This window comes from Sphingomonas naasensis, assembly GCF_004792695.1.
GTDB lineage: Bacteria > Pseudomonadota > Alphaproteobacteria > Sphingomonadales > Sphingomonadaceae > Sphingomonas > Sphingomonas naasensis.
Genome location: NZ_SRXU01000001.1, coordinates 163,113 through 218,658, shown reverse-complemented (window position 1 = coordinate 218,658; position 55,546 = coordinate 163,113). Strand labels below are relative to the sequence as shown.

Genomic DNA, 55,546 nt, shown 5'->3' with positions numbered 1-55,546 from the left:
TTGTCCGTATCGGCGTCGACCTGCTGCTGGCCTTCATGGTCGTGCTGGTCCACGAGCTGGGGCATGCCGCCGCAGCGATCCGGCTGGGCGGCCGAGTGAGCCGCATCGCGGTCTTCCCGTTCGACTATCAGGTCGCCCGCCGTCGGCTCGGGATGAGCAGGGCGATGCGGGGGCACGAAGTCGGCGGCTATGTCGCTTATACCCTCGACACGATCATGGCGCGGCGGAAGCACAAGCTGATCGCCGCGGCCGGGCCGGCGGCGAATATCCTGCTCGCCGTCGTTGCCGGGTTGGCGAGCAGCTTCGCCGAACCGAAAACGTTGCTGGCCACGCTGGCGGCGGCACTCGCGATCCTTTCGTTCGGCGTCGCGCTCGCCAATCTCGTCCCGTTCAAGGGAAGCGACGGAAGCGTGCTGTTTCGTCGCCGTCCGGCGTAATTCGTTCGGTCCGGGAAAACCGATCCGGGTAATCAACCGTTTCGCTTGAGCCGGGCCCCGCCACGCCCTAAGTCGCATCGCATGACGTCCACGAACGATATCCGCCGCAGCTTCCTCGACTATTTCGAAGGCCAGGGTCATGCCCGCGTGCCGAGCGCGCCGCTCGTGCCGCACAATGATCCGACGCTGATGTTCGTCAATGCGGGCATGGTGCCGTTCAAGAACGTGTTCACCGGGCTCGAGACGCGCCCCTATTCGACCGCGACCAGCTCGCAGAAATGCGTCCGCGCCGGCGGCAAGCACAATGATCTCGACAATGTCGGCTACACCGCGCGCCACCACACTTTCTTCGAGATGCTCGGCAATTTCTCGTTCGGCGACTATTTCAAGGAGCAGGCGATCACGCATGCGTGGACTCTGCTGACGCGGGAATGGGGCATTCCGGCAGAGAAGCTCACCGCGACGGTCTACCACACCGACGATCAGGCATTCGATCTGTGGAAGAAGATCGCCGGCCTGCCCGAGAGCCGGATCATCCGCATCCCGACCAAGGACAATTTCTGGGCGATGGGATCGGATGGCCCGTGCGGGCCGTGCTCGGAGATCTTCTACGATCATGGCGACCATATCTGGGGCGGCCCCCCCGGATCGCCCGAGGAAGATGGCGATCGTTTCGTCGAGATCTGGAACCTCGTCTTCATGCAGTATCTGCAGGAGAACGACGTCCAGATCGGCGAGCTGCCCAAGCCGAGCATCGATACCGGCATGGGGCTCGAGCGCGTCGCCGCGGTGCTCCAGGGCGTCCATGACAATTACGACACCGACACCTTCAAGGCGCTGATCGCCGAGAGCGGCGCGCTCACCGGCGCGTCGACCACCGGCGACAACCAGGCGAGCCACCGCGTGATCGCCGATCATCTGCGCGCCTCGGGCTTCCTCGTCGCCGATGGCGTGCTGCCGGCCAATGAAGGCCGCGGTTATGTCCTCCGTCGCATCATGCGCCGCGCGATGCGCCACGCGCACCTGCTCGGCGCGAAGGATCCGCTGATGCACCGGATGGTGCCGTCGCTGGTCGCCGAGATGGGCGCCGCCTATCCCGAGCTCGTTCGCGCGCAGCCGCTGATCGAGGCGACGTTGCTGCAGGAAGAGACGCGTTTCCGCCAGACGCTCGCCAACGGCCTCCGGTTGCTCGACGAGGCGACGCAGGGCCTTGCCGAAGGCGATACGCTGCCCGGCGAGACTGCGTTCAAGCTCTACGACACCTTCGGCTTCCCCTACGACCTGACCGAGGACGCGCTGCGGCCGCGGTCGATCAGCGTCGATCGCTCGGGCTTCGATTCGGCGATGGCCGAACAGAAGCGCGCCGCGCGGGCGGCGTGGAAGGGCTCGGGCGACAAGGCAAGCGACGAGGTCTGGTACGATATCGCCGACGAACTCGGCGGCACCGAATTCACCGGCTATAACGGCACCGAAGGCGAGGGCCAGGTCGTCGCGATCGTCAAGGATGGCGCGCGCGTCGACAAGGCGGGCGTGGGCGACGCGGTCACCATCATCACCAACCAGACGCCGTTCTACGGCGAATCGGGCGGCCAGATGGGCGATGCAGGCACCATTACCAATGACAGGCTGCGCGCGGTGGTGGACGACACCTCCAAGCCGCTCGGCCGGCTCCACGCGCATCATGCGAAGATCGACAGCGGCGAGCTGTCGGTCGGCGACACCGTCAAGCTGTCGGTCGATGCCGTGCGCCGCGACGCGATCCGCGCCAACCACAGCGCGACGCATCTGCTGCACGCCGCGCTGCGCAAGCGGCTGGGCGGCCACGTCACCCAGAAGGGCAGCCTCGTCGCGCCCGATCGGCTGCGCTTCGACTTCTCGCACCCCTCGGCGCTGACGCCGCAGGAGATCGCTGCGATCGAAGCCGATGTGAACGCCCAGATCCGCCACAACGAGGCGGTGGGCACCCGGCTGATGACGCCCGAGGATGCGATCGCGGCGGGCGCGATGGCGCTGTTCGGCGAGAAATATGGCGACGAGGTCCGCGTGCTCTCGATGGGCCGCGGCGACGACCAGCATTATTCGGTCGAGCTGTGCGGCGGCACCCATGTCAACGCGACCGGCGACATCGCGATCTTCAAGATCGTCTCGGAGAGCGCGGTCTCTTCGGGGATCCGCCGCATCGAGGCGCTGACCGGCGAGGCGGCGCGGCAGTGGCTCAACGCGCGCGACGAGCGGCTCAAGGAAGCGGCGGCTGCGCTCAAGACCTCGCCCGACGACGTGCCCGCGCGCGTGCTGAGCCTCGTCGAGGAGCGCCGCCGGCTCGAGCGCGAGCTCGCCGATGCGAAGAAGGCGCTCGCGCTCGGCGGCGGCGGCGCGGCGGCGCCCGCCGGCCCCGAGCAGATCGGCGGAGTCAACTTCGTTGGTCAGGTGCTCGAGGGTCTCGATCCCAAGGCCTTGCGCGGTGCGGTCGACGAGGCGCGTGCGCGGATCGGCAGCGGGGTGGTCGCGCTGGTCGCGATCAATGACGGCCGCGCCTCGGTCGCGGTCGGCGTCAGCGACGGGCTCGGGCTGAGCGCAGTCGATCTGGTCAAGACCGCGGTCGCGGTGCTCGGCGGGCAGGGCGGCGGCGGCCGTCCCGACATGGCGCAGGGCGGCGGTCCGGACGGCAGCAAGGCCGGCGATGCGCTCGGCGCGGTGCGTGCGGCGCTGGCGGACGCCAAAGCGGCCGCCTGACGCGCCTCAGGGCGCGACGGCGTAGCCGTCGTCGGGCCGCACCCACAGCGAGCGCTGGGTCATCTCGGTGCGCAACAGGCCGTCGATCGTGACGTGGCTCTGATATTCGGTGCCGTCGAACTGCTGGCGATAGCAGCGGCGATGCCCGGCCAACGGCTGCACCGCGCTCATCAGGCGCGCGCGGACCTGCGCCTCGATCGCCGGCGAGAGTGGCGCGCCGTCCTTGCTGAGCTTGCCGTCGCGCAAGTCGATCGGACGGACCACCGAGCAGATCGCGCCATCCTCTATCGTGCCGCTGGTGCGATATTCGAGGATCGCGACCGGCTCGGTGCTGACGAGGCCAGTGACCACGGCGTCGAACCCGCGTTCGCCCTGCAACGTGTAGCGGACCAGCGTTCGGCAAGTGCGACGCGTGCTGTCGGGCGCGATGCACTGCATCCGGCCCTCGCGGGCATGGACGAGCGGATCGACTTCCGGATCGGCCTGGCCGGCCAGCGAGAGCAGCAGGGCGAGCAGCAAGAGTACCTCCTGAACCTATAGTCCGAGCTTGAAGCCGTCTTCGGGCATCACCCACAGCACGCGCTGGGTCAATTCGGGGCGGGCGACGCCGTCGAGCGTCACCTCGGCCTTGAGCACCGCGCCGTCGGGCGTTTCGCGCGAGCACCCCATCTTGCCGATCATCGGCGCGAGCGAGCCGAGGATCTGGCCGCGGATCGAGGTCGCGGTCGCAGCATCGAGCGGGGTTCCGTCGATCTTGAAGGTCGCCGCCTCGAAATCTTCCTTGCGGATCGGCGCGCAGAGCTGATCGCCGACTCGCTTGCCGGACGATTTCACGTCCATCGTGATCGGCGGCTGCGGCGCGATCAGCAGCGTCGTGCTGGTCTCGAAGCTGCCGTCCGGGTTCAGCTTGTAGCTGGTTAGCCCCATGCAGGTCTTCTTCTCGACATTGGGATTGGCGCACTGGACTTTGCCCGCGCGCGCAGGCGCCAGCGGATCGGCGGCCGCCTGCGGCGCACCGGCGAGAAGGAGGAAAAGTGCTTCGATCATCGCGAGGACTCCACCCGGGTATCGGCCGAGCATGCGAGGCAAGCACGGCCCCGGCAAGGCGAATTCGCGGCTATTCGACGATGTCGGCCTTGCGTGCCCGGCGTAGCCGCGGCTCGCGATCGAGATCGGAAGCCGCCTTGATCGCCATCCGCATCTCGTCGCGCTTCTCGTGGATCGACGCGATCACCGGGCCGACCGCGATGCCGACATCGACGAGCACCGCCTCGGAGAGCTGCAGCGAGCTTTCCAGCGTCTCGGGCACCGCGTCGGTCGCCCCTGCCTTGTAGAGCTCGGCGGCGTGGTCGGCATCGCGGGCGCGGGCGATGATCGGCAGCTCGGGCACCCAGCCGCGCACGCGCTTGGTGAGCCGGACGGTCAGGACGGGATCGTCCATCGTCAGCACGAGCGCCTTGGCATGGCCGAGCTGGAGCTGATCGACCAGCTCGCTGCGCGTCACGTCGCCGAACAGCACGGTATAGCCGTCCTTGCGCGCGGCGTTGACGTTGTCGATGTCGGCGTCGACGCCGAGATAGGGAAGATCGTGCCGGCGCAGCATGTCGGCGACGGTGCGGCCGACGCGGCCGAAGCCGATCACCACCGTCCCAGGACTGGCGATGTCGGGCACCGGCTGCTCGCCATCCTTTTCCTGCTGCTCGATCAGCCGCGAAACGAGTTGGCCGGCCTTGGCCAGCACCGGGGTGGCGGTGAGGCCGATCGCCGTCACCGTCGTCCAAAACGCCGCGGTGCCTCCCGAGATCAGCCCCGCCGCGCCGGCGACGCCGAGGACGATCAATGTGGTCTCCGAAGGGCTGGCCATCAACACGCCGGTCTCGGCGGCGGTGCCGGTGCGCGCGCCCGAGAGCTTGAGCAGGCCGGTGGTGACCGCGACCTTGACCACCATCACCATGATCGTCGCGCCGAGCAGCGGCGCCCAATTGGCGAGGACGAAGCCGAGATCGAGCCGCATCCCGACGGTGATCAGGAACACGCCGAGTGCGAGACCCTTGAAGGGTGCGGTGATCGCCTCGACCTCGCCATGATATTCGGTCTCGGCGATCAGCAGCCCCGCGATCAGCGCGCCGACGATCGGCGACAGGCCTGCCGCGGTGGTCGCGAGGCTGGCTGCGATGACGACGAGCAGGCTGGCGGCGAGGAACAGCTCGGGGCTCTTGGTGCGCGCGGCCTGCGCGAACATCCGTGGAAGCAGCAGACGGCCGCCGACGAACAGCGCCGCGACGGTGACGATGCCCATGCCCAGCGTGATGAGCAGGCCGGTCGCGCCGACCACACCGGGCACCGGCGCCAGCGCGCCGAGCAGGAATATGATCGGGACGAGCGCGAGATCCTCGAACAGCAGCATCGCGAAGGCGGCGCGACCGACGGCGCTGGTGGTGCCGGCGATCGGGATCACCAAAGCAGTGGAGGATAGCGCGAGCGCGAGGCCGAGCCCGATCGCGCCGCCGGTGCTGAGCCCGGTGAGGTAGAGCGCCGCGGCGAGGATCAGCCCGGCGCCGACCAGCTCGGCCGCGCCGACCCCGAAGACGAGCGCGCGCATCGCCCAGAGCCGCTTGAACGACAGCTCGAGCCCGATCGAGAAGAGCAGCAGGATAATGCCTATCTCGGCGAAGGGCTCGATCGAATGCGCGTCGGAGATGGTGAAATAATAGAGCCACGGGTTCTCGCGGACGAGCGTCCCGAGCCCGGCCGGCCCGACGAGCGCGCCGACGAGGATGAACCCGATGACGGGGCTGATCCGGAAGCGGGCGAAGGCGGGGATCACCAGCCCCGCCGCGCCGAGGATCACGAGGGTATCGCTGAATCCGGTGTTGGTTAGGCTCAGCACGGAGTGGCGACGGGCGATGCTGGAATGCGGGTCATGCCGTTAGGCAGCACGGCGGGTGCTGCAATGCAAGGCGAGACGGCGGAATTTTCCGCGTTGGAACGCTGACGCGCCCGCCGTTTCACGCGCTTCTGGACCTTCTAGAACAGGCGTTGCGGTTGCCCGAATGAAAAGGGGGAGACGTTGCCGTCTCCCCCAATCCCGTTTCTTACTGCCAGCTGCCCATCGCAGTCTCGAGATTCTCGCGGATCGCCTCGAAGAACTGCTCGGTGGTCATCCATGCCTGATCGGGCCCGATCAGCAGCGCGAGGTCCTTGGTCATCTTGCCGCTCTCGACGGTCTCGATGCAGACGCGCTCGAGCGTCTCGGCGAAGCGCGTCACGTCGGGCGTGCCGTCGAACTTGCCGCGATATTTGAGACCGCCGGTCCAGGCGAAGATCGACGCGATCGGGTTGGTCGAGGTCGCCTTGCCCTGCTGGTGCTGGCGATAATGGCGGGTGACGGTGCCGTGCGCCGCCTCGGCCTCGATCGTCTTGCCGTCGGGCGACATCAGGACCGAAGTCATCAGGCCCAGCGAGCCGAAGCCCTGCGCGACCTGGTCCGACTGGACGTCGCCGTCATAATTCTTGCAGGCCCAGACGAACTCGCCGTGCCACTTGAGCGCCGAGGCGACCATGTCGTCGATCAGGCGGTGCTCGTAGACGATGCCGGCGGCCTGGAACTGGTCCTTGAACTCGGTCTCGAACACCTCGGCGAAGATGTCCTTGAAGCGGCCGTCATAGCCCTTGAGGATGGTGTTCTTGGTCGAGAGATAGAGCGGCCAGCCGCGGCCGAGCGCGTAATTCATGCTGGCGCGGGCGAAGTCGGTGATCGACTCGTCGAGATTGTACATGCCCATCGCGACACCGGCCGCCGGGAAATCGAACACGTCGTGCTCGATGACGTCGCCGTTCTCGCCTTCCCACTTCATGGTCAGCTTGCCCTTGCCGGGCACCTTGAAATCGGTCGCCTTGTACTGGTCACCGAACGCGTGGCGGCCGACGACGATCGGCTTGGTCCACCCCGGAATCAGGCGCGGCACGTTCGAGATGACGATCGGCTCGCGGAAGATCACGCCGCCGAGGATGTTGCGGATCGTTCCGTTGGGCGATTTCCACATCTTCTTGAGGTCGAATTCCTCGACGCGCGCCTCGTCGGGGGTGATCGTCGCGCACTTCACGCCGACGCCGTACTGCTTGATCGCGTTGGCAGAATCGATCGTGATCTGGTCGTCGGTCTCGTCGCGCTTCTCGACGCCGAGATCGTAATATTTGAGGTCGATGTCGAGATAGGGGAGGATCAGGCGCTCGCGGATCCACTGCCAGATGATCCGCGTCATCTCGTCGCCGTCGATCTCCACGACCGGCGTTGCAACCTTGATCTTCGCCATGTGCTCGCTTCCTTTTTAGGGTTTGGGCGAGCGTCTAGGAGGTAGGCGAGGGGGGATCAAGCGCCCTTGGCGGCGCTCACTTCTTCCACGCCCACCAGAGCTGCGCCGGGGGCAGGTTCCACAGTTCGACCGCATGGTCGATATGCTCCCAATAGGGGGTCAGGAAGTTCCGCACCTTGGGGTTGTATTGATAGACGAGGAACGCGCCGTCCTTGCGCAGGATGTCGTGGGTGGCATGCGCGATCGCGTCACCCACACCGGTGGGCAGCGTCGAGAAGGGCAGGCCCGACGCGATGTAATCGGCATGCTCGAAGCCGTGATCGGTGACGATCCGTTTGATCTCGGCAGCCGAATCGTTGATCGCGATGAAGCGCGGATCGTCGATCGTGTGCTTGAGATAGCGGATGAAATCGGGGTTGGTGTCGATCACGATCAGCTTGGCGTCGGGCTTGAGCCGCTCGAGGATCGGGCGCGTGAAGGTGCCCACCCCGGGACCATATTCGACGAACAGCTTGCAATTGTCCCAATCGACCGGCGCCAGCATGTGACGCACGAGCCGCTGCGACGAGGAAGCGACCGCGCCGACCATCACCGGATGCTTGAAGAAGCCCTTGAGGAACATCACCCAGGGCGAGGACACTCCGGCGGCGCGGCGACTCGCGCGGCGGCTCTTTGCGGAGGCGGTCGATGCGGGCATTGAGGTCCTTTGCAGCTTTCGTGGCAACCGGGGCGCACGCGCTTTCGCGAAAACGAACAAACATTCAAGCGGGGCGGTCGCTTTTATCGGGGACAACCGCCATCGAACTCGAACAGTGTGGCGCGCAGATACACCACCATCCCCGCCGCGCAAAGCCGGTATGCGATAACAGGGGTTTGCCGGGATGAGGCGGTCGGGCTGCCGACTTTTCGTTCATCGGCGGTGAAGGCGTTGCGCGGCAGGCTTGGCGAAAGTCGATGGAGGGAGGCTTTCGATGATTGTTATGCTGACGGCGCTGCTTGGATTGTCCGTTTCCTCTGCGTCTTTGCAGCGCGAGCCCGATATCGCCCGGCCCGAGATGCTGAGCAGCGAGGACGTGTTCCCGCCGATCGACGACGCGGCGGTGCTCGCCTTCGTGAAAGCGCCGTTCGACCCAAAGGCCGGCGGGCGCTGGCCCAAATGGCCGCGGACGCTCGGCATGCTGCGCGGGGTGCCGGTGGTGATCAGCTACACCTGCTCGGACCTCTGCCCCGAATACACCAAGCGAATCGTGCGTTACAATGTGGCTGCGGGGCCCGACTGCGATCGCATCGGCGGGATTTCGAAGGACATCGTCGTTCCCAGAGGTATCGGCGCGGGCCTGAGCCGCTATTGCATCCCGGCGGTCACCGACGCGTGGCAGGAATGAGCAGCGCGGAAACTCGCGCCGCCGTCTAGGAAACGCGACCATGTGCCGCTACACCGCGCCGCATGGCATCGCTCGACAAGCCCTCCGTTGGTACTTCCACCGTGAAGTGGCGCTTTCCCGACATTCATCCCGAAGGCCGCAAATATGTGCTGATCGCCGGCGCGATCGCCTTTGTCAGCCTGTTCGTCTGGGATTTCATCACTTGGCCGCTGGTCTTCCTGACGCTCGGCGTGGCTGCCTTTTTCCGCGACCCGGTCCGCGTCACGCCGCAGGGCGAGGGGCTGATCGTCTCGCCGGCCGACGGTCTGATCACGATGATCGAGCCCGTCACGCTGCCGCCCGAGCTCACCGGCCCGCACGCGCTGGGCGACGAGCCGATGCTGCGCGTCTCGGTTTTCATGAGCGTGTTCGACGTCCACATCAATCGCACGCCGATCACCGGGACGGTGCGGCATGTGATCTACATCGCCGGCAAGTTCATGAACGCCGATTTCGACAAGGCGAGCGAAGAGAATGAGCGCCAGTACATCATCGTCGAGGACAAGAACGGCCTGCGGATCGGCTTCACCCAGATCGCCGGGCTGATCGCGCGCCGGATCGTCAGCTTCGTCAAGGCGGGCGACATGGTGATCGGCGGGCAGCGCGTCGGGCTGATTCGCTTCGGCAGCCGCGTCGACGTGTTCATTCCCGAGAGCTACGGCGTCGAAGTCGCGCTCGGCCAGCGCGCGATCGCCGGCGAGACGATCCTCGCGCGCAAGGGTGCGCCGCGCGCGACCGGCATCGCCCAATGATGCCGCCCCGCGCGGGCAGGCGGAGGCTCACCGCACTGCGCCGCGAAGGCGGGATCCCGCTGCGCGCGGTGCTGCCCAACACGGTGACTGCGCTCGCGCTTTGCTCGGGCCTCACCGCGATGCGGTTCGCGATACTGCAGGATTGGCAAGGCGCGGTGCTGCTGGTGCTCGCCGCCGCGGTGTTCGACGGGCTCGACGGCAAGATCGCGAGGCTGGTGCGCGCCGAGAGCCGATTCGGCGCCGAGCTCGACAGCCTTTCCGACGCGATCTCGTTCGGCGTCGCGCCGGCGCTGATTCTCTATCTCTGGTCGCTCAACGGGCTCGGCCGCTTCGGATGGATGATCGCGCTGCTGCTCGCCCTGTTCTGCGCGCTGCGGCTGGCACGGTTCAACGCCAATATCGATCGCGAGCATCAGCCGCACAAATCGGCGGGCTTCCTGACCGGCGTTCCCGCGCCGGCCGGGGCGATCCTCGCGCTGACGCCGCTTTTCTTGTGGAACTGGACCAACGAGCTGCTGCAGCCGCCGGTGAGCGCCTATACGCCCCTGTTCTTCGTCGAGACGCTCAACCAGCTACTGCGTTCGCCGGTGATCATTGCGCTGTGGACCGCCTTCATCGCGGTGCTGATGATTTCGAGCGTCGCCACGTTCACGCCGACGGTGCGCCTCAAGCAGCGCCTGCGCTTCGAGGCGATCGCGGTGCTGGTGGTGTTCGTCGCGGCGCTGGTCTCGGCGCCGTGGCCGACGCTGGCGCTGCTCGCGCTCGCCTATCTGGCGACGATCCCGTTCAGCATTCGCAGCTATCGACGGGTCAGGCGGCTGCGCGCAACGGCTGACGAGCCGTCAGTCGCGCCGGAACCGAGCGCACCGTAACCCGGCCCAGCCGCGGCGCCAGCGGCGGGAGCACCGAGGCAGGGGCAAGGCGGAACAGCACGGCGAAGCGCGGCAGCTGCGGGCGGATGCTGGCATAGAGCGTCGCCGCCGCGGCGATCAGGGCAGCGCCGAACAGAAGGGCAATTGCGAATCCAGTCATCATCCGGTTCCTGTCCGTCCATTCGCCCCGTATCGGAATTGAGCAATTCCAAGCGTTTGGCGTGACGAGGCGTTCCATGCCCCGTTTCTGAGCCCTTTATGTTCCGTTAACGTTCCGTCGTCAATACGGTGTTCGAAATTTGTTCCACTTGCCGGGACGCGCGCTTTCGGCTAAGCGCGCCGCCTCAACCCGCATGGGAAGCATCATAAACCGGTGCCATGGCGCTTGCCTGGTCACTCGCTTCCCAGAGGCTCAACCGGAAGGAGTTATCCCTATGGCGGCACCTGTCGTCACCATGCAGCAGCTGCTCGAATCGGGCGCGCACTTCGGTCACCAGACCCATCGCTGGAACCCGAAGATGAAGCCCTACATCTTCGGCGACCGCAACGGCGTCCACATCATCGACCTCTCGCAGACCGTGCCGCTCTTCGCGCGCGCGCTCGAGTTCGTGAACTCGACCGTCGCCGCCGGCGGCAAGGTGCTGTTCGTCGGCACCAAGCGCCAGGCGCAGGAGCCGATCGCCGAGGCCGCTCGCCGCGCGAATCAGCACTTCGTCAACCACCGTTGGCTGGGCGGCATGCTCACCAACTGGAAGACCATCAGCAACTCGATCAAGCGGCTCAAGGCGCTCGAGGAGCAGCTGTCGGGCGACACGCACGGCCTCACCAAGAAGGAAGTCCTCCAGCTCACCCGCGAGAAGGACAAGCTCGAGCTTTCGCTCGGCGGCATCCGCGACATGGGCGGCGTTCCGGACATCATGTTCGTGATCGACGCCAACAAGGAAGAGCTGGCGATCAAGGAAGCCAACACCCTCGGCATCCCGGTCGTCGCGATCCTCGATTCGAACGTGAGCCCGGACGGCATCGCCTTCCCGGTTCCGGCCAATGACGACGCGTCGCGCGCCATCCGCCTCTATTGCGAGGCCGTGGCGATCGCTGCGACCCGCGGTGGCCAGGAGCAGCAGCGCAACCAGGGCTATGACTTCGGCGCCGCCGAGCAGCCGCCGATCGAGGAAGCGGTCGCCGCCCCGGCACCGGCTCCGGTCGCTGAGGAGGCTCCTGCCGCCGACGCGCCCGTCGTGACCGCCGAGGAGTTCGAAGCTCCCGCCGCCGCGACGACGCCCGAGCAGGCCGAAGAAGGCGAGCGTCAGATCGACGCGTAAGCCTCGTCATCCAACCGTAATGGGGGCGGGGCAGGGCAAGAGGCACTGCTCCGCCCGATTTTTAAGCTGAAGGATTAGAACATGGCCGAGATCACTGCAGCAGCCGTGAAGGAGCTCCGCGAAAAGAGCGGCGCCGGCATGATGGATTGCAAGAAGGCGCTCACCGAGACCAATGGTGACCTCGAAGCCGCCAGCGATTGGCTGCGCTCGAAGGGCCTCGCCGCCGCTGCCAAGAAGTCGAGCCGCACTGCTGCCGAGGGTCTGGTCGGCGTCGCCGTCGCGGGCACCAAAGGTGTCGCGGTCGAGGTCAACTCGCAGACCGACTTCGTCGCGAAGAACGAGATCTTCCAGGGCTTCGTCCGCGAAGTGACCGCGGTCGCGCTCGAAAAGGGTGACGACATCGACGCGCTCAAGGCGTCGGCGCTGCCGCAGGGCGGCACGGTCGAGGAAGTGCTCACCAACAACATCTCGACGATCGGCGAGAATCAGGTGCTGCGCCGCGCCAAGAAGGTCGAAGTGACCAAGGGCGCGGTGATCCCGTACGTCCACAACGCCGCCGCGCCGGGCCTCGGCAAGATCGGCGTGCTGGTCGCGCTCGAGAGCGATGCCGGCGTCGACGTGCTCGAGCCGCTCGGCAAGCAGATCGCGATGCACATCGCCGCTGCCTTCCCGCTGGCGCTGGCGGTCGAGGATCTCGATCCCGAGGTCGTCGAGCGCGAGGCCGCGATCCTGCGCGAGAAGAACGCCGACAAGATCGTCGGCAAGTCCGCCGAGGTCGCCGAGAAGATCCTCAACGGGCCGGTCGAGAAGTTCAAGAAGGAGAACGCGCTGCTCACCCAGGCGTTCGTCATGGACGGCAAGACCCCGGTTCAGGACGTGATCGCCAAGGCGGGCAAGGATGCCGGCGCGTCGATCGTGCTCAAGGACTATGTCCGCTTCCAGCTCGGCGAAGGCATCGAGAAGGAAGAGAGCGACTTCGCCGCCGAAGTGGCTGCGACCGCCGGTCTCACCAGGTAAGGTCTTCCCGGACCCGAATGCGCGGGCGTCGCTACCCTTGGGTGGCGGCGCCCGTCTTCGTTTCCACGGCAGTGCCGATCGGGCATGAAATGCTCGGCCGGCCGACATACCTGGGGAGGGGAAAGATGCGCCACGCTTCGGAAACCGCGCTCGCGATCGTCACGCTGATCGCCGCGATCGTGCATTTCACGCTCGAAACCTGGTTTCACCTCAAATGGGGGCAGCCGCTTCAGGCGTTGCTGGTCGACTATATCTGCAACGCGCTGATGCTGCTCGGCGCGCTACGTTCGCTTCGCGTGCGTCCGGGCAGCGCCGCGGGGCTGCTCGCGGCGGGCTGGGCCTATGCGCTCGGCTTCGGCTGGCGCAGCGTCTTCGGGCGGCTGGCCCAGCTGGAAGCGGGCACGGCGCCGGCCAATGGCGAGCCCACCGCCACGATCGTCGCGATCCTGATCGTCGCGTTGAGCGTCGTCGCGATCGTGCTGGTCTGGTCGCTTGCCCTTGCATGGCGACAAAGCGTGCGGCGCTGAACCCGGGGCGCCCATCTCCGCGCTTGTTCCTGCCGACCGGCTCCTCTAGGGTCCGCGCCGCTTGCTATCCGCCCTAAAATCAAGGCTCCAATGACCGCTCCCCGCTTCGATCGTATTCTTCTCAAACTGTCCGGCGAGGTCCTGATGGGGCAGGGTCAGTTCGGCATCGACCCCGCGACCTGCGCGCGCGTCGCCGAGGAGGTCAAGGAAGCCGTCGAGACGGGTCTGCAGGTCTGCATGGTCGTCGGCGGCGGCAACATCTTCCGCGGCCTTGCGGGCGCTGCGCAGGGCTTCGACCGCGCCTCGGCCGACTATATGGGGATGCTCGCGACGGTGATGAACGCGCTCGCGATGCAGAACGCGCTCGAGAAGGTCGGCGTCCAGACGCGCGTCCAGTCGGCGATCCCGATGGCAAGCGTCTGCGAGCCCTATATCCGTCGCCGCGCCGAGCGCCACATGGAGAAGGGCCGGGTGGTGATCTTCGCCGCCGGCACCGGCCTACCGTTCTTCACCACCGACACGACCGCCGCGCTGCGCGCCGCGGAGATGAATTGCGATGCCCTGTTCAAGGGCACTTCGGTGGACGGTGTCTATGATGCCGATCCCAAGAAGGTGCCGACGGCAAAGCGCTATGAATCATTGGATTATGGGCGGGTCCTCGCAGACAATCTCAAGGTGATGGACGCCTCCGCCGTTGCGCTGTGCCGCGACAACGACATTCCGATCGTGGTCTTCAACATCCGCGAGGAGGGCAATCTCGCCGCCGTCCTGCGCGGCGAGGGCACTTCCACGATCGTTCAGAACGAACCCGCATCCGCATAACAGGAGAGCCGAAAATGGCCGCTTACGACAAGGCAGACATCGAGCGCCGCATGGCCGGCGCGGTCGAGGCGCTCAAGCACGACCTCCAGGGGCTTCGCACCGGCCGTGCTTCGACGACCTTGCTCGATCCGGTGACCGTCGAGGTTTACGGCGCGCACATGCCGATCAACCAGCTGGCGAGCGTCTCGGCGCCCGAGCCGCGGCTGCTGTCGGTGCAGGTGTGGGACAAGACCAATGTCGGCCCGGTCGACAAGGCGATCCGCTCCGCGGGTCTCGGCCTCAATCCGATCGTCGACGGCCAGACGCTGCGTCTGCCGATCCCCGATCTGACCGAGGAGCGCCGCAAGGAACTCGCCAAGCTCGCCAGCCAATATGCCGAGAAGGCGCGCATCGCCGTGCGCAATGTGCGTCGCGACGGCAATGACAGCCTCAAGACCGACGAAAAGAAGGGCCTGTTCGGCGAGGACGAACGCAAGCGCCACGAGACCGAGGTCCAGAAGCTGACCGACAGCACGATCGCCGACATCGACGCGGCGACGGCGGCCAAGGAAAAGGAAATCCTGGGCAAGTGACCTCGCAGCGAAGCCCCTCGCGGATGCTGGTGGCGGGAAATGGCCGCTAGACCTTCTCCGGATCTCCCGACGGGCACCGCGCCGCGCCATGTCGCCATCATCATGGATGGCAACGGGCGCTGGGCGAAGAAGCGTTTCCTGCCGCGGATCGCAGGCCACAAGCAGGGCGTCGAGGCCGTGCGGCGCATCGCCCGCGCGGCGCGCAAGCTCGGCGTCGAGGTGCTAACGCTCTATGCCTTCTCCTCCGAGAACTGGCGCCGGCCCGAGGAAGAGGTCCGCGACCTCATGGGCCTGCTGCGCCATTTCCTCGCGAGCGAGCTCGACGAGCTCGTCTCGGAGGGCGTGAAGCTTCGCGTGATCGGCGGCTGGCGCGGGCTCGCGCCCGATCTGGTCGCGATGATCGAAGCCGCGATCGCGCGCACCGCCGCCAATCCGGGGCCGACGTTGGTGATCGCGCTCAACTATGGCGCGCAGGCCGAGATATTGAGCGTGGCCCGCCGCCTCGCCGAGCAGGCGCGCGAAGACACGCTTGATCCCGCCACGATTGACGAGGCGCGCTTCGAGGCCGAGCTCGAGACCGCCGAATTGCCCCCGCTCGATCTGCTCATCCGCACCTCGGGCGAGCAGCGTCTCTCCAATTTTCTGCTCTGGCAGGCGGCCTATGCCGAGCTGCTGTTCGTCGACACGCTGTGGCCCGATTTCGACGAGGCGGCGCTTGCCGATGCGCTGGCGTGGTTCGGCCAGCGGCAGCGGCGATTCGGAGGCTTGTGAGCAAGACCGGATCGGATCTCGCGACGCGGCTGCTCGTCGCCATCGCACTCATCGGGCTCGCGGCGGTTGCGCTCTGGGTTGGCGGGCTCGGCTTCTGGCTCGTCATCGCGCCGATCGGGCTGCTGATGATCGGCGAATGGGCCGATCTCCATGGCGCCACCCGCCAGCAGCGGCGGCTGTCGCAATATGCGCTCACCGTGCCGCTGGCGATCATGGCGCCCGGGCTGGCGGCCGGGCCCGGCTTCCTCGCGCTCGGGCTGGTGATCGGCGCGGCGTTCTTCGTCGCCGCGGTGACACGGCGCAGCGAGCTGGCGGCGGGCGTGCTCTATGTCGGGCTACCCGTGCTCGCCTTGCTCGCACTGCGCGCGCAGGCGCCGGCGGGGCTGCTCTACACCTTCTGGGCGATGGCGCTGGTCTGGGCGTGCGATAGCGGCGCCTATTTCGCCGGGCGCGCGATCGGCGGCCCCAAGCTCGCGCCGGCGATCAGCCCCAACAAGACCTGGGCGGGCTTCTTCGGCGGCGTCGCCGCGGCGGCCGCCTTCGCGGCGCTGCTGGTGATCTGGTTCGGGCTTCCGATCGTGCTTGCCATCGCGACGCCGATACTCGCGGTGTTCGCGCAGATCGGCGACCTCTACGAGAGCCTCCTCAAGCGGCGGGCCGGGGTGAAGGATTCGGGAAATCTACTTCCCGGGCATGGCGGGATCATGGACCGGCTCGACGGGCTGGTCGCGGTTGCACCCATTGCCGCGTTGCTGGTGTTGTTGCTGGTACGATGAAAAGCGTGACGATTCTCGGCGCCACCGGCTCGGTCGGCAGCTCGACGCTCGATCTGATCGAACGGTCGCCCGAGCAATTCGAGGTGGTTGCGCTGACCGCCAATCGCGACGTGAGCAAGCTCGCCGCCGCTGCGATCCGCGTCAGCGCCAAGGTGGCAGTGGTGGCGGATGCCGCCTGTCTCGACAGCCTTCGCGAAGCGCTCGCCGGCAGCGATGTCGAGGCGAGGGCAGGCGAGGAGGCGGTCTGCGAAGCGGCGCGCATGGGCGCCGACTGGACGATGGCGGCGATCGTCGGCACCGCGGGGCTCAAGCCGGTGATGGCCGCGCTCGAGGCTGGCGGCACGGTCGCGCTCGCCAACAAGGAGGCGCTGGTATCCGCCGGCGACGTCATGACGGCCGCCGCCAAGGCGCACGCCACGACGCTGCTTCCCGTTGATTCCGAGCATAACGCCGTCTTCCAGTGCCTCGACCGCACCGCGCCGCGCAGCGTCCGCAAGATCATCCTCACCGCGAGCGGCGGGCCTTTCCGCCAGGCCTCTCTCGATCAGATGCGCGCGATCACCCCGGCACAGGCCGTCGCGCATCCCAATTGGTCGATGGGCGCCAAGATCTCGGTCGATTCGGCGACGATGATGAACAAAGGGCTCGAGCTGATCGAGGCCTTTCATCTGTTTCCGGTGCGCGCGGACCAGCTCGACGTGCTGGTCCATGCCCAGTCGGTGGTCCATTCGATGGTCGAATATGTCGACGGATCGGTGCTCGCCCAACTCGGCACTCCCGACATGCGCACGCCGATCGCCTATGCGCTGGCCTGGCCCGAACGGATGGAGACCCCCTGCGAGGCGCTCGATCTCGCACGTATCGGCCGCCTCGACTTCGAAGCGCCGGATCCCGTGCGCTTCCCCGCGCTGGCGCTGGCACGGGACGCGCTGATCGCGGGCGGTGCGCGGCCGGCGATCCTCAACGCGGCGAACGAGGTCGCCGTCGCAGCCTTCCTTGCGGGGCGCGTGGGATTTCTTGAAATTGCCGCAATCGTTGCCGATACGCTGGCGCGCTACGAGCCGGCCGCCCCGGACTCGCTGGATGCTGTGTTGGCGATCGACGCCGAGGCGAGAGCATATGCGGGCGAGCGTGTGAAGGACTGCGTTCTTTGATCCAATCTCCCGGCATCCTCCTCTACCTTCTGGCCTTCGTGCTCGTGCTCGGGCCGCTCGTCTTCCTGCACGAACTCGGACATTATCTCGCCGGACGCTGGTTCGGCGTGAAGGCCGAGGAATTCTCGATCGGCTTCGGCCGCGAGGTCGCCGGGATCACCGACAGGCGCGGCACCCGCTGGAAATTCGGCTGGCTGCCGCTCGGCGGCTATGTCCGCTTCGCCGGCGACATGAACCCGGCGAGCCAGCCCTCGGCCGAATGGCTGGCCTTGCCCGCGCAGGAGCGCGCGAAGACGTTCCAGGCCAAGCCGCTCTGGCAGCGCGCGATCATCGTCGCGGCGGGCCCGATCACCAATTTCATGGTGGCCATCCTGATCCTCGCCGGCTTCGCCTTCGCCTACGGGCAGAATGTGACGCCCGCGGTGGTCGGCGTGGTCGAAGCGAAGAGCGGTGCCGCGGTCGCCGGGCTGCAGCCGGGCGACCGGATCACGGCGATGGGTGGCCGCTCGGTCGATACCTTCTTCGATGTCGCCAAATACACCCAGCTGCGCCCTGGCGAGCAGGTGCGCATCGAGGTCGAGCGAAATGGCGAGCAGCACGCGCTGACCGCACGCATCGGCGAGCGCGTCGAAACGGACCGCTTCGGCAACAGCTATCGCACCGGCCGCCTCGGCGTCGGCCCGGGCGCCGCGGTGCTCAAGCCGGTCGGGCTGCTCGAGGCGCCGCTGATCGGGCTCCGCCAGACCGCCGACATCGTCCAGATGACGCTCGACGGACTCGGGCAGATCATCACCGGCCGCCGCCCGCTCTCCGAGCTCGGCGGGCCGCTCAAGATCGCGCAGGTTTCGGGCGAGCGTCTCGCAATGGGGCCCGTCGAGTTCGTGTTCCTCATCGCGCTGATTTCGATTAATCTCGGATTCATCAACCTCTTGCCAGTTCCGGTGCTGGATGGCGGGCATCTTCTGTTCTACGCAGTCGAAGCCGTACGCCGCCGCCCGGTGGAGCCGCAGGTGATGGAATGGGCTTTCCGGGGTGGTCTGATCGCGATTCTGGCGCTGATGCTGCTGGTGACGTTGAATGATCTGGGCGCGTTCGGCGTGTGGAGAAGCCTGGCCGGGTTGATCGGCTGATGCGGTTAAGGCAGGGGCGGTTGTTCCGGCGTCGCGTGGGCAGCGGCATTACTCGAAATCCGACTTGGGGTGGGATGTGACGATCAAGGCTAATCATTTCGGCGTACGCGCCACTGCGCTGCTTCTCGCGGGCACCATGCTCTCGGGCCTTGCGCATGCGCAGACCGCGCCCGCCCAGACCCCGCCTGCGGCAGCGCCGCAGACCGCCGTCGCGCCGCCCGCCCCGGTGCAGGAGGTGCGCACCATCCGCTCGATCCGGGTCGAGGGATCGCAGCGGCTCGAGCCGGAAACGGTGCTCTCCTACACGCGTCTCCGCGTCGGCGACTCCTTCACCAACGAGACCGTCGACCAGGCGATCAAGGATCTGCTCGCCTCGGAATTGCTCGCCGACGTCTCGATCGACACCACCGGCGGCGATCTGGTGATCAAGGTTCGCGAGAATCCGGTGATCAACCGGGTGATCTACGAGGGCAACAAGCGCCTCAAGAACGACAAGATCCAGAAGGAAGTGAAGCTGGCGCCGCGCCAGATCTTCACGCGCACCGCCGTCCGCGCCGACGTCGCCCGGATCATCGAGCTCTATCGCCGGCAGGGCCGCTTCGCCGCGCGGATCGAGCCCAAGATGGTCAGCCTCGACCAGAACCGCGTCGACGTGATCTTCGAGATCACCGAGGGCCCCAAGTCCAAGGTTCGCCAGATCAACATCATCGGAAACGAGGTGTTCTCCGACGGCAAGCTGCGCGGCGAGATGGCGACCAAGACCGCCGGTCTCGCGCATCTGCTGAGCTCGAACACCTCGTACGATCAGGATCGTCTCGCCTACGACCAGCAGAAGCTGCGCCAGTTCTATCTGACCGAAGGCTATGCCGATTTCCGCGTGATCTCGGCGGTGGCCGAGCTCACCCCGGACAAGCGCGACTTCATCATCACCTATGTGGTCGAGGAAGGCCCGCGCTACAAATTCGGGCCGGTCAAGGTCGACAGCGCGATCCGCGACTTCGACGACAAGCGGCTGGCCTCCGCGCTCAGCATCAAGGAAGGCCAATGGTATAATGCCAAGGCCGTCGAGGACACGGTCGAGCAGTTGAGCGAGACCGCGGGCGCCTTCGGCTATGCCTTCGCCGACGTCACGCCGCAGTTCGAGCGCGACCGCGAAAAGCTCACCATGTCGATGAACTTCAACATCGGCGAATCGAACCGCACCTATATCGAGCGGATCGAGATCACGGGTAACCGGCAGACGCAGGACAAGGTGATCCGCCGCGAGTTCCGCGTGGCGGAAGGCGACGCGTTCAACACCTTCCTCGTCAAGCGCTCGCAGGATCGCATCAACTCGCTCGGCTATTTCCAGGACAAGTTCGAGATCGAGCGCGCCGAGGGCTCGGCGCCGGACCGCATCGTGCTCAAGGCCAATGTCGAGGAACGCCCGAACGGCGAACTGACGCTCTCGGCCGGCTTCTCGAGCCTCGAGCGCTTCATCCTTCAGGCGTCGATCCGCCAGCGCAACTTCCGCGGCATGGGCCAGACGGTGTCGGCCTCGGTCGATTATTCGAGCTATTCCAAGTCGGTCGAATTGGGCTTCACCGAGCCCTATCTGTTCGACACCAACATCGCGCTGGGCGGGACGGTGTTTCGGCAGGATTACAACGCGTTCAACTATATCGGCAGCGATCGCAGCACGACCTACAGCCAGGTCGCGACGGGCTTCCAGCTGGTCGCCGGCCTGCCGCTGACCGAATATTGGACGCTGTCGGGCCGCTACACGCTGCGTCAGGACGACGTGACGCTCGACAAGGATTCCTTCTACACCAACGGCGTTTGCGATCCGACCAAGGCCGGGCGCTATTATTGCGAGGCGGTGGGCAACCGCATCACGTCGCTGGTCGGGCTTTCGCTGATCTATGACAGCCTCAACAGCCGTCTGCGTCCGACCCGCGGCCAGCGCCTGAGCATCGGCACCGATTTCGCCGGCCTCGGCGGCGACGTGAAATATGTCCGCGCGCGTGCCGAGGGCGACAAATACTGGAATGTCGGCAGCGGCTTCATCTTCTCGGTCTCGGCCGAGGGCGGCTATATCCACAGCCTCGAAAAGTCGAAGACGGCGGGCAGCGATCCGGTGCGCATCACCGACCGCTTCTATCTCGGCGAGCCGCAGTTCCGCGGCTTCGACATTCGCGGCGTCGGCCCGCGCGTCCAGCGCATCGGCTTCACCGGCGATCCGCTGGCAGGTACGCAGGCGCTGATCACCGATCGCGACCAGATCATCGACGACGCGCTCGGCGGCAAGGCCTATTACCTGACCAAGGCCGAGCTCGAGATTCCGCTCGGTGCCGGCGCGGCGGAGATGGGTCTGCGGCCGTCGATCTTCGTGATGGCGGGCAGCCTGTTCGGCATCACCCGGCCGGGCAAGACCATCGAGTTCACCCAGGCGACCGACTCCGCGGGTAAGCTGCTGTTCAACGCGGACGGCTCGCCGACGCTGCTTCCGAAGGATAATTTCCAGAAGGATGCGAGCGGCAACCAGCTCTACGTGTTCACCGATCCGACGACGGGGGTTTCGACCTCGACGCCCTGCTCGGTGGGCTTCGGCACGTCGCCGACGGCGTGCACCGGCACGTCGATCAACCCCATCTACAATATTCAGACCGCCCCCTTCTATGAGCGCTTCCTCGGCGATTCCGCCAGGCCGCGCATCTCGGTGGGCTTCGGCGTCAACTGGAATTCGCCGTTCGGACCGCTGCGCATCGACGTCGCAAAGACGCTCGTGACGGTCGATGGCGACGATACCAAGCTTGTGACATTCAATGTAGGGACCCAGTTCTGATGTTTATCAAGAAGACCATTGTTGCCGCGCTGCTCGCCGCACCGGCGGCGCTCGCCATCGCCACGCCCGCGCAGGCCCAGTCAGGCGGCATCGCCTATGCGAACCCGACCAGCGTCGTCGCCAGCTCGAAGGCGTTTGCCGCGGCGAACCAGCAGATCTCGACGACCTACAAGGCGGCGTTCGATCAGATGCAGCAGCGCCGTGCCGCGCTCGAGACCGAGCTCAAGCCGCTCGTCGCCCAGCTCGACACCAACAAGGACGGCAAGGTCAGCGAGGAAGAGGGCCGCGCCGCCCAGACCGCCAAGAATCCCGCGATCGAGAAGATCCGCACCGCGCAGACCAACGCCCAGACCGATCTCGCCCGCCTGAGCAACCCGGCGGCGCGTGCCGAGCTGTTCGCGATCGAGTCGGTGCTGCGTCAGTATGACGCCGCGCAGCTCAAGGTGGTCAATGCGCGCAAGATCAACGTCGTGCTGTCGCCGGAAGTCTTCATGTACGCGCCCGACTCGGCCAATATCAGCCAGGCGATCACCGCCGAGATCGACAAGGTCGCGCCGACGGTGAGCATCCAACCGCCGGCCAACTGGCAGCCGTCGCGCGAGACGCTGGCGATCCAGCAGCAGATCGCGCAGGCAGCGCAGATCCAGGCCTATCAGCAGGCCGCGGCTGCGCAGCAGCAGGGCGCCGCACCGGCCGCCGGCACCGCACCCGCGAAGCCGGCCGAGCCGCGTTGAGCGAGACCGAAACCGGCAACGCTTCCATCGGTCCGTTGGACATCCAGCGGGTGATGGCGGCGTTGCCGCATCGTTACCCGATGCTGCTCGTCGATCGCGTCGAGGAGCTGGTCGTCGACCAGCGCATCGTCGCGATCAAGGCGGTGTCGATGAACGAGGAATTCTTCCAGGGGCATTTCCCCGGGCGTCCGATCATGCCCGGGGTGCTCCAGGTCGAGGCGCTGGCGCAGGCCGCCGGTGTGCTCGCGGTCGAGAGCCTCGGCCTCGCCGGCTCGGGCAAGCTCGTCTATTTCATGTCGATCGACGGCGTGAAGTTCCGCAAGCCGGTCGAGCCTGGCGTGTTGCTCCGCCTCGAGGTCGAGTTCGTCCAGAAGCGCTCGCGCGTGTGCAAGTTCGCCGGCAAGGCGCTGCTCGACGGCGAAGTCGCCACCGAATGCGAATTCACCGCGATGATCGCGGATCCACCCAAAGCCTGAGCACAACGATCGCGCTGGCCGGTTCGGCCCGTTCGCGACCAGCGCGATTCGCCTCGCCCGACGCGATGGCGGGTACGTACCGAGGTTGCGTGACGGCCCTGCCTCTGCTAACCGCGCGCGTCCGCTGCCGGTCGGTAACCGGCGGCATTTGAAGGAATTCGATCGTGAAAAAAGACACGCATCCCGATTACCACCTGATCAAGGTCCAGATGACCGACGGCACCGTGTTCGAGACTCGCTCGACCTGGGGCAAGGAAGGCGATCTGATGACGCTCGACATCGATCCGCTGGCGCACCCCGCCTGGACCGGTGGTCGTGGCCAGATGCTCGATCAGGGCGGCCAGGTCGCGCGCTTCAACAAGCGCTTCGGCGGGCTCTCGCTCGGCAAGAAGTAATCGTCGCCGCCGAAAGGTGGCGCATCGAGACAGCAGTGATCCCGGCGCGCGCCGAAGCCTGTCGCTGAACCAACGGGTTCGCGTGGGGCGGCGGTGTCGGGATCGCTTCGTTAACGCGCTGTTAGCGCTCGCCGCCTAGCCTCGCGGCATGGCTATCGCGCCCAAATCCGCGCCGTTTGCCGCTGAATTCGCCCCCGCGGATACGCCGGGCCAGCGCAGGAGCGTGCGTGCGCCGGTGTCGCTGGACGCGCGGATCGGCCGCGACGGTCTCGGCCGGGCGCTTTGCAAGGTCGTCGACCTCTCTGTCCGCGGCGCGCGGTTGCAAACCTATTCCGAGCTTCGCGTCGGCGCGATGATCTGGCTCGCGCTCCCCAGGATCGGCCCGCGCGCCGCGCGGATCGTCTGGGTCCATGATTTCGAGGCAGGCCTCGAGTTCGAACGTCCGCTTACCCCTCAAGCTTTCGAAGCCCTTACGGCGCAATGAAGGCAAAATGAGGCGGAGTGAGGCGAAGCCGATTGCGTGTTTCGCCGATCCGCGTCATCCTCTCCTGGTCTTCGCTGCTTTGGGGAAAGCGATGCGGAATGTCCTGACCATGGGACTGGTGCTCGGTTGCGCGGCGATACCCGCATTGGCGGGAGAGCGTCCGCAGCCCATTCTCAAGACGGCGGCGAACACGCTGGCGGCGCATGCGCCGCTCTGGGCGGCCCGCGACAAGCGGACTCCCGTCGCGTCGGGGCTGCAGCCTTTCACCCTTCCTGCCGCAAGCGCGCAGCCGAAACCCGTGCCGCGCCTGACATTGCTCGCCGAGCCCGTGCCGAAGCGCGCGGCCGAGCTGTCGACGCCGACGCGGTGGGGGCCGGGCGCGACCTTGCCGCAGGTCACCGCGCGTGCCGGCGCCAGCTATGCCGTGGACGATGTGATGAACGCCCGGCCCAAGCCGCGCCGTCGCGGCTCGCCGCTGAGCGCGGCGCTCGTGCTTCGTCTCGACGGGCAGGATGACAGTCCCGCCTTCAGCGTCGGCGGCGGGGGCGTGGCGGCAGCGGTGTGGCGGGCCGTTCCGAGATAGCCTCGAGCGCGGTTGGTTGTTTCACAGTTAATGGTGCGGGCGTGAAACGACCGCACAAGCCGGCGCGACGCTCGTTCAACGCCTGCGCGTCCGCGATCCGCTATCGCAAAGCCATCGTTCGCAGGGCAGCTGACTCGTCGGGGGGCGAGACAAGCGCCGGTGATCGCTCGGTTTTCGATCCGGGGGGAGGAGCGTTTGGCGGTCGCTTGAGCGACAGAAAGCGTTGGATGGGCGAATTCAGGGATGCCCATCTCGAAGACCAGAACACCCCCGGAAGCGATTCCGGGGGTGTTCGTTTTTTCAGTTCTGAATCGTCGCGTCTACTGGTCGAGGAACGACCGCATCTTGCGCGAGCGGCTCGGATGCTTGAGCTTGCGCAGCGCCTTCGCCTCGATCTGGCGGATGCGCTCGCGCGTCACGCTGAACTGCTGGCCGACTTCCTCGAGCGTGTGATCGGTGTTCATGCCGATGCCGAAGCGCATGCGCAGCACGCGCTCCTCACGCGGGGTGAGGCTGGCGAGCACGCGGGTGACCGTTTCCTTGAGGTTCGCCTGGATCGCGGCATCGACCGGGATGACGGCGTTCTTGTCCTCGATGAAATCGCCGAGATGCGAATCTTCCTCGTCGCCGATCGGCGTCTCCAGGCTGATCGGCTCCTTGGCGATCTTCATCACCTTGCGCACCTTCTCGAGCGGCATGCTCAGGCGCTCGGCCATTTCCTCTGGCGTGGGCTCGCGGCCCTGCTCGTGGAGGAACTGGCGGCTGGTGCGGACCAGCTTGTTGATCGTCTCGATCATGTGGACCGGGATACGGATCGTGCGTGCCTGATCGGCGATCGAGCGCGTGATCGCCTGGCGGATCCACCACGTCGCATAGGTGCTGAACTTGTAGCCGCGGCGATATTCGAACTTATCGACGGCCTTCATCAGGCCGATATTGCCTTCCTGGATCAAGTCGAGGAACTGCAGACCGCGATTGGTGTACTTCTTGGCGATCGAGATCACGAGGCGGAGATTGGCCTCGACCATCTCCTTCTTCGCGATGCGAGCCTCGCGCTCGCCCTTCTGCACCATGTTGACGATGCGGCGGAATTCGGCGAGCGCCATGCCGGTCTGCTGGCTGATCTCCGAAATCTCGACGCGGATACGGTCGACCGCGGCCGCTTCATTAGCCGCGAACGCCGCCCATTTCTTGTCGATGCCGCCAACCGCCTGGAGCCAGTTCTCGTCGAGCTCGTGATGGACGTAGCGGTCGAGGAAATCCTTGCGGTTGACCTTGTGGCGCTCGGCGAGGCGCAGCATCTGGCCGCCCAGCGTCGTCAGGCGCCGGTTGAAGCTGTAGAGCTGGTCGACGAGATACTCGATCTTCGCCTGGTGGAACTGGACGCTCTCGACCTCGGCGGTGAGCTCCTCGCGCAGCTTCTGATACTTGCGCTCCTCGGCGACCGGCAGCTCGCCGCCCGCCGCCATCGCGTCGAGCCGCTGCTGCTGGACCTTGGAGAATTTCTTGTAGACCGAGGTGATGTTGGCGAACTTCTCGAGCGCCTGCGGCTTGAGCGTCTCCTCCATCTGGGCGAGGCTGAGGGTGTTGTCCTCTTCCTCGTCGTCCGAGATCCGCGGGGCGCGGCGCTCGGTCATCGAGTCCTCGTCCTCCTCCTCGGCGACTTCCTCGACGTCTTCCTCTTCCTTGAACGAGGTGCCGGCGGTCTTCTCGCTGATCTCGCCCGAATCATCGTCCTCGGCGCCCTCGACCTGCTCGGCCGACGGACCCTTGGAGAGCATCGCGTCGAGATCGAGGATCTCGCGCAGCTGCATCGTGCCTTCGTTGAGGGCGTTCGACCAGCCGATGATCGCGTTGAAGGTGATCGGCGACTCGCAGAGTCCGAGGATCATCGTGTCGCGGCCGGCCTCGATTCGCTTGGCGATCGCGATCTCGCCTTCGCGCGACAGCAGCTCCACGGCGCCCATCTCGCGCAGATACATGCGCACCGGATCGTCGGTGCGATCGACGGTTTCCTTCTTCTTGGTCTCGAAGGCGGGGGCGGAATCGTCCTGGCCGTCCGAAGCGTCGACTTCCTCGACCTCTTCCTCGGGCTCGGCGTCCTCGCCGGCATCCTCGTTCTCGACGACGTTGATGCCCATGTCGTTGAGCGCCGACATCACGTCCTCGATCTGCTCCGAGGACATCTGGTCCTGCGGGAGCATCTCGTTGAGCTGATCGACGGTGATGTAGCCGCGCTTCTTCGCGCGGGCGACAAGCTTCTTGAGCGTGCCCTCGTTGAGATCGATCAGCGGCGCGTCACCCGCCTCGTTGCTGTCGGTGACGTCCGCCATGTTCGCCTTGGCCATCAAATCCCTCGGAAATCCAGATGGCGGCTATTATACGCCGCCTCTAATCATCGAAATCGTCTTCGTCCGCAAGCATCAGATTCGCAAGCCGCGCCTGGAGTTCCTGCCGCTTGCGCGAAAGTGCCACCTGCCGCGTGAAAGCTGCCTCCGAGCCGTCCCTGCTCAGCGCCGCGGTGGCCTCGGCGAGCGCCGCGTCCACGACCGGCTGCGCCACCATCACCGCGATCGCCTCGTTGAGGTCGTCGCGCGCCTTCGCTTCGTCCGCCTGATTGCGGGTGAAAGAGAAGGGCAGCGTGTCCGCCCGCAGAAGATCGCTCGCCACAGAATCAAATCCGGACCGCGCCAATATGGTGAGGACTTTGCCGCTATCAAGCTGCCGGTCCTCCAGCGCAACGTCGATAACCGCCTCGAACAGCTTGCCGAGCGCGCCCGAGGCGCTGCGCAGCGAGCCCAGCACCTCCATGTGGCGCGCGATTTCGGCCGGGTGGCGGATCAGCCCGGCGAGCACGGCGCGGGCGAGGATCGGGTCGAGCCCGGCGGCGCCGAGGCTGCGCGCGGTGGCGGAAGGAGGCGGCTCGGGCGGCTGCCAGTTGCCGCGGCGATCGCGTTTGCCGCGTGGAGCGGGTGCGCCGCGCTGCGGGCGCGCGTCGAAGCTGCGCGGGCCGCGGCCGAAATGCGCGTCGGCGCGGGCGCGGAACTCGGCGAGATATTCGTGCTTCACATTGGCGTCGGCGATGCTCTCGGCGAGCGTCGCCAGCCGGCGCTTGAGCCCGGCGCGCTGCTCGGGCGTGTCGAGCGGCTCGGCGGCGACCTCGGACTGCCAGAGCCGGTCGACCAGCGGCTGCGGTGCCTTGAGCAGCGCCTCGAAGGCGCCGCCCCCCCGCGTCCGCACCAGATCGTCGGGATCGAGCCCGTCGGGCAAAGTGACGAAGGCGAGGCTGCGGCCGGGCTGCAGCATCGGCAAGGCACGGTGCGCGGCGCGCAGCGCGGCTTTCTGCCCCGCCGAGTCGCCATCGAAGCAAAGCAGCGGCACATCGGCCATCCGCCACAGCCGTTCGAGCTGATGCTCGGTGAGCGCGGTGCCGAGCGGGGCGACCGCTTCCTCGAACCCGGCCTGGGCGAGCGCGATCACGTCCATATAGCCTTCGACCGCGAGGATCCGGCCGGTCTTGCGCGCGGCGGCCTGCGCGCGGTCGAGATTGTAGAGCGTGCGCCCCTTGTCGAAGAGCGGCGTCTCGGGGGAGTTGAGATATTTGGGCTCGCCGCCGCCGATGATCCGCCCGCCGAACGCGATCACCCGCCCACGGACGTCGCGGATCGGGATCATCAACCGGCCGCGGAACCGGTCGTACGGCTCCTTTTCCTCGACCTGGATCAGCATGCCGGCCTCGACCAGCATCGCATCGCCATAGCTCTTGAGCGCTTCCTTGAGTTTGCCGCGCGAATCGGGAGCGAAGCCCAGCCCGAAGCTGCGCGCGGTCTCCTCGGCGATGCCGCGTTTCCGCAGCACCGCGCGCGCCTCGGCGCCTTCGATGCCGCCCAGCCGTTCGGCGAACCATTTTGCCGCGTCGGCCATCGCCTCGTGCAGGCCCTTGGCGCGCTCGGCCTTCTCGGCCGAGCGGCGGTCCTGCTCGGGCATCTCCATGCCGGCCGCGGCGACAAGCTCCTTGACCGCGTCGATGAACGGTAGCCCGCGTTGATCGGTCATCCAGCGGATCGCATCGCCATGCGCGCCGCAGCCGAAGCAATGGTAGAAGCCCTTGTCGTCGTTGACGTAGAAGCTCGGCGTCCTCTCGTTGTGGAACGGGCAGCAGGCGCGGAACTCGCGCCCGGCCTTTTGCAGCTTGGTCGTCTTGGCGATTAGGCCGGACAGCAGGGTCCGGGCACGCAGTTCGTCGAGAAAGGCGGGAGTAAGGCTCACCTCAGCTCAGCGCCGCCTTCACCAGCCCGCTCGCCTTGCTCATGTCGAGCGTGGTCGCGTGGCGTGCCTTGAGCTCGCCCATGACGCGGCCCATGTCCTTCATCCCTGAGGCGCCGAGCTCCGCCTTGATCGATTCGATCGCGGCGCGGGTCTCGTCTTCGCTCATCTGCTGGGGCAGGAAGCGCTCGATCACCGCGACTTCGGCCTTTTCGACATCGGCGAGCTCCTGACGGCCGCCTTTCTCGTACATCTCGATCGATTCGCGGCGCTGCTTGACCATTTTCTGAAGCACTTCGACCACCAGCGCATCGTCATCGGCGGGGGCGGTGCCGGTGCGCAGCTCGATGTCGCGATTCTTGATCGCGCTCTGGATCAGGCGGATCGCCGCGGTGCCTTCCTTGTCGCCGCCCTTCATGGCAGTCACCAATGCGGTCTTGATGTCGTCTCGGATCATTTGCTCTCTCGTGAATCGGGAATATCCCCGTCTAGCTGCGACAGGCGGTTGACGCGAGGGGGCAGGGGGTCTAGCCGCCGCGACTTAGCGACATCGCCAGACCAGACACAGGAGTGCCCGCCACAGTGGCCGACGCCAAGCCTATTGCCGCGCCCGAAGGAGCTACCGGGGTTTTGGTGCTCGCCTCTGGAGATGTGGTGTGGGGCCGCGGATTCGGCGCCGAGGGCCAGGCCGTAGGCGAAGTGTGCTTCCACACCGCGATGACCGGCTATCAGGAGATCATGACGGATCCGAGCTTCGCCGGTCAGATCATCAATTTCACTTTCCCGCATATCGGCAATGTCGGCGCGAATCCTGAGGATATCGAGGCCGACGATCCGCATGCGCTGGGGATGATCGTCCGCGAGGACGTCACCGAGCCGAGCAATTTCCGCGCGGTCGAGCATCTCGATCAGTGGATGAAGAAGCATGCGCGGATCGGCCTCGCCGGGATCGATACCCGCGCGCTCACCCGCCGCATCCGGCTCGCCGGCGCGCCCAACGGCGTGATCGCGCATTCGGCGAGTGGCGAATTCGACATTCCGCTGCTGCTGAAGATGGCGCGCGAATGGCCGGGACTCGAAGGCATGGACCTCGCCATCTCGGTGACCACCGAGACCCATTATGGCTGGGAGGGCGGCGTCTGGCGGCTCGGCTTCGGCTATGGCGGCGAAGGGCGGGAGGATGATCGGCCTCACATTGTCGCGATCGACTATGGCTCGAAGCGCAACATCTTCCGCAATCTCGTCGCCGCCGGCGCCAAGGTGACCGTGCTGCCGGCGCAGGCGAGCTTCGAGCAGATCATGTCGTTCAACCCGGACGGCTTCTTCCTCTCGAACGGCCCCGGCGACCCCGCCGCGACCGCCGAATATGCGGTGCCGGTGATCCGGAGCCTGCTCGAGACGCGCAAGCCTCTGTTCGGCATCTGCCTCGGCCACCAGCTTCTCGCGCTGGCCGTGGGCGGCGAGACCTCGAAGATGTTCCAGGGCCATCGCGGCGCCAACCATCCGGTCAAGCGCATTGCCGACGGCGTGGTCGAGATCACCAGCATGAACCACGGCTTCGCGGTGCTCAGCGAGACGCTGCCCGAAACCGCGCGCGAGACGCATGTCTCGCTGTTCGACGGATCGAACTGCGGCTTCGAGCTCACCGATCGCCCGGCGTTCAGCGTCCAATATCATCCCGAGGCCAGCCCCGGCCCGCAGGACAGCCTCTATCTGTTCGAGAAGTTCGTCGGTCTGCTCCGGCAGGAGGCGTGATGGCGGGCAGGGCCCTCAGCGATGCCGATCGCTTCCTGATGGAAGCGGTCGACAGCGTTCCCGACTCGGCGGATCGCCGGGTCGATCTGTCGGCCTTGGCGGATGAAGATGGCTTCGCGCATGCCGATGCCAGCGCGAAAGCGTGGGAGCAGGCCGGCTATGGTCGCTGTGAGCGAAACGGAACGCAGCTCGTCTTCGCCTTTTCGGCCAAGGGCTATGCCGCCGCGCAGACCGAGTCCGAGCGATTGTTCGCGCTTCATCAGGCCTCGCGCCGCTGGAAGCTGCCGACGCTCGATATGGCTTCGGGCTGGGTCGGCGGTGCAATATTCGTCGTCGCGGCGCTCTACAGCCTGATGATGTTTTTCTGGGGATGAGCGTGGCCAAAGCGCGAACTTCCGATCATCGCACCGCCCGCGCGGTGCGGTGTCCGCCCGAGGGCAGCCCAGCTGCGCTCGCGATTAGACTTTTTGATACGCAGGCCTGACATGCCCAAACGCACCGACATCTCCTCCATCCTCGTCATCGGCGCGGGACCGATCGTCATCGGCCAGGCGTGCGAGTTCGATTATTCGGGCACGCAGGCGATCAAGGCGCTCAAGGAAGAGGGCTATCGCATCGTCCTGGTCAATTCGAACCCGGCGACGATCATGACCGATCCCGAGCTCGCCGACGCGACCTATGTCGAGCCGATCACCCCGGCGATCGTCGCCAAGATCATCGAGAAGGAGCGCCCCGATGCGGTGCTGCCGACGATGGGCGGCCAAACCGCACTGAATACCGCGCTGGCGCTCGCGCAGGACGGCACGCTCGACAAGTTCGGCTGCATCATGATCGGCGCCGATGCCGAGGCGATCGATAAGGCCGAGGACCGGCTCAAGTTCAAGGATGCGATGACCAGGATCGGGCTCGAAAGCGCCCGCTCGCACATCGCCCATACCGAAGCCGAGGCGCTCGAAGGCCTCGCGCATGTCGGATTGCCCGCGATCATCCGTCCGAGCTTCACGCTCGGCGGCACGGGCGGCGGCATCGCCTACAACCGCGAGGAATTCCTCGACATCGTCCGCAAGGGCCTCGACGCGAGCCCGACCACTGAGGTGCTGATCGAGGAATCGCTGCTCGGCTGGAAGGAATATGAGATGGAAGTCGTCCGCGATCGCGCGGACAACGCCATCATCATCTGCTCGATCGAGAATGTCGACGCGATGGGCACGCACACCGGCGATTCGATCACCGTCGCGCCGGCGCTGACGCTGACCGACAAGGAATACCAGATCATGCGCAACGCATCGATCGCGGTGCTCCGCGAGATCGGCGTCGAGACGGGCGGCTCGAACGTTCAGTTCGCGGTGAATCCGAAGGACGGGCGCCTCGTCGTCATCGAGATGAACCCGCGCGTGTCGCGGTCCTCGGCGCTGGCCTCCAAGGCCACCGGCTTCCCGATCGCCAAGGTCGCCGCCAAGCTGGCGGTCGGATACACGCTCGACGAGATCACCAACGACATCACCGGGGCGACTCCCGCGTCGTTCGAGCCGACGATCGATTACGTCGTCACCAAGATCCCGCGCTTCGCGTTCGAGAAGTTCAAGGGCGCCGAGGCGACTTTGGGCACCGCCATGAAATCGGTCGGCGAAGTGATGGCGATCGGCCGCAACATCCATGAATCGATGCAGAAGGCGCTGCGCGGGCTCGAGACCGGGCTGAGCGGCTTCAACCAGGTCGATCGCCTCGCCGGCGCGCCGCGCGACGAGATCGAGGCGGCGCTGGCGATCCGCTCGCCCGACCGGCTGCTGATCGCGGCGCAGGCGCTGCGCGAGGGTTTCACCGTCGCAGAAGTGCAGGCGCTGACTGCCTATGATCCGTGGTTTCTCGAGCGGATCGCCGAGATCGTCGCGGCCGAGGAAGCCGTGTGCCGCAGCGGGCTGCCGCAGGATGCGGCGGGGATGCGCAAGCTCAAGGCGATGGGCTTCAGCGACAAGCGTCTGGCGTATCTCGCGCTCAAGTCGGTCAACATGCGTGAAGGCTCGGAGCGCATGGCGCGCAGCCATGGGCTGATCGGCGAGGTCGCCAAGGCGATGAGCGGCGGCGTGACCGAGGCCGATGTGCGCAAGCTGCGCCACAAGCTCGGCGTGCGCCCGGTGTTCAAGCGCATCGATACCTGCGCGGCCGAGTTCGAGGCGAAGACGCCGTACATGTACTCGACTTATGAGGCGCCGAGCTTCGGCGAGCCCGAGAACGAGGCGCAGCCGAGCGATCGCAGGAAGATCGTCATCCTCGGCGGCGGCCCGAACCGGATCGGGCAGGGGATCGAGTTCGATTATTGCTGCTGCCATGCCTGCTTCGCGCTCGCCGATGCCGGCTACGAGACGATCATGGTCAACTGCAATCCGGAGACGGTGAGCACCGACTACGACACCTCGGACCGGCTCTATTTCGAGCCGCTGACCGCCGAGGACGTGCTCGAGATCCTCGAGGTCGAGAAGTCGAACGGCGAGCTGGTCGGCGTGATCGTCCAGTTCGGCGGCCAGACTCCGCTCAACCTCGCCAAGGCGCTCGAGGATGCCGGAATCCCGATCCTCGGCACCTCGCCCGATGCGATCGATCTCGCCGAGGATCGCGAGCGCTTCGCCAACCTCGTCGCCAGGCTCGGACTCAAGCAGCCCGCCAACGGCCTTGCGCGCAGCCGCGACGAGGCGGTCGCGGTGGCCGAGCGGATCGGATACCCCGTGCTGATGCGGCCGAGCTATGTGCTCGGCGGGCGGGCGATGGAGATCGTCGACACCCAGCAGCAGCTCGACGACTATATCCAGACCGCGGTGCAGGTCTCGGGCGACAGCCCGGTGCTGATCGACCAGTATCTGCGCGACGCGATCGAAGTCGATGTCGATGCGATCGCGGATGGCGACGATGTCGTAGTTGCCGGCGTGCTCCAGCATATCGAGGAAGCCGGCGTCCATTCGGGCGACAGCGCCTGCTCGATCCCACCCTACAGCCTCTCGGCCGCAATCATCGCCGAGATCGAGCGCCAGGCCGATGCGCTGGCGCGCGCGCTCAAGGTCAAGGGGCTGATGAACATCCAGTTCGCGGTCAAGGACGGCGAGGTCTACCTCATCGAGGTCAATCCGCGCGCCTCGCGGACCGTGCCCTTCGTCGCCAAGGCGATAGGCACCCCGATCGCCAAGATCGCCAGCCGGGTGATGGCGGGCGAGAAGCTCAAGGATCTGCCGAAGATCGATCGCGACATAGACTATATCGCGGTCAAGGAAGCCGTCTTCCCCTGGGGTCGTTTCCCCGGCGTTGATCCGGTGCTCTCGCCCGAGATGAAGTCGACCGGCGAAGTGATGGGGATCGACAGCGATTTCGCCACCGCCTTCGCCAAGTCGCAGCTCGGCGCGGGAACGGTGCTGCCGTCGTCGGGCACGTTGTTCGTCAGCGTCAAGGACAGCGACAAGCCCGTCGTGCTGCCCGGCGTGCAGATCCTCGCCGATCTCGGCTTCAAGATCATCGCGACCGGCGGCACCGCCGATTATCTCGCGGCGCAGGGCATCGCGGTCGAGCGCGTCAACAAGGTCGCGCAGGGCCGGCCGCACATCGTCGACCGGATCCAGGACGGCGATGTCGCGCTGATCTTCAACAGCACCGAGGGCTGGCAGTCGCTCAAGGATTCGGCGAGCATCCGCGCGACCGCGATGACGCAGAAGATCCCCTATTTCACCACCGCACCCGCGAGCGTGGCGACGGCGCGGGCGATCGCGGCGCTTGGCAAGCAGAGCCTCGACGTGAAGCCGCTCCAGGCATTCTACGCCGGGCGTTGAGCGTATCGGAATCCCGGGCAAGGCCGCGATTCCATGGTTCGAACGCGGTGCAATCGCCTGAGATACCGGTATTCGCCGGAATGCGGGCGAGCGTTCGCCGAGGCGGTGAATTGAGGCGTGAATCGGGCAGACGCTTGATGTTTGCCCCCTGCAGTCTTATTATTCGCAATCGCACAATTGATCTCCCCCAATCGGTGTTGATGTGCGGGCGTGCTCCTCGGGAGTCGCTTGGGGATCGAGGCGTTTGAAGGGCGGAATGGAATGGCGACGGTCGAAAAGATGCCGATGCTCAAGGAGGGCTATGAGAAGCTCACTGCCGAGCTGAAGCGCCTCAAAGCGGAGCGCCCGCTGATCGTGGATGCGATCGAGGAAGCGCGCGCGCATGGCGATCTTTCGGAAAACGCCGAATATCATGCTGCCAAGGAGCAGCAGGGCCAGAACGAGGCGACGATCTCGGACATCGAGGGCAAGCTGAGCCGCGCCCAGATCATCGATCCCAAGGAGCTTTCGGGCGACAAGATCGTGTTCGGCGCGACGGTGACCTTGCTCGACGAGGACGACAAGCCGATCAAGTATCAGATCGTCAGCGAGACCGAGGCCGATGCGAGCAAGGGCCGCATCTCGTACAATTCGCCGATCGGCCGCGCGCTGATCGGGCGCAAGGTCGACGACGAGGTCGAGGTCTCGGTGCCGGCGGGCGACCGCTATTATCTGGTCTCGCGGATCGAGTTCATCTGAGCGTAACCAACCTCCCTCGCGGACGCTTCACCGATGCGCTGATCGCGGTCTCGGTGTTCGCGCTGCTGTTCGTCGGTGCGGTGGTCGGATTCCAGGCCGCCGCGATCGGCTTCGGTTTCGTGCCGCTCGAGCTCGCCTCCGGGGTGTGGCGCCAGGACCCGTGGTTCTGGCTGTCGCCGCTCGCGTCGCTGTTCTTGCCGTCGGACCTGCTCTCCGCAGTATTCAACCTCGTCTTCCTGCTGATCGCCGGCCGCTATGTCGAGCGGGCAATCGGGCCGGTCGGGCTGGGCGTGCTGTTCGTCGTGGCGGGCTATGCCGGCGCGCTGGGGCGCCTGGTGCTGACGCCGCACTCGCCGATCCCGAGCGCGGGGATGGATCCCGCGCTGTTCGGGGTGATCAGCGCCTACTTCACGCTGTACGGGGTTCCCGAGGCGCTGCCGACATGGCGCGGCTTCGGCCGGGCGGGGCAGATCGCCAGCCTCGCGCTGTTCTGGATCGCCTTCCAGCTGATCCTCGCGCTCGCTGCGGGGAGCTTCGATCCCTCGACGGGGCTGGTTTCGCCGATCTTCGGGCTGGTCGCGGGCATGCTGCTGGCGCGGCCGCTGCTCGCCTGGCGATACCGGGGCGCATGACCGCCGCGTTTCGCTAGAGGCCGGGATGCGCCGTCCGACGGCTACCGCCATGATCGCTGCGCTGACCGTGCTGGTCAGCGTCGCGGCCGAATTCGCCCCCGACTGGGTCGATGCGCCGATGCGCGCGGGCTTCATCCCGGCGCGGCTGAGCGGCGTCGAAACCGATTATGCGGCAGTGCCGGCTTGGCTCACCCCGTTGACCGCGACTCTGGTCCATGGCGGGTTGCTCCACCTGCTCAGCAACATGCTGATCCTCGTCTTCACCGGACGCGCCTGCGAGACGTGGCTCGGCGCGCGCAACATCCTGATTCTCTATGTCGTCGGCGCCTATGCCGCGGCGCTGAGCCAATGGCTGCCCGATCCTGACTCGGTCGTGCCGATGGTCGGGGCGAGCGGGGCGGCCTCGGCGCTGTTCGGCGCCTATGCGCTGCTGTTCAGCCAGGCTCGCGCCGTCGCCATCGGGCCGATCCCGGCCGCGTTCGTCCGCGCCACGTGGCTCGGCGCGGCGTGGATCGGCGTCAATCTGCTGGCGGGCTATGCCTTCCGGCTGGAGGGCATAGCCGTCGCGGTGGCCGCGCATATCGGCGGCTTCGTCGTGGGGCTGTTGCTCGCCCGGCCGATGCTCCGCCGTCGGCGCAAACGGCAGGCGCCCGCCGCCTAGGCGGCCGGCTTGTCGAGGTCGGGCTCGAGCAGGCGGTGGAGATGGACGACGACGTAGCGCATCTCGGCGTCGTCGACGGTGCGCTGCGCGGCGGCGCGCCACGCCTTCTCGGCGCTGGCATAGTCGGGATAGATGCCGACGACGTCGAGCTTCGAGGGGTCTTGGAAATCGAGGGTCTGCGGGTCGGTCACGCGACCGCCGAAGACGAGATGCAGCTTGCTCATTGAGCCTCCTGGGGAGAGCGGTTGGCGCTGCCCTTAACGGGCAAAGCGGCCGCCGCTCAACCCCGGAGTTGACCTCAGGCCTTTTGGCCGGCGCCCTTGGCGGCGTCGAGGATGTTGCCGAACAGCGCGGTGACGCGCTCCTTGGTCGCGTCGCGGCCGGGAAGGAGTGCGTTGATCTCCTCCTTGCCGGCGTCCTTGACCGCCGAGGCGGTGGCGGTGGCACGGTCGGCGAGCGAGCGGCCGACGCCTTCGAGCAGCTCGCGCTCCTTCGCGGTGCGGGGGAGCAGCATGCCGATGACCACGCCGAGCGCGACGCCGCCGGCGAGAAGCGCGACGGGATTGTCGCCGAGCGATTCGGCTGCTTTGGCGGCGCGGCCCTGCGCGTCGCCGTTCGGATTGGCGACCTTGGGGGCGCTGCTGTTGCCGTTGCTCATCGGGTACGTCCTTTCTTCGCGGTCTTGCGGTTCAAACCCTCGGCGGCGGCAGGGGTTTCATTGCGGCGGCGGAGCAGATCGGCGATCCAGCCGCGGGCGAAGACCAGCCCAACGGTGCCGGCGATCGCCGCCGCGGCGAGCGGGCGGTTGCGCACGATCTCCGCGCCCTTGCGCGCAGTCGAGGCGACGCCCTGCGCCGCGCTCTCGACGGCATTCTGGGCCAGATTGGTGGGCTTGAGCCGGTCCTGCACTTCGCCGAGCGTGGCGAACATGCGCGAGCGCGCGGCCTGGACCTGCGCCTCGGCGGCGAGCAGCTCGGGGTCGGTGCTCATGGCTTGCTCCCGAACAGGCGCTGGATGCGCTGATATGCCAGCCAGCCGAGCAGGCCGGCGAGCGCCAGCGCCGCGACGATCACGATCAACGTTGCCCAGCCGGGGCCGACGAGACCGGAAAGCGACAGGATCAGCCCGACGAGCAACGCCGTGACCGAGCAGAGCGCGATCACCAGCGCCGCGGCGCCGAAGATCAGCCCGAGCTTCGCCTCGGCGAGTTTGCGCCCGGCGAGCGTGCGATAATAGCCGATCTCGGCGCGGGCATAGCTTTTGCCGTCCTCGACCAGCCGCCCGATCAGGGTGCCGATGCTTTCTTCCTGTGCCTCAGGCTCGTCCACCCCCCGGTTTCCTCTCAGGCGTCGCTGGTTTCGGGTGACTTGCGCCCACTCGATTCGGACGCGGCGTCGATGCCCGACTTGATCAGGCGGGCGAGCACGAATCCGACCGCGGCAGCGGTGCCGACCGCGATCGCGGGGCTCTTGCGGACGAGGGCGCTCGCATCCTCGATGAGATCGTCGACTTCCTTGCCGCGCAGCGACTCGGCCCATCCGGCGATGCCGTCGGCGGCCGAACGGGCATAGCGGCCATATTCCTCGCCGAGCTTGGCATCGACGTCGCCCGCGGCGCTCTGCATCAGCCGCGCGACTTCGTCGAGCGCGCTGGTCGCACGGTCCTTGCCCTCGCCGGCAAAGGCGCGGGCGCGCTCGGCCGCCTGATCCTTGAGTTTCGACGCTTCGTCGCGAAGCTGCTGCGTCGCGCCGGACCTGGCGCCGCCAACGTCCTCGGAAGCCTCGAAATTGATCGCGGCGGGGCCGGTGCCGCTGGCCGTCGCCTCGAGCCCCGGATCGGCCTTGAAATCGACCTGCTCGCCGCCCGGTGTCTTGGAATTCTTCGCGTCAGCCATGGTTTCGGCCCTTTCTCGTCTGTCGCGCAGAGAACCATAGCCGATCGCCCCGGTTCCATCCTCTGCGTTGCCCGGGGGCGTGCGAGCGGTTAGAGGCTCGCGCGCGCCTTCGGGCAATCCCGATATATCCTAAGTAGGGAGACCATTTCGTGACCGCAATCATCGACATCCATGCCCGCCAGATCCTCGACAGCCGGGGCAATCCCACCGTGGAGGTCGATGTGCTGCTCGACGACGGCAGCTTCGGCCGCGCCGCGGTGCCTTCGGGCGCCTCGACCGGCGCGCACGAAGCGGTCGAGAAGCGCGACGGCGACAAGTCGCGCTGGCTCGGCAAGGGCGTCGAGGCCGCGGTCGAAGCCGTCAACGGCGAGATCGCCGAAGCGGTGCTCGGCCTCGAGGCCGAGGACCAGGCCGATCTCGATAGCGCGATGATCGAGCTCGACGGCACCGAGAACAAGGGCCGGCTGGGCGCCAACGCGATCCTCGGCGTCAGCCTCGCCGCGGCCAAGGCGGCTGCCGATGCGCGCGGGCTGCCGCTCTACCGCTATGTCGGCGGGGTCAACGCGCACGTCCTGCCGGTGCCGATGATGAACATCATCAATGGCGGCGAGCATGCCGACAATCCGATCGACTTCCAGGAATTCATGATCGTACCGGTCGGCGCCGAGAACATCGTCGAGGCGGTGCGCTGCGGCTCGGAGATCTTCCACACGCTCAAGAAGAAGCTCCACGAAAAGGGTCTCGCGACCAGTGTCGGCGACGAAGGCGGCTTCGCGCCGAACATCGCCTCGACCACCGAGGCGCTCGACTTCATCATGTCGTCGATCGAGGCGGCGGGCTACAAGCCGGGCGACGACGTGATGCTCGCGCTCGATTGCGCCGCCACCGAATATTACAAGGATGGCGCGTATAAGATGGTGGGCGAGGGCAAGACCTTCTCCAGCCTCGAGAATGTCGATTTCCTCGCCGGGCTGGTCGCCAAATACCCGATCTTCTCGATCGAGGACGGCATGGCCGAGGACGATTGGGACGGCTGGAAGGCGCTGACCGAGAAGCTCGGCGGCAAGATCCAGCTGGTTGGCGACGATCTGTTCGTCACCAACCCCAAGCGCCTCAAGCGCGGCATCGACGGCGGCACTGCCAATTCGATCCTCGTGAAGGTCAATCAGATCGGATCGCTGACCGAGACGCTCGAAGCCGTCAGCCTCGCGCACCGCTCGTCCTACACCGCGGTGATGTCGCACCGTTCGGGCGAGACCGAGGACGCGACGATCGCCGACCTCGCGGTCGCCACCAATTGCGGGCAGATCAAGACCGGCTCGCTGTCGCGTTCGGATCGGCTCGCCAAGTACAACCAGCTGATCCGCATCGAGGAAGAGCTGGGCGACGCCGCGCGCTATGCGGGGCGTTCGATCCTCAAGGGCTGAGACCGCGGCCTCGCACGCGCCCCTCCCGTTCGCGGGAGGGGCGCGTGTCCGCCGGTTAAGTGAAAGTGCGGCCTTGATTAACGAGGTTGGTTACGCGAGAATCAACACCATGGCGCGCACCTCTCCCATTCGTACGCTTCTCCGCCGTGCGGGGCTTCCCGCCGCGGTGCTGATCGCCGTCGGCTTCTTCGGCTACAACGCCGTGTTCGGCCCGACCGGGATCGTCGCGGCGCGCGAGATCAAGGCCGAGCTGGCGCAGAAGGACGTCGAATATGCCGCGCTCGCCAAGAAGCGCGCCGAGCTCAAGAACCGCGTCGACCTGCTCGATCCCAAGCGCGGTGCCGACCCCGATATGGTCGACGAACTCGTCCGCAAGCAGCTCAATGTCGCGCGCCCCGATGAAGTGATCGTGCCGCTCGACAAATAGGGCTTCACGCGACCAGCGGCAGCAGCAGCACCATCGCCACCACGCACTGGACCATCCCGACCGAGGCGATCCACAGGCCGCGCAGCAGCGACACGTTGAGCTGGCGCGCGAACCAGCGCGTCTGCAGGCTGCCATACCAGAGGAGCGCGAGGATCGTCAGCGCGAGGCCGATCAACTGCGCGGCGACGAAATGCATCTGCATGGCGATGCCGCCGATCCCGATCAGCAGCGCGAACGGGCCGGTGGGGTAGCACTGGCTGTAAAAGGGCTGGCGGAGCGAATCGCGCGTCAGCCGCCGCTTCTTCCAGTGGAGCAGGCGCACCGCCATGATCAGCGGGAAGACGCTGAACACGATCAGCCGAAAGATCAGGAGCGTGCTATCGTCGGTGATCAGGCTGCTCAGCCCGCGCCGGTCACCCACCAGCGCGCTCTGCCCGACGATGCTCAGCTCGATCAGGTGGCTGAGGATGAGCGTGATCAGCAGGAACAGCGGCGGGCTGAGCGTGTCCTCATATTGCAGCTCGGGACGATCCTCGAGCTCGGTGTCGGCATAGATCATCATCGCGCGCGGATGGCGGATGCTGCGCCACAGCGTGATCGGGTAGAAGACCAGCCACGTCATCACCGCGTAGAGAAGGTCGTCGAGCGACCGGAGAAGCTGCACGAAGCCCATCGCGCGTTTGGAGCATAGATTCGCCGGCCTGCCTATCGCCGCCGGCGCGCCATCGATGGCTGAACACCCCTCTTCCCCGCGCGTTGACGTTGCGTCCCGGCCAAGAACGCGCTTATAGGCGCGCACCGACCTTCCCCGGGCATGAGGAATTCCTGTGGCCAAAGCACCGGCACGCAAAGCGTCCACCGAACCTGCGGTACCGAACCGCGAACGTCCAAACGAACCAGAACGGTACAAGGCCTCCAAGGAGGAGCTGCTCGCGTTCTACAAGCAGATGCTGCTCATCCGCCGCTTCGAGGAGAAGGCGGGGCAGCTCTACGGGCTCGGCTTCATCGGCGGCTTCTGCCACCTCTATATCGGCCAGGAAGCCGTTGCGGTCGGCCTGCAGTCGGCGCTCGACGGCGAGAAGGACTCGGTGATCACCGGGTATCGCGATCACGGCCACATGCTTGCCTATGGCATCGATCCCAAGGTGATCATGGCCGAGCTGACCGGACGTGGCGCGGGCATCAGCCGCGGCAAGGGCGGCTCGATGCACATGTTCTCGACCGAGAAGAAGTTCTACGGCGGCCACGGCATCGTCGGCGCGCAGGTCTCGCTTGGCGCGGGCCTCGCCTTCGCGCACAAATATAACGAGGATGGCGGCGTCGCCATGTCGTATTTCGGCGACGGCGCGGCCAACCAGGGCCAGGTCTATGAGGCCTTCAACATGGCCGAGCTGTGGAAGCTCCCGATCATCTTCGTGATCGAGAACAACCAGTATGCCATGGGCACCAGCGTCAATCGCGCCTCGTCCGAGGACCAGCTCTACAAGCGCGGCGAGAGCTTCCGCATCCCCGGCATCCAGGTCGACGGCATGGATGTGCTCGCCTGCCGCGGCGCCGCCGAGGAAGCGCTGGCATGGGTGCGCGCGGGCAAGGGCCCGATCATCCTCGAGATGAAGACCTATCGCTATCGCGGCCACTCGATGTCCGATCCGGCCAAGTACCGGTCGCGCGAGGAGGTCCAGTCGGTGCGCGACAAGTCCGACCCGATCGAGGCGGTCAAGCGCGAGCTCGAGAAGCTCGGCGTCAAGGAAGAAGAGTTCAAGCCGCTCGAGGCCGAGATCCGCAAGGTGGTGAACGAAGCCGCCGATTTCGCCGAGCAGACCCCCGAACCCGACCCCGCGGAACTGTACACCGACGTGCTGGTGGAGACCTATTGAGATGGCGATCGAACTCAAGATGCCGGCGCTCTCGCCGACCATGGAAGAGGGCACGCTCGCCAAGTGGCTCGTCAAGGAAGGCGACGTGGTGAAATCGGGCGACATCCTCGCCGAGATCGAGACCGACAAGGCGACGATGGAATTCGAGGCGGTCGACGAAGGCACGATCGCCTCGATCGTCGTCGCCGAGGGCACCGACAATGTGAAAGTCGGCACCGTGATCGCCACGATCGCGGCCGAGGGCGAGGACGCCTCTGCCGCCCCGACCCCCGCATCGGCTGCCAAGGCGGAAGCGCCGGCAGCCGGGCAGAAGGCAGCCGAGTCCGAAGCGGGCGAGGATGGCGGCCGCAAGAAAGCCGATAGCGGCACGAAGCAGCTCGCCAGCGACAAGGCGGCGACCGTCGCCGATCCGGCGATTCCCGCGGGCACCGAGATGGTCAAGACCACGGTCCGCGAAGCGCTGCGCGACGCGATGGCCGAGGAAATGCGCAAGGATCAGCGCATCTTCGTGATGGGCGAGGAAGTCGCCGAATACCAGGGCGCCTATAAGGTGACCCAGGGGCTGCTCGACGAGTTCGGCCCAAAGCGCGTCATCGACACTCCGATCACCGAATATGGCTTTGCCGGCATCGGCACGGGCGCGGCGATGGGCGGCCTCAAGCCGGTCATCGAGTTCATGACCTTCAACTTCGCGATGCAGGCGATCGACCACATCATCAACTCGGCCGCGAAGACCAACTATATGTCGGGCGGCCAGATGCGCTGCCCGATCGTATTCCGCGGGCCCAACGGCGCGGCATCGCGCGTCGGCGCGCAGCACTCGCAGAATTACGGCCCGTGGTACGCCTCGGTCCCCGGCCTGATCGTGATCGCGCCCTATGACGCGGCCGATGCCAAGGGGCTGCTCAAGGCGGCGATCCGCTCGGAAGACCCGGTGGTGTTCCTCGAGAACGAGCTGATGTACGGCCGCAGCTTCGAAGTGCCCAAGCTCGACGATTACGTGCTGCCGATCGGCAAGGCGCGCATCGTCCGCCAAGGCAAGGACGTCACGCTCGTCTCCTATTCGATCGGCGTCGGCGTCGCGCTCGAAGCGGCCGAAATGCTGGCGGGCGAGGGGATCGAGGCCGAGGTCGTCGATCTGCGCACGCTGCGCCCGCTCGACACGGCGACGGTGCTCGAGAGCCTCAAGAAGACCAACCGCCTCGTCGTGGTCGAAGAGGGCTGGCCGACCTGCTCGATCGCCTCGGAAATCGCCGCGGTGGTGATGGAGAAGGGCTTCGACGACCTCGACGCACCGGTGCTGCGCGTCACCAACGAGGACGTGCCGCTTCCCTATGCCGCCAATCTCGAGAAGCTCGCGCTGGTCGACGCCGCGCGTGTGGTCGCGGCGGTGAAGAAGGTCACCTATCGCGGCTAGAATGCGAGGGCGGGGCGCCTCGGTGCGCCCCGCGCCTCAGCAGGTCGAGGCGGTGACGCCGGCGACCTTGTAGATCCCGTTGGGATGCTGCGGGTTCGGATTGTTGCTGCCGTTGGCCAGCTTGGTATCGTCGCTGGTGTCGCGCCGATCGCGGACCATCATCGAAGCCGTCTCAGTCATCGTCGTGCTGGGTGACAGCGACGTCTTGATCAGCGGCTGATAGGTATAGAACACCTCGGCGAACATCGCGACGCCGTTGGGCGGCGGCACGGCCTTGTTGCCCGGCCCGATGCCGGTGAGGTTGTTGGCGCCTGCCACGCCATAGCCCGACGGGTGGGCGGCCGAGCCGCGGCACCGCTGCCAGCGGATCATGAACTTGCCCGTATGCCCCGCGGCCGTGTCTGGCTCGAGCGACGAGATGATCACGCGACCTTTGCGATAGAGGTCGAGCTCGCTCGCCTGCAGGCCCGCGCCGGTCAGCAGATCATTGATGTCGGCTTCGGTGATTGTCTTCGACGCGATCGGAGCGCCCGAGCCGATCCGCGCCGCGTTGTCGGCGAGCTGCAGCGCGACCTGGCTCACCCGCATGCGCGTGGTGATGTAGTTGGTCAGCTCGGCGCCGGTGAGCGCCATGGTGAGAAAGATCGGCAGCGAGAAGGCGAATTCGAGCAGCGCGAGACCGCTCTCGTCCTTGCCGAGGCGCCGGCAGAGATCGGGCAACCGGATCATGGGCAATGTCCCTCTGTCGGGCTGTCATAGACGCCCTGATCGGCATAAGGCTGGTTGCGCAGCACCGTCGATGCGCTGACCTTGGTCGTGTTCGACCCGCCGATGAAATTGTTGAGCGGGAAGAACCGCGGATAGCTGACGGTGACGGTGTAGAGCGTCGCGTCCTTCGCGCCGCCCTGGCCGCCATTGCCGCCGTCGGCGTCCCATTTGCCGTTGTTGTTGGCGTCCTCGAACGGCTCGCCGGCGTCGCAGATGCCGTTGCCGTTGACCTCGGTGTGGATCTCGGCCTTCGCGGCGGCGGCGTCCTCGAACGTCCGATAATAACGCCGCTTGATCTCGACGTCGGCATTGTTCGCCAACGCCTTGACCTGGTCGGTGATCTTCTTGTCGAGCTTCTCCTGCGCCGAGGCCGACGCGCCGCTTTCCAGCGCCGCATCGCGACCGGCCTTTTGCAGCACGCCCTGCAGCGTCGTGCGCATGTAGAGCGTGTGGCCGATGTCGAAGCCGCCGAGCAGCACCAGCCCCATGACCGGCGCGACGATGGCGAATTCGACGACCGTGACGCCGCGGCGGTCACGGAGCAGGGCGCGGCAGCGCCGGAGCGCGGACATACGCATCAGTTGGTCAACCTCAGGGCGGAGATCTGGTCGGCGATCTTCTTGAAGGTGTCCTGAAGCTCGACCTTGTTGTTGGCGCTGAAATAGCGGCCGTCCGAGGCGCAGGTGGTCATCCGCGTCACGGTGCGCGGATCGACATAGCCGAAGGTGATGACCCACAGGGTGATGTCCTTCTTCTTGATCTCCTTGCAGATCGCCTGCGTCCGCGCGTTGACCTGATCGGTGATCGCGGCACCCTCGGTACACCGGGTGGCACCGTCCGCCGGCTGATCGGCGGTGGTCTGCAGGTGATCGAACCACGCGACGCCATAGGCCGTGTAGTTCTCCGCGGCGGTGCACGGATCACCGTCGGTCATAAAGATCATGTGGCGCTGGATCTCGCCGCCCTTGGGCGTGGTCGCGTTCTCGGCCTTGAAGATCCCGGTCGGCGACATCAGGCGCGCGCCCCAGATCAGGCCGATGTCGTGATAGGTGTTCGAGCCCTTGCGCATCGAGTCGACATATCCCTCGAAGATCGAGGCATCCTTCCACTCCTGGAGCTTCCGCGACTCGGCAAGGCAGCTGTAGCTCGAGCTGTTGCTGTAGTTGGACGTAGTGTGCTGATCGTCCTTGTCCCAGCTATTCTTGCTGCCCTTCGGGGTGTAGATCATGTCCTTCATGACCGGGCCCCACAGCGAGTTGGCGTCGCCCGAGCTCGGCACGGTATCGATGTCGAGGTCCATCGCCGTGGCAGGCAGCTTGGCCGCGGTGAAGTCGATGTCCTGGTCGGTATGGCGTTCGGAAATGCACCCGTCCCAGCCGACCGTCTTCATCGTGCCGTTGTTGCCGATCCGCACCTGGATCGAGTCGTTCCAGGCATCGGTACCGTTCTTCAGGCCGGCGATATTCTGCGAGATCAGCCCATAGTGCCACGTGACCTGCGCGGTGTCGGTCCGGGTGAAATAGGCGGTCTTTGTGCCGGGCGTATCGCGCTTGTCATAATAGCAGGTGCCGTTCTTGCCACCGGAATAGCTGTCATAGCGATATTCGCTCTGGGTGACGGGCCCGACCTCCTTGTAGGTCACGGTGCGCGATCCCGGAGATTCGCTGCTCGTGAGCTGCGTCCGCGTCACCGCGCCCGTGGCGTTGGTGGCGGTCGCCGGCACGTTGTTCGAGCAGTTCGTGGCGGAGGTGCCGCTCTTGCTATAGGCCTTGTCCTGCCAGTTGCCGGTCGAGCCCCATGCGATGCTCGACGACGTTTCGGTGGGCGTGCCCTGGGTCGGATAGGCGATTGATTCGATCTCGCGCGACCGGAACGCCCAGTCGTCCGCCAGATAGGCAGTCGGCAGCAGCTTCCCGACATTGACGTTGGTGTCGTAGAGCACGAAGCCGAAGCGGACCTGCGTCTCGCCGCCCACGCCGCCGCTGGGATTGCCGGTGGTGCATACCTCGGTGGTGTCGAGCCGCGCGACGATCTCGTAGAAGCACTTCACTGCGTCCTTGAGCGACTGGAGCTTGGTCTGCGTGTCGCCCGAAGGCGTGTCGCCCATCGACCCGGTGTTATCGAGCACGAACATCACGTCGGTGTTGGGCAGGCGCATGTCCGCCTCGCAGGTGACCGACAGCGTCTCGGCGGTCCGCCCGAAAATCTTCATCAGCGTCATCGGCAGCGATACCGAGGCCTTGCCGCTGACCTTGCCCCCGGCTTCGGTGAACTCGGGCGCGGGCGTGGTCCCGCCATAAGCGGTGCGGTCGAAATTGCCGTCGAAATAGCGCATCGCGATCTTCTGGGGGTAGTTGGTCTCCTGCGATCCATCGATCGCGCCCGTCTGGCTCCACAACCCGGCGCCCATCGCCTTGCGGCCGGCGAGCGCGCCGGCGTCGCAGGCATGTTGCAGGCGCGTCTTGACGATGTACATGCGACTGATGTCGATGCCGCCGCCAATGATGCCCGCCAGCGGGATGATCGCGATCGCCATGAGCGCGAGCGTGTTACCGCGCGTGTCGCGGGCGAGACGGGTCAGGAACCCCCGTGCTTCTTTCCAGTTCTGCCGAATGCCCGTCATGTTTGCGATCCCGGTCCCCGATCAACGTGGCGCCATGCCATGCCCGTCGCTAACGCCCCCTAAATTCAGCTGGTTAACGGCGCGCTTATGGTTGCTACGGGGATGACCGGAGACAGCGTGACCAATCCCGAGCGAATGCTCGCCTTGTCCTATGCGCCGCCCCGAGCGCGCGGCGCGCTCGCGGCGCTGCTCGCGCTCGACGACGCGCTGGCGCAATTGCTGCGCACCACGCGCGAGCCCGCGCTCGGCCAGATGCGGCTGGCGTGGTGGCGCGAGGCGCTCGCGCGGCTCGACCAGCAGCCCGCGCCCGCCGAACCCGTGCTGCAGGCGCTCGCGCGCGAGGTGCTGGCCACAGGGGTCCGCGGTGCTGCGCTGGTGCCGATCGTCCATGGCTGGGAAGTGCTGATCGAAGAGGAACTGCTCGATCGCGATGCGCTGCTGCGCTTCGGCGAAGGGCGCGGGCAGTTGTTCGCGGCGGCAGGGCGGGCGCTGGCCGCGGGGCCGGGCGATCCGCTGCTCGTGGCAGGAACGGGATGGGCGCTGGCCGATCTGTCGCGACACCTGCGCGGCGGGGACGAGAGCGTGATCGCACGAAGCCTCGCGGCGCCGCTGCTCGATCAGGCCGGGGCGGCGCGGTGGAGCCGCAACGGCCGCGCGCTGGGGGCACTGGCGCATCTCGCGCGGCTCGATCTCGGCTTGCCCGAAGGCGAGGCGCCGCGGGTCGGCGCGCCGCGCCGCGTCGGGCGGCTGCTCTGGCACCGGCTCACCGGCCGCTAGGGGCTTGCCAGCGCGCGCAACAGGCGTACCCTGCTTGTTCCGACGATCGGGGGAGACCTTCGATGTGGCGCTATTTCGCAATGGCGGGCGCAGCGTTGCTGCTGGCGCTTGCGGGTGTGTTCCTGTTCCGCAGTTCGAGCGTATCCGCGTTGAAGCTTCCGGGCGCGCCGGCGGCACGCGCCGCGGCGGTGGCCGCCGGGGAGGAAGAGCCGCTCCCCGCCGAAGCCCCGCGGGCGAGCGATCGGACGCGCGAGGAGAAACGGTTCGACCGCTATGACAAGGATCGCAACGACGCGATCACTCGCGAGGAATATCTGCTCGCCCGGCGCAAGGCCTGGGCGAAGCTCGATGCCAATCGCGACGGCAAGCTCGACTTCGAGGAATGGGCTGCGAAGACCACGACGAAGTTCGCCGGCGCCGATGCCGACAAGTCGGGCGCGCTGAGCCGGGCCGAGTTCGTCGCGACCAAACCCAAGGTCAAGCCGGGCGCCAGGCCGCGCTGCGCCTGTCCGGCCGCCCCGGCGAAGGAAGAAACCGCCGAGGACTAGGCGGCGAGCCAGCCTTCGAAGGCGGTGCGGGCGCGGCTGGTATACATCAGCTTGCGATCGGCCTTTTTCGAACGGCCCTCGATCGGCGGGAACAGGCCGAAATTGACGTTCATCGGCTGATAGGTCTCGACCTCGGCTTCGCCGGTGATGTGGGCGAGCAGCGCGCCGAGCGCCGTCTCGCGCGGCGGGGCGGGCAGCGTCTTGCCGGCGAGCTCGGCGGCGGCGAAGCGGCCCGCCAGCAGCCCGATCGCGGCGCTCTCGACATAGCCTTCGCAGCCGGTGATCTGGCCGGCGAAGCGGATGTTCGGGCGCGCCTTGAGCCGCAGCGTGCCGTCGAGCAATTCGGGCGAGCGGATGAAGGTGTTGCGGTGCAGTCCGCCGAGCCGGGCGAACTCGGCCTTCTCCAGCCCGGGGATGGTGCGGAACAGCTCGACCTGCGCGCCGTACTTCAGCTTGGTCTGGAAGCCGACCATGTTCCAAAGGGTGCCGCTGGCATTGTCCTGGCGAAGCTGGACCACGGCATAGGGCCAGCGGCCGGTGCGCGGATCGTCGAGGCCGACGCCCTTCATCGGGCCGTAGCGCAGCGTGTCGACTCCGCGCTCGGCCATCACCTCGACCGGCATGCAGCCTTCGAAATAGGGGACGTTCTCCCACTCGCGGAACTCGGTCTTCTCGCCGGCGAGCAGCCCGGCGTGGAAGGCGAGATACTCGTCCTTCGACATCGGGCAGTTGATGTAGTCCTTGCCCTCGCCCTTGTTCCAGCGCGACTGGTACCAGGCGGTGGTGAAGTCGATGCTCTCGAAATGGACGATCGGCGCGATCGCGTCGAAAAAGGCGAGGCTCTCCTTGCCGGTGGCGCTGCCGATGCTCTCGGCGAGGCCGGGGGCGGTGAGCGGGCCGGTGGCGACTATGGTCAGGCCCTCGGCGGGCAGCTGGTCGACGCGCTCGCGGACGATGGCGATGTTGGGGTGCGCCGCCAGCGCCGCCGTCACGCCGTCGGCGAAGCCGTCGCGGTCGACCGCCAACGCCGAGCCGGCGGGGACCTTGTGGACATCGCCCTGGGCGAGGATCAGCGAGCCGAGATCGCGCATCTCCTGATGGAGCAGCCCGACGGCATTGCGTTCGGCATCGTCCGAGCGGAACGAGTTCGAGCAGACCAGCTCGGCGAGCCGATCGCTCTGATGCGCGGGGGTCATGTCGCCCGAGCCGCGCATTTCGGAGAGCTTGACCTTGTACCCGGCAGACGCGAGCTGCCATGCGGCTTCGGAGCCGGCGAGGCCGCCGCCGATGATGTGGATGTCGTGAGTCACCGGGGGCGCATAGCCGCATGCGCGGCGCATGACAAAGCCCGCGGCCTTGCTATGCTCGCGCCATGGAGAGACGCACGGCACTGCCGATATTCCTCGCGGCGCTGATCGCGGGGGCGAGCTATTATGCCAGCCACTGGACCAGCCTGCCGCCCGCGGCCCATGCCGTGTGGAAGGGGAGCGGCGTCGGGCTGCTCGCGCTGTGGGCGGCAACGCAGGCGCGGTCGACCGACGGCTGGCTGATCGCCGCCGCGCTGGCGCTGGGCGCGACCGGCGACGTGCTGCTCGAGACGCACGGGCTGACCGTGGGGGCGATCGCTTTTCTTGCCGGGCATGTCGTCGCCTCCTTCCTCTATCTGCGCAACCGCGAGAAGCCGCGGTGGCAGGCCGGCCTGATCGCCGTCGCCGTGACCGCGCTCTCGTGGTGGCTCCCTGCCGACCGCAGCGCCGCGCCGGGAATCGCGCTGTACGCCGCGGGGCTGGGGGCGATGTTCGGCACCGCCGCGGTCAGCCGCTTCTCGCCCTTCACCGTCGGCAACGGCGCCGCCCTGTTCGTCTTCTCCGACCTGCTCATCTTCGCGCGGCTGGGGCCGCTGGCGACGTCCGAACTGCCGGGCCTGCTCATCTGGCCGACCTATTTCGCCGGCCAGGCGTTGATCGCCTGGGGCGTGGTTTCCGCGCTCGCAAGGGAGCGGCGGGCATGAGGATCTTCACGATCGGCTATGAGGCGACGACGATGGACGAATTCATCGCCGCGCTCAAAAAGGCCGGGGTCGAGCGGATCATCGACGTGCGCGCCGTCCCGCTCTCGCGCCGGCCGGGCTTCTCGAAGAACATCCTCGCCGCGAGCCTGAAGGAAGCGGGGATCGACTATGTCCTGCTCAGGAACCTCGGCACCCCCAAGCCGGGGCGCGACGCGGCCAAGAAGGGCGACGTCGCGACGCTCGAGCGCGTCTACGAGACCCAGCTCGGGCTGCCCGAGGCGCAGGCCGAGGCGGCGCAGATGCGCGCGCTCGCCGCGGAGAAGCCGAGCGCGCTGCTCTGCTTCGAGCGCAACCCCGAGCATTGCCACCGCACCCTGCTGCTCGATGCCGAGGGCGAGGGGATGGAGGTGGTCGACCTGTTTCCCTGAACCGCAAGTGAGAGGAGTGACGCCGCCATGATCGACCATGTGGGTTTCGCCGTTTCCGACCTCGCCCGCTCGGACGCCTTCTACACCGCCGCGCTCGCGCCGCTGGGCATCGCCGAGATCATGCGCGTCACCCCCGAGCAGACCGAGAGCGGCGGCACCGCGATCGGCTATGGCAAGGACAACAAGCCGTTCTTCTGGATCGGCGACAATGAGCGCGTCGGGCAGGGCACCCATGTCGCCTTCACCGTCGACACCCGCGCCGAGGTCGACGCCTTCCACGCCGCCGGGCTGGCGGCGGGCGGGACCGATCACGGCGCCCCGGGGATCCGCGCGCACTACCACCCCAATTATTACGGCGCGTTCGTGCTCGATCCCGACGGACAGAATATCGAGGCGGTGTGCCACCGGCCCGAATGACCCGGCAAAAAGCCGGGGCGGCCGGAGCCGCCCCGTAGTTCGGGGAGAGCCGGCGCGGCAGGAGGGGACCCTGCGCCGGCAGGGGCGGAGTGGCGGTGCAATCTTACAACCATGTTTCGCTTTGTTGCATTGCGATCGCGCGCCTGCGGAAATGTAGGATTTGCAGGGGCTAGAGTCGCAAGAGTCGCAGTAGAACGACTCTCCCGTTGCGCGCGCTTGAAACATCATAACTCTCGCACCCGCGGAATCGAGCGGCCCCGCGGCGGCACGTGCGGGGGCGGCGGAGCGAAGTTTTGGGGCGTCGGCGCGGCTTCTTCCGCGCGGGCCCGAGCGCATTCGCGGCGCCACAGCCGGACCTCGCGCCGCTCGCAATGCGACGGGATCTCCCCGTCGCGCGCTTCCTCGCGCAGCATGTAGCGCAGCGCGGCGCAGGCGAGCTTCTCGTTGAGCCGGGTGCGCCAGCCGATGATGCGGCCGCGATAGGTGACCGGGACCTGCTCGAGCTCGGTCAGCGCGCGCTCGGCGACCGCGAACGCCGCCGAACGCGCCCGGTCCATCGCGTGGTCCCACGCCCGGGCGAAGGCGTGATCGGGGCCGACCCGATCGCGCAGCCGATAGGCCGAGCGCGCGTTCATCCCCACCGATGCCGCGGCGCTACGCACCACCCCGGTGCGCGCGAGCGCGGCGACGAACGCGCGCTGACGCTCGGACGTCCAGCCGTTCCGCCGGGTTATGGCGAGCGAAACGGGCGTGAAGTGGAGGAGGGGATCCTGCTGTCCCCCGGCTCTGCCTGTCATGCGCGGCCCTTCCAGAACAAACAGGAAACATGGCGCGTCCCGCACTTGTAGGAAAGCCGGCGATCGCGCGCGCGGGGGCGCGCCGGGCCGGCGTCGCGCCAAATGCCGGCTTCGTCGCGGCGCTGTCCGGATCGGTCGCAAATGAGAGGCGAGCGGGCGCGATGCAGCGAGAGGGCTGGGGTTCAATCGTCGGGGAGAAGGCATGACCATAGCAAACCGTCTCTCAGGCGAACTGAGGCACGCCACAGTCGATGTCACGGCCAGGGCCGTGGAATCGCAGGCAGCGCGGCGCGCCAACAAGTCTGCAACTTAGCAAGTCGGAACAAGAGTGCTCTCACCGATCTCGCCTATTGCCGATCGATACGCCCACCTCATCGGGCGTCGTACGGGACTGAGGGGCAAAGGGCTGGATGGTTCGCTTCGTGCAATTCATCCTTCACCCATCCGTCCTTGCTGCACTGACCGTGGCGCGCGCTACGGGGGCAAACGCAACAGCGGCCCCCGTGCTCGAGCCACGCCCATCCGGGTGGCGCGTGCATGACGCCCGGTGCCGGCCGCTGGCCGGCCCGCACGTCATCGCCGGAAGACCACCAAATCACAAACAGGGGGAAATAATGAAGAAGATTCAAATGGCTCGTCTGCGTACGGGCGCGGCTTTGTCTGCTCTCGCGCTGGCGGGTGCGTGCCTTGCCACGCCTGCGTTCGCGCAAGAGACTCCGGCCGCCGAAACCGCGCCGGAAACCGCGACCGCCGCCGCGCAGCAGGCCGCGCCGCAAGAGGGTGACCAGGCGACCGAGAACGACGTCGTCGTCACCGGCACGATCTTTCGCCAGGCCGACCCGCATACTGCGCTGCCGGTGACCGTGGTCACCGCCGAGAATATCGAGCGTGCCGGCGTCACCAACGTGAGCGACGCGATCCGCGCGGTCTCGGCCGACGGCGCCGGCTCGATCGGCAACGGCTTCACCAGCGGATTCTCGGCCGGCGGCTCTGCAGTCTCGCTGCGCAACCTCGGCGTTTCGTCGACGCTGGTGCTGGTCGACGGACTGCGCTCGACCAACTTCCCGCTGAGCGACGACGGCCACAATTCCTATGTCGACCTCAACAGCATCCCGCTGGTCAATGTCGCGCAGGTGCAGGTCCTCAAGGACGGCGCATCGTCGCTGTACGGCGCGGACGCAATCGGCGGCGTGATCAACATCATCACCCGCAAGGAGATGACCGGCATCGAGGGCGGCTTCGAAGGTGGCGCGACCGAGAAGGGCGACGGCCAGAAATATCGCGCGCACCTGCTCGTCGGGTTCGGCGACTATGAGGCGCAGGGCTTCAACTTCTACATCGGCGGCGACTATGATTATGGCGGCCGCATCTCCGTCGCGCAGCGCAGTTTCCCGTTCAACACGCTCGATCTGCGCGCGCTGGGCGGCGTCGACAACAACCGCGCGGACGACACGCTGACTTCGGCCACGACCGACGCGATCGTCACGCGCGTGACCCAGACCGATCTGAACAACCCGCTTGCCGGCTCGGTCTCGAATGCCACGACCCCGGCGATCTTCAATTCGCTGACGCCGCTCGCCAACTGCCGGTTCGGCACCTATTCGGAAAATACGGCGTCGCGCGTCGGCACCGCCTGCAAGCATGATCTGACCACCGAATATGCGCAGATCCTGCCGCTGCAGGAACGCTATGACGGCGTCGCGCGGGCGAGCTTCCGCCTCGGCGACAATGTCGAGGGCTATGTCGCGGGCAGCTATGCGAACAACCGTGTCGCGATCATCAACGCGCCGCGCCCGATTCGCCAGACCCAGGCATTCGGCGGCGCGACGACGACGTCGACGACCAACCCCGGCATCGTGCTGCCGGTGTACATCTGCTCGGCGGGCGTGAACTGCGCGACCGCCGCGGACCGCCGGCTCAATCCGAACAACCCCTATGCGGCGGCCTATGCCAACGACCCCGCGGCAGGCGCGGCGCGCATCTATTATGCGTTCGGCGATGTTCGTTCGGGTAGCGAGCGGACCAACGAAGTGTATCGGCTGAGCGGCGGCCTGAGCGGCCGTTTCGGCGACAGCTGGGACTGGAATGTCCAGGCGGCCTATTCGCGCGACGATCTGCGCCTCACCACCTATGGCTATGCCAACCTCGCCGGGCTGGTCCGGGCGATCAACACCGGCTCGTACAATTTCGTCAATCCGGCCGCCAATTCGGAAGAAGTGCGCAAAGCGGTCGCCCCCGACATCACGGCGCTGTCGAACTCGAGCGAGTTCACGGTCGACGCGTCGGTCAGCCGCAGCCTGTTCACGCTGCCGGGCGGCGAGGTGAAGCTCGCGGTCGGCGGCCAGTATCGCAAGGAGAAGCTGACCAACAACAGCACCAACCCGAACCTCGACGTGCCGGGTCTCACCACGGCGCAGGCCTATGGCAACCGCTCGGTGTGGGCGGGCTTTTTCGAAGCCGATGTGCCGGTGCTCGACTCGCTCAACTTCGACCTTTCGGGTCGCTACGACCATTATTCGACCGGCATCGGCCGCTTCTCGCCCAAGGTGACCGCCAAGTTTCAGCCGATCGAGCAGCTCGCGATCCGCGGCAGCTATTCGAAGGGCTTCCGCGCGCCGACCTTCGCCGAAGCGGACCCGCGCAGCTCGTTTTCCGGATTTGTCGGCTTCACGCCGAACGCCGCGTTCCAGACGGCGCATGCGGCCAACGCCTCCTACAGCGCACCGTACAGCCTGGGCCGCGGCTATGTCGGCAATCCGGACATCCAGCCGGAGACGTCGCGCAGCCTCACTCTGGGGGCGATCTTCGAGCCCACTCCCTGGCTGAGCTTCACGGCGGACTATTTCAACGTGAAGAAGTCGAACCTGATCGTCACCGGTCCGCAGACCAATGACGCGGTCAACGCCTATTATTCGGTGGCGAACCAGACCTTCGCTTCGGCGGATGCCGCCTCCGCGGCGGGCTGCGCCAAGGTGGCGGCGGTTGCGCCCGGCTATTCGTGCCAGGTCATCGACGGAGCCGATCCGTTCGCGCTCAACGCGCTGCCGCGCCTGCTCGTCCTCAATGCGCCCTATGTGAACACCGCCTATTCGCTGGTCTCCGGGCTGGAGTTCACCGCCGACGCACGGGTCCGCTTCAGCGACGATTTCAAGTGGGAGACCCGTATCGATGCGCAGACCACGCTGAAATACGATCTCCATCCGCGAACCGGCGCGGTGCAGCACTATGCCGGCACGGTGGGTCCGGAGGATCTGTCCTCGGGCGGCGGCACCCCGCGGTGGCGCGCCAACTGGCAGAACACCTTCACCGCCGGCCCGCTGGAACTCACCGCGACGACCTATTATGTCGGCAAGATCAAGGCGGTGGCGGCGGACCAGTCGAGCTCGGTCAACGGCGATATTTCCTGCAAGGCGGCGATCTACAAGGACGCCACCGGCGGGACCGACAAGTTCTGCTACGTCAACAGCTTCATCTACACCGATGTGAATGTCACGCTGCGGGTGAACGATCAGTTCAGCTTCTTCGGGATCATCGGCAACATCACCAATTCGCATGCGCCGGTGTTTCCGAACATCGCCTATGCGGGCCAGGTGAACACGCTGACCTCGTGGCATTCGGCGGGCCTGGTCGGCCGGACCTTCCGGGCCGGGGCGAACTTCAGCTTCTGACCGGCGAAACCGCATGAAATGGGGGCGGCATCTTCGGATGCCGCCCCTTTTTCATGCCGATCGCGCCTGCCGGCGTCGCGTGCGATCCGGCCTGCGGCTCACGCCGCCTTGCGCCGCTCCGCCATCTCGGCGTTGAGCATCTCCGCCAGCAGGAATGCCAGCTCGAGGCTCTGCCCGGCGTTGAGCCGCGGATCGCAGTGCGTGTGGTAGCGATCGGCCAGCCCCTGCTCGGTGATCGCGATCGCGCCGCCGGTGCATTCGGTGACGTTCTGACCGGTCATCTCGCAATGGATGCCGCCGGCATAGGTGCCCTCGGCGCGGTGGACGGCGAAGAAGCCGCGGACTTCGGCGAGGATGCGCTCGAACGGGCGGGTCTTGTAGCCATTGGCGGCCTTGACGACGTTGCCGTGCATCGGGTCGCAGCTCCACACCACCGGATGCCCCTCGCGCTTGACCGCGCGGACGAGCGCCGGGAGACCCTT

General features: G+C 66.7%; 57 protein-coding genes (2 of these 57 only partly in view). 36 read left to right on the top strand and 21 right to left on the bottom strand.

What is annotated here, in order from left to right:
* Together E5A74_RS01155 and alaS are read left to right on the top strand one after the other, a co-directional pair.
* On the top strand, positions 1–437 hold the 3' portion of the coding sequence (locus E5A74_RS01155) for a M50 family metallopeptidase (RefSeq protein ID WP_135982013.1). It extends 94 nt beyond the left edge of the window; 437 of the gene's 531 nt are visible here — the last part of the coding sequence; its start codon lies beyond the left edge, outside the window; the stop codon is at positions 435–437.
* Positions 438–518: 81 nt separating this feature from the next.
* A complete protein-coding gene (alaS, locus tag E5A74_RS01150) occupies positions 519–3,170 on the top strand; it encodes an alanine--tRNA ligase (RefSeq protein ID WP_135982011.1) in 2,652 nt (883 codons plus the stop codon).
* A 6-nt stretch (positions 3,171–3,176) separates the two neighbouring features.
* On the opposite strand, the gene E5A74_RS01145 is transcribed toward alaS, so the two are convergent.
* From E5A74_RS01145 to E5A74_RS01125, 5 genes are all read right to left on the bottom strand, one after another.
* On the bottom strand, positions 3,177–3,689 hold the full coding sequence (locus E5A74_RS01145) for a hypothetical protein (protein ID WP_135982009.1): 513 nt from the start codon (positions 3,687–3,689) through the stop codon (positions 3,177–3,179).
* 15 nt (positions 3,690–3,704) lie between these two features.
* Positions 3,705–4,217, bottom strand: coding sequence for a hypothetical protein (locus E5A74_RS01140; RefSeq protein WP_135982008.1), 513 nt, complete (start codon positions 4,215–4,217; stop codon positions 3,705–3,707).
* A gap of 70 nt (positions 4,218–4,287) precedes the next feature.
* The gene (locus E5A74_RS01135; protein ID WP_135982006.1) at positions 4,288–6,060 is read right to left on the bottom strand and encodes a cation:proton antiporter domain-containing protein; all 1,773 of its coding nucleotides are present in this window, start codon (positions 6,058–6,060) and stop codon (positions 4,288–4,290) included.
* Between the two features lie 205 nt (positions 6,061–6,265).
* The gene (locus tag E5A74_RS01130) at positions 6,266–7,486 is read right to left on the bottom strand and encodes an NADP-dependent isocitrate dehydrogenase (protein ID WP_135982004.1); all 1,221 of its coding nucleotides are present in this window, start codon (positions 7,484–7,486) and stop codon (positions 6,266–6,268) included.
* 76 nt (positions 7,487–7,562) lie between these two features.
* Positions 7,563–8,183 carry a class I SAM-dependent methyltransferase gene (locus E5A74_RS01125; RefSeq protein ID WP_135982002.1) on the bottom strand — a complete coding sequence of 207 codons (621 nt, stop codon included), beginning with the start codon at positions 8,181–8,183 and terminating at the stop codon, positions 7,563–7,565.
* Between the two features lie 274 nt (positions 8,184–8,457).
* On the opposite strand from E5A74_RS01125, the gene E5A74_RS01120 reads away from it, so the two are divergent.
* The 3 genes from E5A74_RS01120 to E5A74_RS01110 all read left to right on the top strand — a co-directional run bounded on the left by E5A74_RS01120 (position 8,458) and on the right by E5A74_RS01110 (position 10,534).
* Positions 8,458–8,871, top strand: coding sequence for a hypothetical protein (locus E5A74_RS01120; RefSeq protein WP_135982000.1), 414 nt, complete (start codon positions 8,458–8,460; stop codon positions 8,869–8,871).
* Between the two features lie 62 nt (positions 8,872–8,933).
* Positions 8,934–9,662, top strand: coding sequence for a phosphatidylserine decarboxylase (locus E5A74_RS01115; RefSeq protein WP_135981998.1), 729 nt, complete (start codon positions 8,934–8,936; stop codon positions 9,660–9,662).
* A complete protein-coding gene (locus tag E5A74_RS01110) occupies positions 9,662–10,534 on the top strand; it encodes a CDP-alcohol phosphatidyltransferase family protein (RefSeq protein WP_206365766.1) in 873 nt (290 codons plus the stop codon). Before E5A74_RS01115 ends, E5A74_RS01110 begins: the two co-directional genes overlap by 1 nt.
* On the opposite strand, the gene E5A74_RS01105 is transcribed toward E5A74_RS01110, so the two are convergent.
* Positions 10,473–10,694, bottom strand: coding sequence for a hypothetical protein (locus E5A74_RS01105; RefSeq protein ID WP_135981994.1), 222 nt, complete (start codon positions 10,692–10,694; stop codon positions 10,473–10,475). The two genes, E5A74_RS01110 and E5A74_RS01105, sit on opposite strands and share 62 nt — an antisense overlap.
* A gap of 274 nt (positions 10,695–10,968) precedes the next feature.
* On the opposite strand from E5A74_RS01105, the gene rpsB reads away from it, so the two are divergent.
* From rpsB to E5A74_RS01030, 15 genes are all read left to right on the top strand, one after another.
* On the top strand, positions 10,969–11,856 hold the full coding sequence (gene rpsB, locus E5A74_RS01100; protein ID WP_135981992.1) for a 30S ribosomal protein S2: 888 nt from the start codon (positions 10,969–10,971) through the stop codon (positions 11,854–11,856).
* An 81-nt stretch (positions 11,857–11,937) separates the two neighbouring features.
* Positions 11,938–12,873, top strand: a complete 936-nt coding sequence (gene tsf / locus E5A74_RS01095; protein ID WP_135981990.1) for a translation elongation factor Ts — start codon at positions 11,938–11,940, stop codon at positions 12,871–12,873.
* A 125-nt stretch (positions 12,874–12,998) separates the two neighbouring features.
* Positions 12,999–13,400 carry a hypothetical protein gene (locus tag E5A74_RS01090; RefSeq protein ID WP_135981988.1) on the top strand — a complete coding sequence of 134 codons (402 nt, stop codon included), beginning with the start codon at positions 12,999–13,001 and terminating at the stop codon, positions 13,398–13,400.
* Positions 13,401–13,490: 90 nt separating this feature from the next.
* Positions 13,491–14,222 carry a UMP kinase gene (gene pyrH, locus E5A74_RS01085; RefSeq protein ID WP_135981986.1) on the top strand — a complete coding sequence of 244 codons (732 nt, stop codon included), beginning with the start codon at positions 13,491–13,493 and terminating at the stop codon, positions 14,220–14,222.
* Between the two features lie 14 nt (positions 14,223–14,236).
* Positions 14,237–14,794 (top strand): ribosome recycling factor, encoded by a 558-nt coding sequence (gene frr, locus E5A74_RS01080; protein WP_135981984.1) that lies wholly within the window; start codon positions 14,237–14,239, stop codon positions 14,792–14,794.
* 39 nt (positions 14,795–14,833) lie between these two features.
* On the top strand, positions 14,834–15,565 hold the full coding sequence (locus E5A74_RS01075) for an isoprenyl transferase (protein WP_135981982.1): 732 nt from the start codon (positions 14,834–14,836) through the stop codon (positions 15,563–15,565).
* Entirely contained in the window at positions 15,562–16,341 is a 780-nt protein-coding gene (locus E5A74_RS01070) for a phosphatidate cytidylyltransferase (RefSeq protein ID WP_135981980.1), read from the top strand. Before E5A74_RS01075 ends, E5A74_RS01070 begins: the two co-directional genes overlap by 4 nt.
* Entirely contained in the window at positions 16,338–17,495 is a 1,158-nt protein-coding gene (locus E5A74_RS01065; protein ID WP_135981978.1) for a 1-deoxy-D-xylulose-5-phosphate reductoisomerase, read from the top strand. Before E5A74_RS01070 ends, E5A74_RS01065 begins: the two co-directional genes overlap by 4 nt.
* Complete coding sequence (locus tag E5A74_RS01060; RefSeq protein ID WP_135981976.1) at positions 17,492–18,625, top strand: M50 family metallopeptidase; 1,134 nt, start codon at positions 17,492–17,494, stop codon at positions 18,623–18,625. The genes E5A74_RS01065 and E5A74_RS01060 overlap by 4 nt, the downstream gene beginning before the upstream one ends.
* A 136-nt stretch (positions 18,626–18,761) precedes the next feature.
* A complete protein-coding gene (bamA, locus tag E5A74_RS01055) occupies positions 18,762–21,449 on the top strand; it encodes an outer membrane protein assembly factor BamA (protein ID WP_135983156.1) in 2,688 nt (895 codons plus the stop codon).
* Positions 21,449–22,183 carry an OmpH/Skp family outer membrane protein gene (locus tag E5A74_RS01050; RefSeq protein ID WP_135981974.1) on the top strand — a complete coding sequence of 245 codons (735 nt, stop codon included), beginning with the start codon at positions 21,449–21,451 and terminating at the stop codon, positions 22,181–22,183. Before bamA ends, E5A74_RS01050 begins: the two co-directional genes overlap by 1 nt.
* Complete coding sequence (gene fabZ, locus E5A74_RS01045; RefSeq protein WP_135981972.1) at positions 22,180–22,659, top strand: 3-hydroxyacyl-ACP dehydratase FabZ; 480 nt, start codon at positions 22,180–22,182, stop codon at positions 22,657–22,659. Before E5A74_RS01050 ends, fabZ begins: the two co-directional genes overlap by 4 nt.
* A gap of 164 nt (positions 22,660–22,823) precedes the next feature.
* A complete protein-coding gene (gene rpmE / locus E5A74_RS01040) occupies positions 22,824–23,054 on the top strand; it encodes a 50S ribosomal protein L31 (RefSeq protein WP_135981970.1) in 231 nt (76 codons plus the stop codon).
* 148 nt (positions 23,055–23,202) lie between these two features.
* Positions 23,203–23,538: a PilZ domain-containing protein gene (locus tag E5A74_RS01035; protein ID WP_135981968.1), complete on the top strand. Its 336-nt coding sequence runs from the start codon at positions 23,203–23,205 to the stop codon at positions 23,536–23,538.
* Between the two features lie 91 nt (positions 23,539–23,629).
* On the top strand, positions 23,630–24,121 hold the full coding sequence (locus E5A74_RS01030) for a hypothetical protein (protein ID WP_135981965.1): 492 nt from the start codon (positions 23,630–23,632) through the stop codon (positions 24,119–24,121).
* A gap of 320 nt (positions 24,122–24,441) precedes the next feature.
* Here the strand turns inward: E5A74_RS01030 and rpoD are convergent, their stop codons facing one another.
* Genes rpoD through E5A74_RS01015 form a run of 3 tightly spaced genes read right to left on the bottom strand, consistent with a single transcriptional unit; the run spans position 24,442 to position 28,844 of the window.
* Positions 24,442–26,469: an RNA polymerase sigma factor RpoD gene (gene rpoD, locus E5A74_RS01025; protein WP_135981963.1), complete on the bottom strand. Its 2,028-nt coding sequence runs from the start codon at positions 26,467–26,469 to the stop codon at positions 24,442–24,444.
* 43 nt (positions 26,470–26,512) lie between these two features.
* Complete coding sequence (gene dnaG, locus E5A74_RS01020) at positions 26,513–28,390, bottom strand: DNA primase (protein WP_135981961.1); 1,878 nt, start codon at positions 28,388–28,390, stop codon at positions 26,513–26,515.
* A 1-nt stretch (position 28,391) separates the two neighbouring features.
* Entirely contained in the window at positions 28,392–28,844 is a 453-nt protein-coding gene (locus E5A74_RS01015) for a GatB/YqeY domain-containing protein (protein ID WP_135981959.1), read from the bottom strand.
* A gap of 125 nt (positions 28,845–28,969) precedes the next feature.
* On the opposite strand from E5A74_RS01015, the gene carA reads away from it, so the two are divergent.
* The 6 genes from carA (at position 28,970) to E5A74_RS00985 (ending at position 35,985) form a co-directional block, all read left to right on the top strand.
* The gene (carA, locus tag E5A74_RS01010; protein ID WP_135981957.1) at positions 28,970–30,142 is read left to right on the top strand and encodes a glutamine-hydrolyzing carbamoyl-phosphate synthase small subunit; all 1,173 of its coding nucleotides are present in this window, start codon (positions 28,970–28,972) and stop codon (positions 30,140–30,142) included.
* Positions 30,142–30,516 carry a hypothetical protein gene (locus E5A74_RS01005; RefSeq protein ID WP_135981955.1) on the top strand — a complete coding sequence of 125 codons (375 nt, stop codon included), beginning with the start codon at positions 30,142–30,144 and terminating at the stop codon, positions 30,514–30,516. Before carA ends, E5A74_RS01005 begins: the two co-directional genes overlap by 1 nt.
* Positions 30,517–30,627: 111 nt before the next feature.
* Positions 30,628–33,954 (top strand): carbamoyl-phosphate synthase large subunit, encoded by a 3,327-nt coding sequence (carB, locus tag E5A74_RS01000; protein ID WP_135981953.1) that lies wholly within the window; start codon positions 30,628–30,630, stop codon positions 33,952–33,954.
* Positions 33,955–34,215: 261 nt separating this feature from the next.
* On the top strand, positions 34,216–34,692 hold the full coding sequence (gene greA, locus E5A74_RS00995; RefSeq protein WP_135981951.1) for a transcription elongation factor GreA: 477 nt from the start codon (positions 34,216–34,218) through the stop codon (positions 34,690–34,692).
* Positions 34,693–34,745: 53 nt separating this feature from the next.
* Positions 34,746–35,324, top strand: coding sequence for a rhomboid family intramembrane serine protease (locus E5A74_RS00990; protein WP_166745556.1), 579 nt, complete (start codon positions 34,746–34,748; stop codon positions 35,322–35,324).
* Between the two features lie 49 nt (positions 35,325–35,373).
* Positions 35,374–35,985, top strand: coding sequence for a rhomboid family intramembrane serine protease (locus tag E5A74_RS00985; RefSeq protein ID WP_240699587.1), 612 nt, complete (start codon positions 35,374–35,376; stop codon positions 35,983–35,985).
* Here the strand turns inward: E5A74_RS00985 and E5A74_RS00980 are convergent.
* From E5A74_RS00980 to E5A74_RS21080, 5 genes are all read right to left on the bottom strand, one after another.
* Positions 35,982–36,209, bottom strand: a complete 228-nt coding sequence (locus tag E5A74_RS00980) for a DUF4170 domain-containing protein (protein WP_135981945.1) — start codon at positions 36,207–36,209, stop codon at positions 35,982–35,984. The two genes, E5A74_RS00985 and E5A74_RS00980, sit on opposite strands and share 4 nt — an antisense overlap.
* A gap of 74 nt (positions 36,210–36,283) precedes the next feature.
* Positions 36,284–36,643: a hypothetical protein gene (locus E5A74_RS00975; RefSeq protein WP_206365735.1), complete on the bottom strand. Its 360-nt coding sequence runs from the start codon at positions 36,641–36,643 to the stop codon at positions 36,284–36,286.
* A complete protein-coding gene (locus E5A74_RS00970; protein ID WP_135981943.1) occupies positions 36,640–36,975 on the bottom strand; it encodes a DUF3618 domain-containing protein in 336 nt (111 codons plus the stop codon). Before E5A74_RS00970 ends, E5A74_RS00975 begins: the two co-directional genes overlap by 4 nt.
* On the bottom strand, positions 36,972–37,313 hold the full coding sequence (locus tag E5A74_RS00965; RefSeq protein ID WP_135981941.1) for a phage holin family protein: 342 nt from the start codon (positions 37,311–37,313) through the stop codon (positions 36,972–36,974). Before E5A74_RS00965 ends, E5A74_RS00970 begins: the two co-directional genes overlap by 4 nt.
* A gap of 14 nt (positions 37,314–37,327) precedes the next feature.
* Complete coding sequence (locus tag E5A74_RS21080; protein ID WP_206365734.1) at positions 37,328–37,879, bottom strand: hypothetical protein; 552 nt, start codon at positions 37,877–37,879, stop codon at positions 37,328–37,330.
* A gap of 149 nt (positions 37,880–38,028) precedes the next feature.
* Here E5A74_RS21080 and eno point away from each other — a divergent pair, with 149 nt between their 5' ends.
* Positions 38,029–39,306, top strand: coding sequence for a phosphopyruvate hydratase (gene eno, locus E5A74_RS00955; protein ID WP_135981939.1), 1,278 nt, complete (start codon positions 38,029–38,031; stop codon positions 39,304–39,306).
* Between the two features lie 109 nt (positions 39,307–39,415).
* Positions 39,416–39,733, top strand: a complete 318-nt coding sequence (locus E5A74_RS00950; RefSeq protein WP_135981937.1) for an FtsB family cell division protein — start codon at positions 39,416–39,418, stop codon at positions 39,731–39,733.
* A gap of 4 nt (positions 39,734–39,737) precedes the next feature.
* Here E5A74_RS00950 and E5A74_RS00945 read toward each other — a convergent pair whose 3' ends face one another.
* Positions 39,738–40,406, bottom strand: coding sequence for a hypothetical protein (locus E5A74_RS00945; RefSeq protein WP_135981935.1), 669 nt, complete (start codon positions 40,404–40,406; stop codon positions 39,738–39,740).
* A 154-nt stretch (positions 40,407–40,560) separates the two neighbouring features.
* Here E5A74_RS00945 and pdhA point away from each other — a divergent pair, with 154 nt between their 5' ends.
* The gene (gene pdhA / locus E5A74_RS00940) at positions 40,561–41,610 is read left to right on the top strand and encodes a pyruvate dehydrogenase (acetyl-transferring) E1 component subunit alpha (RefSeq protein WP_135981933.1); all 1,050 of its coding nucleotides are present in this window, start codon (positions 40,561–40,563) and stop codon (positions 41,608–41,610) included.
* A 1-nt stretch (position 41,611) separates the two neighbouring features.
* Positions 41,612–43,027 (top strand): pyruvate dehydrogenase complex E1 component subunit beta, encoded by a 1,416-nt coding sequence (locus E5A74_RS00935; protein WP_135981931.1) that lies wholly within the window; start codon positions 41,612–41,614, stop codon positions 43,025–43,027.
* A 36-nt stretch (positions 43,028–43,063) separates the two neighbouring features.
* Here the strand turns inward: E5A74_RS00935 and E5A74_RS00930 are convergent, their stop codons facing one another.
* From E5A74_RS00930 to E5A74_RS00920, 3 genes are read right to left on the bottom strand one after another with little or no spacing between them, the layout of a single operon-like run.
* A complete protein-coding gene (locus tag E5A74_RS00930; protein WP_135981929.1) occupies positions 43,064–43,756 on the bottom strand; it encodes a TadE/TadG family type IV pilus assembly protein in 693 nt (230 codons plus the stop codon).
* Complete coding sequence (locus E5A74_RS00925) at positions 43,753–44,373, bottom strand: TadE/TadG family type IV pilus assembly protein (protein WP_135981927.1); 621 nt, start codon at positions 44,371–44,373, stop codon at positions 43,753–43,755. Before E5A74_RS00925 ends, E5A74_RS00930 begins: the two co-directional genes overlap by 4 nt.
* Complete coding sequence (locus E5A74_RS00920; protein WP_135981925.1) at positions 44,373–46,418, bottom strand: vWA domain-containing protein; 2,046 nt, start codon at positions 46,416–46,418, stop codon at positions 44,373–44,375. Before E5A74_RS00920 ends, E5A74_RS00925 begins: the two co-directional genes overlap by 1 nt.
* A 102-nt stretch (positions 46,419–46,520) precedes the next feature.
* Between E5A74_RS00920 and E5A74_RS00915 the strand changes: the two genes are divergently transcribed.
* Positions 46,521–47,195 carry a squalene/phytoene synthase family protein gene (locus E5A74_RS00915; RefSeq protein ID WP_135981923.1) on the top strand — a complete coding sequence of 225 codons (675 nt, stop codon included), beginning with the start codon at positions 46,521–46,523 and terminating at the stop codon, positions 47,193–47,195.
* 62 nt (positions 47,196–47,257) lie between these two features.
* Positions 47,258–47,743, top strand: a complete 486-nt coding sequence (locus tag E5A74_RS00910) for an EF-hand domain-containing protein (RefSeq protein ID WP_135981921.1) — start codon at positions 47,258–47,260, stop codon at positions 47,741–47,743.
* On the opposite strand, the gene trmFO is transcribed toward E5A74_RS00910, so the two are convergent.
* A complete protein-coding gene (trmFO, locus tag E5A74_RS00905; protein ID WP_135981918.1) occupies positions 47,740–49,053 on the bottom strand; it encodes a methylenetetrahydrofolate--tRNA-(uracil(54)-C(5))-methyltransferase (FADH(2)-oxidizing) TrmFO in 1,314 nt (437 codons plus the stop codon). The two genes, E5A74_RS00910 and trmFO, sit on opposite strands and share 4 nt — an antisense overlap.
* Positions 49,054–49,115: 62 nt before the next feature.
* Between trmFO and E5A74_RS00900 the strand changes: the two genes are divergently transcribed.
* From E5A74_RS00900 to E5A74_RS00890, 3 genes are read left to right on the top strand one after another with little or no spacing between them, the layout of a single operon-like run.
* Complete coding sequence (locus tag E5A74_RS00900) at positions 49,116–49,754, top strand: lysoplasmalogenase family protein (RefSeq protein ID WP_135981916.1); 639 nt, start codon at positions 49,116–49,118, stop codon at positions 49,752–49,754.
* A complete protein-coding gene (locus tag E5A74_RS00895) occupies positions 49,751–50,182 on the top strand; it encodes a DUF488 domain-containing protein (RefSeq protein ID WP_135981914.1) in 432 nt (143 codons plus the stop codon). The genes E5A74_RS00900 and E5A74_RS00895 overlap by 4 nt, the downstream gene beginning before the upstream one ends.
* Before the next feature lie 27 nt (positions 50,183–50,209).
* A complete protein-coding gene (locus E5A74_RS00890) occupies positions 50,210–50,599 on the top strand; it encodes a VOC family protein (protein WP_135981912.1) in 390 nt (129 codons plus the stop codon).
* 224 nt (positions 50,600–50,823) lie between these two features.
* On the opposite strand, the gene E5A74_RS00885 is transcribed toward E5A74_RS00890, so the two are convergent.
* Complete coding sequence (locus E5A74_RS00885) at positions 50,824–51,396, bottom strand: hypothetical protein (RefSeq protein WP_135981910.1); 573 nt, start codon at positions 51,394–51,396, stop codon at positions 50,824–50,826.
* A 629-nt stretch (positions 51,397–52,025) separates the two neighbouring features.
* Here E5A74_RS00885 and E5A74_RS00880 point away from each other — a divergent pair.
* Positions 52,026–55,064, top strand: coding sequence for a TonB-dependent receptor plug domain-containing protein (locus E5A74_RS00880; protein ID WP_240699586.1), 3,039 nt, complete (start codon positions 52,026–52,028; stop codon positions 55,062–55,064).
* A gap of 98 nt (positions 55,065–55,162) precedes the next feature.
* Here E5A74_RS00880 and E5A74_RS00875 read toward each other — a convergent pair whose 3' ends face one another.
* A protein-coding gene (locus tag E5A74_RS00875; protein ID WP_206365765.1) for a class II 3-deoxy-7-phosphoheptulonate synthase crosses the window boundary here: on the bottom strand, positions 55,163–55,546 show its final stretch. Its footprint extends 981 nt past the window's final position; 384 of the gene's 1,365 nt are visible here — the last part of the coding sequence; its start codon lies off the right edge, out of view; it ends in the stop codon at positions 55,163–55,165.

What these genes read in the sequence shown, in the direction of transcription:
- E5A74_RS01030 (WP_135981965.1), top strand. Translation starts at nt 23,630, where the DNA reads ATGCGGAATGTCCTGACCATGGGACTGGTGCTCGGTTGCGCGGCGATA.
- E5A74_RS00980 (WP_135981945.1), bottom strand. Translation starts at nt 36,209, where the DNA reads ATGAGCAAGCTGCATCTCGTCTTCGGCGGTCGCGTGACCGACCCGCAG.
- E5A74_RS00885 (WP_135981910.1), bottom strand. Translation starts at nt 51,396, where the DNA reads ATGACAGGCAGAGCCGGGGGACAGCAGGATCCCCTCCTCCACTTCACG.
- pyrH (WP_135981986.1), top strand. Translation starts at nt 13,491, where the DNA reads ATGACCGCTCCCCGCTTCGATCGTATTCTTCTCAAACTGTCCGGCGAG.
- E5A74_RS00920 (WP_135981925.1), bottom strand. Translation starts at nt 46,418, where the DNA reads ATGACGGGCATTCGGCAGAACTGGAAAGAAGCACGGGGGTTCCTGACC.
- E5A74_RS01110 (WP_206365766.1), top strand. Translation starts at nt 9,662, where the DNA reads ATGCCGCCCCGCGCGGGCAGGCGGAGGCTCACCGCACTGCGCCGCGAA.
- rpsB (WP_135981992.1), top strand. Translation starts at nt 10,969, where the DNA reads ATGGCGGCACCTGTCGTCACCATGCAGCAGCTGCTCGAATCGGGCGCG.
- E5A74_RS00930 (WP_135981929.1), bottom strand. Translation starts at nt 43,756, where the DNA reads ATGATCCGGTTGCCCGATCTCTGCCGGCGCCTCGGCAAGGACGAGAGC.
- E5A74_RS01050 (WP_135981974.1), top strand. Translation starts at nt 21,449, where the DNA reads ATGTTTATCAAGAAGACCATTGTTGCCGCGCTGCTCGCCGCACCGGCG.
- E5A74_RS01090 (WP_135981988.1), top strand. Translation starts at nt 12,999, where the DNA reads ATGCGCCACGCTTCGGAAACCGCGCTCGCGATCGTCACGCTGATCGCC.
- E5A74_RS01130 (WP_135982004.1), bottom strand. Translation starts at nt 7,486, where the DNA reads ATGGCGAAGATCAAGGTTGCAACGCCGGTCGTGGAGATCGACGGCGAC.
- E5A74_RS01075 (WP_135981982.1), top strand. Translation starts at nt 14,834, where the DNA reads ATGGCCGCTAGACCTTCTCCGGATCTCCCGACGGGCACCGCGCCGCGC.
- E5A74_RS01125 (WP_135982002.1), bottom strand. Translation starts at nt 8,183, where the DNA reads ATGCCCGCATCGACCGCCTCCGCAAAGAGCCGCCGCGCGAGTCGCCGC.
- E5A74_RS01035 (WP_135981968.1), top strand. Translation starts at nt 23,203, where the DNA reads ATGGCTATCGCGCCCAAATCCGCGCCGTTTGCCGCTGAATTCGCCCCC.
- carB (WP_135981953.1), top strand. Translation starts at nt 30,628, where the DNA reads ATGCCCAAACGCACCGACATCTCCTCCATCCTCGTCATCGGCGCGGGA.
- E5A74_RS01140 (WP_135982008.1), bottom strand. Translation starts at nt 4,217, where the DNA reads ATGATCGAAGCACTTTTCCTCCTTCTCGCCGGTGCGCCGCAGGCGGCC.
- E5A74_RS00950 (WP_135981937.1), top strand. Translation starts at nt 39,416, where the DNA reads ATGGCGCGCACCTCTCCCATTCGTACGCTTCTCCGCCGTGCGGGGCTT.
- tsf (WP_135981990.1), top strand. Translation starts at nt 11,938, where the DNA reads ATGGCCGAGATCACTGCAGCAGCCGTGAAGGAGCTCCGCGAAAAGAGC.
- E5A74_RS00900 (WP_135981916.1), top strand. Translation starts at nt 49,116, where the DNA reads ATGGAGAGACGCACGGCACTGCCGATATTCCTCGCGGCGCTGATCGCG.
- E5A74_RS00975 (WP_206365735.1), bottom strand. Translation starts at nt 36,643, where the DNA reads ATGAGCAACGGCAACAGCAGCGCCCCCAAGGTCGCCAATCCGAACGGC.
- bamA (WP_135983156.1), top strand. Translation starts at nt 18,762, where the DNA reads ATGCTCTCGGGCCTTGCGCATGCGCAGACCGCGCCCGCCCAGACCCCG.
- E5A74_RS00945 (WP_135981935.1), bottom strand. Translation starts at nt 40,406, where the DNA reads ATGGGCTTCGTGCAGCTTCTCCGGTCGCTCGACGACCTTCTCTACGCG.
- E5A74_RS00895 (WP_135981914.1), top strand. Translation starts at nt 49,751, where the DNA reads ATGAGGATCTTCACGATCGGCTATGAGGCGACGACGATGGACGAATTC.
- E5A74_RS00890 (WP_135981912.1), top strand. Translation starts at nt 50,210, where the DNA reads ATGATCGACCATGTGGGTTTCGCCGTTTCCGACCTCGCCCGCTCGGAC.
- E5A74_RS01120 (WP_135982000.1), top strand. Translation starts at nt 8,458, where the DNA reads ATGATTGTTATGCTGACGGCGCTGCTTGGATTGTCCGTTTCCTCTGCG.
- E5A74_RS00925 (WP_135981927.1), bottom strand. Translation starts at nt 44,373, where the DNA reads ATGCGTATGTCCGCGCTCCGGCGCTGCCGCGCCCTGCTCCGTGACCGC.
- E5A74_RS00970 (WP_135981943.1), bottom strand. Translation starts at nt 36,975, where the DNA reads ATGAGCACCGACCCCGAGCTGCTCGCCGCCGAGGCGCAGGTCCAGGCC.
- E5A74_RS00910 (WP_135981921.1), top strand. Translation starts at nt 47,258, where the DNA reads ATGTGGCGCTATTTCGCAATGGCGGGCGCAGCGTTGCTGCTGGCGCTT.
- E5A74_RS00935 (WP_135981931.1), top strand. Translation starts at nt 41,612, where the DNA reads ATGGCGATCGAACTCAAGATGCCGGCGCTCTCGCCGACCATGGAAGAG.
- E5A74_RS21080 (WP_206365734.1), bottom strand. Translation starts at nt 37,879, where the DNA reads ATGGCTGACGCGAAGAATTCCAAGACACCGGGCGGCGAGCAGGTCGAT.
- E5A74_RS00880 (WP_240699586.1), top strand. Translation starts at nt 52,026, where the DNA reads ATGGCTCGTCTGCGTACGGGCGCGGCTTTGTCTGCTCTCGCGCTGGCG.
- E5A74_RS00915 (WP_135981923.1), top strand. Translation starts at nt 46,521, where the DNA reads ATGACCGGAGACAGCGTGACCAATCCCGAGCGAATGCTCGCCTTGTCC.
- E5A74_RS01065 (WP_135981978.1), top strand. Translation starts at nt 16,338, where the DNA reads ATGAAAAGCGTGACGATTCTCGGCGCCACCGGCTCGGTCGGCAGCTCG.
- E5A74_RS00985 (WP_240699587.1), top strand. Translation starts at nt 35,374, where the DNA reads ATGATCGCTGCGCTGACCGTGCTGGTCAGCGTCGCGGCCGAATTCGCC.
- E5A74_RS01105 (WP_135981994.1), bottom strand. Translation starts at nt 10,694, where the DNA reads ATGACTGGATTCGCAATTGCCCTTCTGTTCGGCGCTGCCCTGATCGCC.
- E5A74_RS01115 (WP_135981998.1), top strand. Translation starts at nt 8,934, where the DNA reads ATGGCATCGCTCGACAAGCCCTCCGTTGGTACTTCCACCGTGAAGTGG.
- E5A74_RS01015 (WP_135981959.1), bottom strand. Translation starts at nt 28,844, where the DNA reads ATGATCCGAGACGACATCAAGACCGCATTGGTGACTGCCATGAAGGGC.
- greA (WP_135981951.1), top strand. Translation starts at nt 34,216, where the DNA reads ATGGCGACGGTCGAAAAGATGCCGATGCTCAAGGAGGGCTATGAGAAG.
- frr (WP_135981984.1), top strand. Translation starts at nt 14,237, where the DNA reads ATGGCCGCTTACGACAAGGCAGACATCGAGCGCCGCATGGCCGGCGCG.
- rpoD (WP_135981963.1), bottom strand. Translation starts at nt 26,469, where the DNA reads ATGGCCAAGGCGAACATGGCGGACGTCACCGACAGCAACGAGGCGGGT.
- alaS (WP_135982011.1), top strand. Translation starts at nt 519, where the DNA reads ATGACGTCCACGAACGATATCCGCCGCAGCTTCCTCGACTATTTCGAA.
- E5A74_RS01005 (WP_135981955.1), top strand. Translation starts at nt 30,142, where the DNA reads ATGGCGGGCAGGGCCCTCAGCGATGCCGATCGCTTCCTGATGGAAGCG.